The organism is uncultured Porphyromonas sp. (genome assembly GCF_902489635.1).
GTDB lineage: Bacteria > Bacteroidota > Bacteroidia > Bacteroidales > Porphyromonadaceae > Porphyromonas.
The window spans coordinates 57,672-112,029 of the sequence record NZ_CABUAN010000002.1; the positions used below are offsets into that span (position 1 = coordinate 57,672).

Here is a 54,358-nt window from a genome sequence, read left to right on the forward strand (position 1 = left end):
TGTCGCTCCTAGCCCTCTCACTGGTCATCGGGGTCCTCGTCGACGATGCCATCGTGGTCATCGAGAATGTCTACCGCCACATGGAGATGGGCAAGAACCGTGTCCGAGCCACTTGGGATGCGCTCAACGAGATCGGTCTCACCGTCATCTCTGTGACCCTCGTCCTCGTGGTGGTCTTCCTACCAATCATCTTCACCTCTTCGCTGGTCTCGGACATCTTGCGTCAGTTCTGCGGAGTCATCGTCATCTCCATCCTCTTCAGCCTACTCGCGGCCCTCACCTTGGTACCTCTGCTCACCTCTAGTCTGGGCAACATACAGCCGCTACGTGACGACCGCCCGCTGGGTCGTATGCTCACAGGCTTCGAGCGTGGCATCAGTCGCTTTGCCGATGGCATTTCGTCACTCACACGCTGGGGACTAAGCCATCGCTGGGCTTTGGCAGGCATCGTTGTCGTGCTGATGGCTGCGGTGCTGGTGCTCTTCCCCTTGGGCTTTATCAACTTTGAGTTTCAGCCCTACATGGACCGCCAGGAGTGTATCATACAGCTCGAGATGCCCAAAGACATCTCTATGGCTGAGTCTAACCAGCTCGTGCGCAAAGCTGAGACGTGGCTTATGCAGCGACCCGAGGTGGAGAAAGTGGTGACCATGGTCGGACTAACGAGTGACAACAGTCAGAGCAATAAAGGCACCCCTTACCTCGCTGAGCTAGATGTCAAGCTGCGGAAGATGCCCGAAGGTACCGAGTCCTACGTGGCTCGTATCCGCAAACCTCTGACCGACTACCTCGTTGATGCGCGTATCAACGTCTATAGTGTGAGCATGACCGGGACCGTCTCCAAGGCGGCTGTCGAGTACATCATCTCAGGGGCGGACAAGGACTCCGTGGCTCGCTATGCGGACAAGGCTTTGACGCTCCTCAGCTCCATCCCCGGAGTCATACAGCCTACTCTTTCGGTCGAAAACGCTACCCCCGAGATCCTCGTGCGGGTGGATCGTGATAAGATGTCCAATCTAGGGCTAACGCTAGACAACGTGGGGGGTATGATGCAGACCCTCTTCCAGGGCAATGACCAGCTCCGCTACACGCAGGGGGACTACGAGTATGCGATAAATATACGTGCCGACAAGGCCTCTCGTCGCTCCATCGAAGATGTAGCAAGTCTCACCGTCGCCAATCCACAAGGCGACCTGATACAGCTGTCGCAGTTTGCCGATGTGACGCTCGGCATCGGACCTAGCCGCTTGGAGCGCTTCAACCGCAACAGCTCGGTGACTCTGCGTGCACAAGCCTACGGCGTGCCAGCAGGCGCTATCGCCAAGCAGTTTATGAGCCAGCTCAGCGAGGAGCAGATGCCCCAAGGCGTACAGATACAGACCGCAGGAGATATGAAGAAGATGGCCGACTCGATGAGCGTCCTCACCACCGCTATACTGCTCTCCCTACTCTTCATCTACCTAGCCCTCGTCCTACTGTACAACAACTGGACAGACCCGCTCGTCGTCATGATCGCTATCCCGCTATCTATCGTGGGGGCGCTCCTAGCCTTGGCTATGAGCAATACTGCTATGAGCATCTACGCTATGCTCGGCATGGTGATGCTGATCGGTCTCGTTGCCAAGAATGCGATCCTACTGGTGGACTTTGCCAACGAAGCTCGTGGCGAAGGCTTGCCCGTGGACGAAGCACTCATTCAAGCGGTCAAGCTACGTACCCGTCCGATCCTTATGACGGCACTATCGACCATCATCGGTATGCTCCCCGTAGCACTCTCACGTGGCTCGGGTGCCGAGCTACGTACCGGTATGGCGTGGGTCATCATCGGCGGTATGGCGCTCTCCACGTTGCTGACGCTGATTGTCGTTCCCGCCCTCTACAAAGCTTTCCACGCTAAGCAGCGCACCAGCAGCAAGCCAAAGGTCGATATAGAGGCACTGATGCAGGAGTAACCCGCACGGGGTAGCAACCCGCATCGACTTAGTTCGTTTCTCGTCACGCCTAGGAGCAACCGCACTCCTAGGCGTGACTTTTTTATGTTCTTCTCGTCAAGAGGAGAGTTTTCCTACCTTGGAAATTTTTGTTTCCTACCTTGGAATCGAAAAGTTCCTCCGTTGGAACTAAAAAGTTCCTCCGCTGGAACTAAAGAGTTCCTCCCTTGGAACTTTTTAGTTCCAAAAGGGGAACAACTTTTGGAACTCGCATATATAACAAAATCAGCACGATACGAAGAACACAGACGACGTCTGCGCTCTATGGATACTCCTAGATAAGAGTTAGCGAGGGGAGGGCATTGTTGCAAGAGAAGACCAACAACCACTCGGCGTGTAACGGCCTCCGCCGAATCGAGGAGCTGCAGGAGGGTTGGCTACTCTGATATTTTTTCACTACCTTTGTGGGTGACTCTTAGGGGTGCCATAGTGCGACTGCATGGTGGCTGAGATGAGACCCTCGACCTGATCCAGATAATACTGGCGTAGGCAAAGAGAACCACTACACGCTGACCGTGCAGACTCTCATACTGGGACACCCTACTTGTCAAGCCTCGTTGGCCTTGGCAGTACACACTAAGAGTTTTACATACCAGACTGATGAAGGTATGTAGGCTCTTTTTCTTTTTATATGGCTTATGCAAGTAACGATCAATAAGACTCCCCACGACCTGCCTGCAGGTACCTCGCTACTAGAGGCGGTATCGCCTGTCGTCGCTACGCTCGACCACACGGCGCTAGCGGTCAACCATCGTGTCATACCACGTGACGCCTGGCCTACGCACCAGCTCTGCGAGGGTGATGCTGTCACGATCATTACCGCAGCAATGGGTGGCTAAAACACTCCTCTTCTTCCAAACACACTTAATCTCTTTACTCTATGAAGCAAAAAGATCAAACGGACAATCTAAACATCTCTCAGGGTCCACTCCCTGGCTCTACTAAGATATATGTCACGGGCTCTCGCCCCGACATTCGCGTGCCGATGCGTCGCATCGCACTCTCTGATACCATCGACGAGGAGGGTGTACGGCACAACAACGGCTCGGTCGTGGTCTACGACACCTCGGGTCCCTACACCGATCCCGACTATCATGTCGATTCGCACCAAGGGCTACCTAAGATACGCCAGCAGTGGATCGAGGAGCGTGGCGACACGACGAGACTGAAAGAGCAGAGCTCGGAGTATGGTCGCAAGCGGAGACAAGACGCTTCGCTAGATCATCTGCGCTTTGCCCATCTCAACGACCAGCCGCTCGTAGGCACCGAGGAGCATCCTGTCACGCAGCTATACTATGCGCGTCAGGGGATCATCACCCCCGAGATGGAGTATGTCGCTATCCGTGAGAATCAGCTCATGGACGAGATCCGAGAGCAGTACCCGCAGCATCTAGGCGAGAGCTTTGGGGCTAATATCCCGGAGCGCATCACCCCTGAGTTCGTCCGCGATGAGATCGCTGCTGGACGAGCTATCCTTCCCAACAATATCAACCACCCCGAGAGCGAGCCGATGATCATCGGACGCAACTTCCTCGTCAAGATCAATGCCAACATTGGTAACTCGCCCATCACCTCCTCTATCCAGGAGGAAGTTGAGAAAGCGGTCTGGGCTATCCGCTGGGGAGCTGACACCATTATGGACCTCTCTACGGGACGCAACATCCACGAGACGAGAGAGTGGATCATTCGCAACTCGCCAGTACCCGTAGGCACCGTGCCTCTATACCAAGCTTTGGAAAAGGTCAAGGGACAGGCCGACAAGCTCACCTGGGAGCTTTACCGCGACACGCTCATCGAGCAGGCGGAGCAGGGTGTCGACTACTTCACCATCCACGCCGGCTTACGCTGGCAGTTCGTTCCGCTGACGATGAAGCGCCTCACGGGCATCGTCTCTCGTGGCGGTGCCATCATGGCGAACTGGTGTACGACGCACAAGCGTGAGAGCTTCCTCTACGAGCACTTTGACGAGATCTGTCAGATCTGCGCTCGCTACGACGTAGGTATCAGTATCGGTGACGGCTTGCGTCCTGGCTCTATCGCCGATGCCAACGATGAGGCGCAGTTTGCCGAGCTACGTACGCTGGGCGAGCTTTCTCGCATTGCGGACAAGCATTGCGTTCAGGTTCTCATCGAGGGGCCTGGTCACGTGCCTATGCAGCGCATCAAGGAGAATATGGACTTGCAGCTAGACCTTTGCAACGAAGCACCTTTCTACACGCTCGGGCCGTTGGTCACCGACATTGCCCCAGGCTATGACCACATAACTAGTGCCATAGGTGGTGCTATGATTGCGTGGCGCGGCACAGCGATGCTCTGCTACGTGACCCGCAAGGAGCACCTAGGTCTGCCCAACAAGGACGATGTCAAGGAGGGTGTCGTCACCTTCAAGCTGGCAGCCCATGCGGCTGACCTTGCCAAGGGACACCCAGGCGCTTACTACCGCGACTACGCTATGAGCAAGGCACGCTATGAGTTCCGCTGGAAGGATCAGTTCCACCTAGCACTCGACAGCGAGACCGCACTCCAGTATCACGACGAGACGCTACCCGCTGAGGGGCACAAAGAGGCACACTTCTGCTCGATGTGTGGCGAGCACTTCTGCTCGATGCGTGCTAGTCGTCAGCTGCAGAAGCGCATAGAGGACGACAAGTAATCAGCAAACCGCCCGACGCCCCATGATCGTCATCACGCCGCCCGAACGTCAGTATGTAGAAGATGTAGCCCGCGACATCGTTGATGTCGTAAGAAGTTGCATCTGTAAGGTACACCTGCGCATGCCGGGAGCCTCTGAGGCTGACTTTAGGCAGGTCTTAGACAATCTAGAGCCCGCCTATCACCCGTATGTCGTGCTGTGTGATCACTATGCGCTACTGGCGGAGTATGACGTGGCGGGCGTCTACCTACCCTATCGTCGTGTGGCGGAGTGGAGGGATATACCTCTCGCTCCTCACCAGACGATAGCGGTCGGTGCGCATTCACTTCAAGAGCTACAGGAGCTGCCCTTCACACCAGACTACGCCTTGCTCAGTCCGCTCTTTGACAGCATTAGCAAGGAGGGCTATCAGGGCAACCCCGCCTTACTCTCTTGTCGGGAGGAATTGCTCAAGCTCCCTTACCCTGTCTACGCTCTCGGGGGCATCACCCCCGAGCGACAAGAGACCGTCGCAAAGGCGGGCTACGCTGGAGTCGCGGTGCTGGGAGACATCTGGTCGCAACCGCAGGAACAACGACAAGAGCGTCTAGATCAGTACGAAACGCCCGCCATCCTAACCGTTGCGGGTCACGACCCCACATCGGGAGCTGGCATCAGCATAGACACCCGCATCGCAAATGATCTGAGCGTGCAGTGCTACAGCGTTATCTCTACGCTCACAGCACAGAGCCTGCACCGCTTCGTCTCCGCTACCGCTACGCCGTCCTACCAACTTCAGGAGTCGCTGACGACGCTCCTCACCGACCACCCAGTCACCGTGGCTAAGCTCGGTATGGTGCAGGACTTACAGCAGGCGGTGCAGATTGTTGCGCAGATGAAGGCGCTGGGCGTCAAGCGAATCATTTGGGACCCTATCCTCCAGCCCACAGCCGCCGAGGAGACGCAGTCCCGCCTTTGGACAGAGGAGCAGGACCAGCTCGCCACCCTATTGAATGAAGTGAGCCTCGTCACACCCAATAAGCCTGAGGCTCAGGCACTCTTTGGCACAGACGATCCCGCAGAGCTCCAGCGCATCGCTCAGGAGCACGGCGTGGCTATCCTCCTCAAGGGTGGGCACGATACCACTTCGCCACATCTTGTGGTCAGCCATCTGATCACCCGTGATGGCATCCACCCCTACTACACGCATCGCTACGACAAGTCGATCCACGGCACTGGCTGTATGCTCTCCGCAGCAATCGCCAGCTACTGGGCCATGGAGTACAGCCTCGTAAGCTCTGTGCAGCGGGCTTGCCACTACCTCGCCGCTATCTTTTCGGGGCAACCAGACCGTTCCGGGCGACAGCTACTTTACCCCAAGTTTCTTTCAGGGAATTGGAAGAAGCAGCATCTGTACTTTGACTTTGATCTACAGTATGTGACCAACGAGTCAGATCCCGACACATTATATAATAAGGTATCCCAATACCTCGAGGCGGGCGGGCGCTGGGTGCAGCTACGACTCAAGGAGGCGACCACCGAAGAGCGCATCGAGATGGGGTTGCGCCTCCGCACACTGACCGATCGCTACCATGCCTGCTTGCTCATCGACGACGACATCATTGCTACCATCGCTGTGGACGCTGACGGGGTGCATCTCGGCAAGCGCGACTGCCCTCCGCAAGAGGCGCGACGCATCCTAGGCGACGAGTACATCATCGGCTATACGGTCAATAGCCTTGACGACCTACCGCCTGCCTTGGCGGCCGACATTGACTACATCGGCGTGGGACCCTATCGAGACACACAGACCAAAGCGCTACTCGCTCCTATCTTGGGCTTAGAGGGGATCTCGCAGATCGCTCAGCAAGTCAAAGAGACGAACCGACATTTCTTCGTTCCTCACATTGTAGCTATCGGAGGCATACAGCCAGAAGATGCTGATACACTCTTTAGCAACAAACGCATTGACGGCATCGCCGTGAGCGGTGCCATCGAGCACGCCACCGATATGGTCTATACCGTATCGCAGTTACTGCGTGACACATCAAGCTTTCCTAACTAGACATACATTCTAATCTACTATACACATGCAGACTAAGTCATTGAAAATCGGAGATCACGACTTTACCTCGCGCCTCTTCATCGGAACTGGCAAATTTGCCAACAATCAACTAATGTCAGACGCACTAGACGCTTCTGGCAGCGAGCTTATCACCGTCGCGCTTCGCCGAGTAGAGACCTCTGCAGGCCTCCACGATACACTCATTGAGAGCATCACACGCCCCAATGTCATCATCCTACCCAACACCTCTGGCGCACGCAATGCCGACGAGGCGGTCTACGCCGCGCAGCTAGCCCGTGAGGCGCTACAGACCAACTGGATCAAACTAGAGGTACACCCCGACCCCAAGTACCTTCTCCCCGACGCTATGGAGACGCTCCGCGCCACCGAGCAGCTCGTCAAGGAGGGCTTCATCGTCATGCCATACATACAGGCAGATCCTGTACTCTGTAAGCGACTCGAGGAGGTCGGTGCGCCTTGCGTCATGCCCCTCGGAGCTCCGATCGGTAGCAATATGGGACTCACCACGAGAGACATGCTACGTATCATCATCGCCGAGAGCACTGTCCCCGTAGTTGTAGACGCCGGTATCGGTCGCCCCTCACACGCGGCCGAGGCTATGGAGCTAGGTGCCGATGCGGTACTCGTTAATACTGCTATCTCCACCGCTGCCGACCCAGTAGCTATGTCCATTGCCTTTAGAAAAGCTGTCGAAGCTGGTCGCTCAGCTTACGAGATGGGTCTGCACCAGCCCGCCACCGATATGACCGCCACCGCCACTTCACCACTCCAAGGATTCTTTGACTAATGACATTCTACGATTATAAGCAGCAGTACAATTGGGAGCAGGAGTGTGCTGAATTTGACACCTTTACTGCTCAAGATGTAGAGCACGCCATCGCCACAGCTACGCCTACGCTACGCGACTTCAAGGCACTCATCTCCCCCGCAGGAGATGCTTACCTAGACGCTATGGCGACCAAAGCGCAGCAACTCAGCATCGAGCGTTTTGGCAAGACCATACGCATGTATGAGCCTCTCTACCTCTCTAACTATTGCCACAACCACTGCGTCTACTGTGGGTTCAATCAGGAGAACAAGATCGTCCGCAAGGTACTCACTATGGAGGAGGTGCAGGCTGAGGCTAAAGCTATCGCCGATATGGGCTTCACCCATATCCTCCTCGTGGCTGGTGAGTCTCCAAAGCATGCCGGAGTCGAGTACTACCGTCAGGTCATCGAGCTCATACGCCCCATGTTTGCGCAAATATCCATCGAGGTACAGCCTATGTCTGTCGAGGATTACAAAGTTCTCGTCGAGGCGGGCGCACACTACGTTTGCGTCTATCAGGAGACCTACAACGAGGAGAGCTATCCACGCTTTCATCCCAAGGGACTTAAGGCCAACTACCGCTTCCGCCTAGAGACACCCGACAGAGCTGCCGAGGCGGGTTTTCGCAAGGTAGGTATTGGTGCCCTCCTAGGACTAGACAACTGGCGCACGGACGCTTTCTTTACCGCGCTACACCTAGACTATCTTGAGAGCCACCACTGGCAGACCAAGTACTCTATCTCGTTGCCCCGTCTGCGTCCACACGTAGGCTCCTACATGCCCTCAGACCCGATCAACGACCGCCAGATGGTACAGCTCATCTGCGCTTACCGCATCTTCGACCCAGAGGTCGAGATCTCGCTATCCACTCGCGAGAGCAGTGCCTTCAGAGATATGGCGGTACGCATCGGCGCCAACTCTATGAGTGCCGGCAGTAGCACGCAGCCGGGCGGTTATGTCAATCCCAATCCTGAGCTAGAGCAATTCTCTATCAACGACTCACGCTCTCCCGAAGAGATGATCGCTGCTATCAAAGCTCAGGGATACGAAGTCATCTGGAAAGACTGGGACCAGTGGATGTAACCCGCACGCCCCAAAACAACATGGGCATCACTGACAGCGCACGATACGCGCGTCAGCTACAGCTCCCCGAGATAGGTCCCGAGGGTCAGCGACTACTCGCTCAGACGAGCGTGGCAGTCGTTGGCGCTGGGGGCTTGGGAGCACCTATACTTTATTACCTCACAGCTGCAGGTATCGGGCGCATCGCTATCATCGACTGCGATGTCGTCTCCCCGTCCAACCTCCAGCGTCAGATCCTCTACTGTGAGGCCGACCTCGCACGCCCCAAAGCTATCCAGGCGCAAAAGCGTCTCACCGCGCTCAATAATACCCTCCAGATCGAAGCGATCACCGAGCGGCTTAATGAGACCAATGTGGCGACCCTACTAGCCGACTACCAGATTATCGTCGACGCTACGGACAACTACCCCACACGCTACCTCCTAGACGACTACACCCGCAGCACCGCCAAGCCGCTTGTGCATGGTGCCATCGAGGGGTGGAGGGGACAGTGCACCATCTTTGCACCCTTTAGTAGTCTACGCTACCGCGACCTGTACAGCGAGCCGCACAGCGCAGAGGAGACCGTACCGCCCGGCGTCATCGGTGCCACCGCCGGCGTCATCGGTAGCATCCAAGCGAGTCAAACGCTCCAGCTAGCCTTAGGGCAGACGCCCTCTCTCCTCGGCAAGCTCCTCACCGTCGACCTCTGGCACGGCTCGTGGCACACCTTCGACCTCGCCTAACCCGTCCCCTCCATCTGCATCCCTATTAACCTGCTGCAAAGGGAGATCATGAGACTGTTGCAAAAGTCAACAGTCTCCGATGAGACAAGTCACGGCATGCAGCACTAAGGCGAGAGCGTATGTATTACGGGTCATTTTTAGTAAGTTTGTCGTAGCTAAGAAGCAAAACACTTGACTTAAGAAGCAGACCACTAAACTTACGAGACAACCCATTATAATATAGTATGACGCAGGAAGAGACTTTTGACAATCGCAGCGAAGTAAGAGACTACACGCTAGAGGTGTGCACAGCAAGCTTGAGGAGTGTGCAGGCCGCTGTGGCGGGAGGAGCTAAGCGTATAGAGCTTTGCTCCGCACTATCCGTGGGGGGACTGACGCCTTCCCTAGGACTCCTCAGAGAGGTGCGCGCCCTCTATCCCGAGCTTCGCATCCATGTCTTGATCCGTCCGCGAGAGGGAGACTTCGTCTACTCCGAGGAGGAGCTGCGCGTCATGGAGCGAGACATCGAGGCAGCACTACCATACGCTGATGCTATCGTCAGTGGTGCTATGACGCCCGCTGGCACTGTCGACGAGGTCGCTACAAGACGACTCTTGGAGCGGTCTCATGGAGTCTCCTTCACGTTTCATCGGGCGTTTGATCAGTCACAGAACCCGCTAGTGGATATGGAGACGATCTGCGCACTGGGCTGCGCACGTATCCTCACTTCTGGTACTAAGGAGACTGCGGAGCTGGGCATCCCAATCATTCGTCAGCTCATCGAGCGAGCTGCGGGAGCGATTACGATACTCCCTGGGGGCGGTGTGACGGCAAGCAATATCCGGCGCATACTCACCGAGACGGGTGCTCAGGAGATACATGGCTCGGCATCTCTACGTCTACTAGACGGCAGGCAGGAGACCTCGGCAGATATCGTTCGCGACTTCCTAAAGGCTATTCACTAAACACTTATCTTTGCACAGCAAATACAACTCTCTATCTAAATCTTATGACACGAAAAGCTCTCCTTTACCTCATCACAGTGATGCTCCTAAGCGGATCGCTGGCTCTAGCGCAGACGAAGCCCGCCGCTACCCGAACGACTAGCTCAAGTAGCGATCAGGTCGAGCAGTACCTAGACTTCCTCTATCAGTACCTACCCCTCCCCGATCGTTATGACTATAGCAGAGCCTTTTACGAGCACAATGTGCGACTCTCACTACAGACTCGCCAGGAGATGCCCTGGGGCAAGCTGATACCCGAGCGGGAGTTCAGACACTTTGTCTTACCGATTAGGGTCAATAATGAGAACCTGGACAATAGCCGAGAGGTTTTCTACAAGGAACTCAAAGATCGTGTCAGCAGCATGTCTATGTACGACGCTGTGCTGGAGGTCAACCACTGGTGCCACGAGAAGGTTACCTACCGCCCCACAGACGCCCGCACCAGTAGCCCGCTAGCGTCCGTCTGTACAGCCTACGGACGGTGTGGCGAGGAGAGCACACTGCTCGTCGCAGCGCTCCGCTCTGTGGGTATCCCCGCTAGGCAGGTCTACACGCCCCGCTGGGCGCATACGGACGATAATCATGCGTGGGTCGAGGCGTGGGTCGATGGCCAGTGGTACTTCTTAGGTGCCTGCGAGCCTGAGCCTGTACTCAACCTCGGGTGGTTCAACGAGAGTGCTTCGCGCGGTATGCTCATGCACACCAAAGTGTTTGGAGCGTACGACGGACCCGAAGAGGTGATCCGCCAGACGCCCTTCTTCACCGAGATCAATGTGATCGACCACTATGCCCCCAGCTCCGACCTCACCATCGAGGTCAAGACGCCCGCTGGAGAGCCGGTAGCCAATGCCCGCGTAGACTTCAAGCTGTACAACTATGCAGAGTACTTCACCGTAGCCTCTAAGTTTACCGACGCCTTGGGTAGAGCCAAGCTCACGGCTGGGCGCGGGGATATGATGGTCTGGGTCGAAAAGGGCGGAGATATAGCCCTGAAGAAAGTCTCCTTCGGTGCCAAGCCCGTAGAGACCGTGATCCTATCGTCTGAGAGCCTACCTAAGGTGCTCGACGAGACCCTTACACCGCCTAGCATATCAGGCTCCCTGCCTCCAGTCTCCGAAGAGATGCGACGCGTCAACAACGAGCGTCTGGCTTACGAGGATAGCATCCGGCAAGCCTACGAGGCGACGATGGTTGATGAATCACGAGGCAATCACGCCACCATACAGCAGTTTATAGCGCAAGCAGGCAATAAAGAGATGGCCCAGAAGCTCCTCTCCGTCCTAACGAAAAAGGACCTGCGAGACATCTCCCTCGAGGTCTTACAAGACAGTGAGACCGCCGAGACCAATCAGTCAGAGATCTACTGCAAATACGTCCTCAATCCCCGCGTAGAGCTAGAGTGGCTCACACCGTACAAGCACTTCCTCCGTGAGCAGCTAGCAGCCCTCCGCTCACCACAAGAGCTGATCGACTGGACGCTAGCCAATGTTAAGCTCGTAACGGACCAGAACCCGCAGCGCCTGAGGATGCAGCCCATGAGCGTCTACCGCGAGCGACAGACCGATGAGCTAGGCAGAAACATCTTCTTCGTAGCAGCAGCCCGTAGTCTCGGATGGCCCGCACGCATCAATGAGATCAATGGCAAGCTGCAGTATTACACAGACGATCACTGGGTCGACGTCCTCTGGCACGACCAAGCTAGTCCCATAGCCACCGCCCCTCAGGGCACACTCCAATTAAGCTATACCCCATCGAAGTATATCAGCGATCCTAAGTACTATGCGCACTTTACCATCAGTCGTATCGTCGATGGCAAGACCTCGCTACTGACCTTCGACGAGGAGGCTACCTGGAGTCGTGACTTTGCCCAGGGCATCACCCTAGACGAGGGTCGGTATCTATTGACCACAGGCACACGTATGGCCAGCGGTGCCGTGCTCACCCATAGCGAGGTCTTTGAGATCAAGCGTGGGGAGACCACGACCGTACAGCTCACCATGCGAGAAAGCAATGAGGGGGTACAGGTCATCGGCAGCTTTAATGCAGAGAACCTCTACTACGACCTCGCCACACAGACCACTAAGAGTCTCATCTCGACCACCGGACGTGGCTACTACATCTTAGGCTTGATCGCACCAAATCACGAGCCGAGCAATCATACGCTACGAGACATCGCCATCTATAAGTCCGCTCTCGAGGAGTGGGGTAAGTCTGTCGTACTACTCTTTGAGAGCCAAGACGCTGCCACACGATTTGTCGACGAAGGCTTCGACCTGCCCGCTCAGGTGGTCTGGGGCATAGACTCAGAGGGCGCTATACTCAAGGAGATTCGCGAGGAGATGAAGCTCACGTCCAGTTCGCTACCTATCTTCCTCATCTGCGACACATTCAATCGAGTCGTCTACATCCAGCAGGGCTACACCATCAACATCGGTGAGCATCTCGTGAAGGTACTCAAGCAATTGTAGCCGCGCGCCTCTCACGAGTAACGATTTGTAGGGACGCACGGCTCGTGCGTCCGTTGTAGAACGAAAGTTACAGCATCGTTTTGCTGGTTCGGGAACGGACGCACGACCGTGCGTCCCTACACATCGTTACACGTATCGTCATTACACGTCTTATTTTGACGACAATGGGCTGACGCATTACAATCACTCTGTCAGGAGCTACACATGAGCGACCAGCGATACATAGCTAAGCTATAATATAAAGTCTCACCCCTACCCTCTAACCTCTAATCTCTAATCCCTAATAACATATCTTTACAGGGAAATTCGTCCGATTCCCTCCTTTCTCGAATATCCACGTGGAAAATCTCAAATCTCCACGTGGATATTTTTTATTTTCCACGTGGGCGTCATTCATTTCCTCCGAAGTTTCATTTCATTCCTCCGAGGAATTTTTTATTTCCTACCTGGGAAATAAAAATTCTCCACGTGGAGATTTTGAAATATCCACGTGAAAATCACTTTTCCCCGACATGGCATCGTATCGATATGTAGTCGGATCTAAATTATTGTAACGAGCCAACCTCCAGTCGGAGGCCCCGAAGAATTAGAAATTGGAGGTTAGTGGTTAGTGGTTAGAGAGGAGAGACGATCGCTTGCGGTCGGACGCATCATAGCCCCCAGTCGCAGGGGCAAAGCCCTGGACGACTAGAGGGGGCGGTCTGGAGCGGGAGCGGGGTGAGTGGGGTGCTTTTGCTGTGGAGAGCTTTTCGTATATTTGTGGGTAGAGGGCTTTTGCCGCAAGAGGCAAGGGCTTATAAAGGGCTTGTATACTAACGAATAGAGATTAATCGACTATGCTACGTAAATGGATGACGCTGACGATGATACTACTCCTCGTGGGAGCTACCGCCTGTCAGAAGGCTACAACAACAGATCAATCAAATACTACAGACACTACAGAAGAGACTATGCGTATGACAACTCAAGAGAAAATGGACATCTTCCTAACACGCAGGAGTATACGTAAGTATAAGCCTGAACTACCGTCTCAGGAGCTACTAGACAAGGTGCTCGAGGCGGGCACCTATGCGCCCTCGGCGATGGGCAAGCAGTCTGTCACGATCGTGGCTGTGACCAATCGTGCTGTACGCGACCAGCTCTCGCAGCTGGCTAACAAAGCTCGCGGTGGAGACAAGGATCAGTTTTACGGAGCTCCAGCGGTCTTCGTCGTGCTGGCGGACAAGTCGCTATCGAGCAATTACCTACAAGATGGTGCTCTGGTGGTGGGCAATATGCAGAACGCAGCTCACGCGCTCGGTCTCGGCACTTGCTGGATCAATGCGGCTAAGGGGATCTTCGAGCTGGAGGAGGGTCAAGCACTTCTCAAGGAGTGGGGACTGGAGGGCGACCTCGTGGGGGTCGCCTGCTGCATCATCGGCTACCCCGACGAGTCGCCTGAGCCAGCACCCCGCAAGGATCGCTATGTGATACACGTTGACTAGCACCCCACGAGTAGCCCGCAGGGGCGCACGGACGCTCGAACCGGCTCATCTCGCAAGATTGTTGTACTTTTGAGGAGTAATTACAACTTTAGCTTATACAGATATTACTATGACAAGACTACGTACACTACTACTCTCACTCGTAGCACTCTGTGCGCTCGGTGGCACAGCTCAGGCTCAGATGCCTCTACGCATTTATGTGGATGCAGCTCCGCTCTTTAACCTTTCGCAAGCTAAGACGCTCCAGGATGTCTCTGAAAACAAGCTTTTCGTTGGCTACCGCCTCGGTGCTGGAGTAGACGTCAATGTGGGCAAGATGATGTACATCGGCTCAGGACTGACCTTTGCGATGAAGGGAAATCAGTACAGCTTCCTCTCAGAAGAAATCAAGGTTTACAGCCACTACATGCAGATCCCTGTGAATGTGGGTGTGCGCCTGAACGTGACTCCTCGCATCGGCTGCTCCATAGAGGCTGGTCCTTACTTCGCCTACGCACTGGGAGCTACCGTTAGCCAGGGCAAGATCCTAGACGATATCCAGAAGACTTACAACGTCTACAAGGACGGCATCCTCGGGATGGATGGTGCCAAGCTCAAGCGCTACGACATCGGTCTGGGTGCTAAGGCTAAGGTAACCTTCGGCTCGTGGTACGGTATGCTAGGTGCTGACTTGGGCTTCGTCGATGAGCTGAAGCTTGAGAAGAATGATCCTAAGCTAGAGAAGTTTGGTCAGAAGGCTATGCGCAATACCTCCTTCTACCTCGGTGCTGGCTTTACTTTCTAATTGAATATGGAGAGACATAACACGCTGATCATCGTGGCGCATCCCGACCTGGAGCACTCTGTCATCAACAAAGCTTGGATGGAGGCGCTCACGGGACACGCTACGATACATAGCCTCTGTGACGCTTACCCCACGGGGACGCCCATAGATGTGGCGCATGAGCGTGCGCTCGTGGAGCGTCACGATCGTGTGATACTGCAATTCCCCCTCTACTGGTACTCCGCTCCAGCGATCCTGAAGCAGTGGACTGACGAGGTCTTTGGCGAGGGCTGGGCCTTCGGCGAAGGAGGCGACGCATGGGTGGGTCGCCAGCTGGGTGTGGCTGTCTCTTGTGGTAGCGCTGAGGCAAACTTCTGCGAGGGTGGCTCGCAAAAGCATACGCTAGCGACTTTCCTCACCCCTTACGAGGGACTAGCCACTTTCGCACGAGCTGACTATATAGGGCATCACGCCTTTTACGACACTTATAGCGATACGGTCGCCGAGAGGCTGCCGGCAAACTGCGCGGCGTATCTGCGCTTTGCACTTCAGTAACCAATGAATCTAGACGTTAGCCACTATGAGTACGATCATTGACCTACAGGGCGTCACGGTATCACGCAATGAGCATGAGCTACTGCGAGACGTCACACTGTCGCTCGAAGCGGGGGACTTTGCCTACCTTACGGGTCCCGTGGGGAGTGGCAAGAGTTCGCTCCTAGAGATACTCTATGGCGAGCTAGCACCTAAGGGTGGCGTCGCTAAGGTGCTCGACTACAACCTGCACCACATGTCTGTACGCCAGCGACAAGCCTTGAGACGCTCGCTGGGGATCGTCTTCCAGTCACAGGCTCAGCTCCTATATAACTATACGGTGCAGGGCAACCTAGACTTCGTCCTCCGTGCCGTGGGGGTGAAAAAGCGGGAGCAACGTGCTATGCGTATTGAGGAGGCACTGACGCAGGTCGGTATGGAGGGCAAGCACTACAAGTACCCGCACGAGCTGAGCGGTGGCGAGGCTGAGCGTATCTGCATAGCGCGAGCCCTGGTCGTACGTCCACGGCTGATCCTACTCGATGAGCCTACGACGGGACTAGACAGTGAGACGTCACTACTGATCGGTCAGCTGATCCAGTCACTGGCTAAGGAGGGCGTGGCGGTGCTGATGAGCACGCACAATGAGACGCTCATACAGGAGCTACCCGCTACAAGATACCATATTGATCTGGAGAGTCGTACGCTGGAGCGCATCGACCTACCCCCTACCCTAGAGGAGGTCGAGGAGCCTTCTACAGACCCTATTGAAGTAGCACTATGATCGTACTGAAGTTTGGCGGCACCTCTGTCGGTTCACCTGATCGCATACGCTCGGTAGCGCATCTAGTGGCGAGTATACCAGGGCGCAAGACGCTGGTGCTCTCGGCTATGGCCGGCACGACGAACGACCTCGTGACGCTGACGGAGCTGATCACCTCTGGCGAGCGTGATCGTGCGACTCGTCATGTGGAGATGCTACGTAGTCGCTACATAGACAATGTAGTGCCAGAGCTATTCGCGGGGCATGAGCTACACCAGCAGCTAGCAGAGGAGGCTTTGACTCCGATCTTGGACAGTCTCCTACTTCAGACGCTCAACGAGGCTTTTACCCACAACGATGAGAAGCAGATCCTCGCTTGTGGCGAGATGATGTGTACCGCCCTGATGGCGCTCACGCTACAGCTCTACGAGGGGATCACACCGCACAAGCTGCTGGCGCTAGACTTCATGCGCATCACCCACGAGGGACGACCAGACATCGAGTACATCGCTCAGCGGTTGCGTCCGATGGTCGAGGAGGTACGCGATGCGGAGGCACTCTTCCTCACGGAGGGGTACATCTGTCGCAACGCTTTCGGCGAGGTGGACAACCTGCGTCGTGGCGGTAGCGACTACAGTGCTACGCTCATTGGCGAGGCGGTACAAGCTGAGGAGATACAGATATGGACCGACATTGATGGGCTGCACAACAATGATCCGCGAGTAGTCAATATGACGTCGCCTGTGCGTCGTCTGAGCTTTGGCGAAGCTGCCGAGCTAGCACGCTGCGGAGCTAAGATCCTCCACCCCGCCTGCATCGAACCAGCACGGCGTGCAGGTATCCCGGTGCGGCTACTCAACACGCTCGACCCCTCGGCCCCTGGCACGCTCATATCTCATGTGACAAACAGGGATATGATCAAGGCGATCTCGGCAAAGGACGGGATGTGTGTCGTAACGCTCCTGCTGAAGCATCTGAGCAATAGCGACGTCTCTACGGGGCAGTTCCTCGTGACGCTGACGGAGGCTATGCACCGCCTGCACATAGAGCCAGACATCTTGATGGCTTCGGGCGATGGTTACGTCATCGTCGCAGAGGAAGACTCGGAGGCGATCTCCACGCTGATTGAGGAGATGACGCCCTGGGCTGAGGGCTCTGTGCAGAGCGACCTATCGATCCTCGCGATCGTAGGCGATATGGGGTGGCATCGCATAGGCTTTGAGGCGCGCATCCTCGAGGCGGTAGACGATGTAGCCGTGCGGCTCATCTGCTACGGAACTAGTGGTAACAGCATTGACCTAGTCATCGCTACGGAAGAGAAAAAGCGTGCGATGATCTATCTCTCAGATCACCTCTTCGCACATCTGCGCACACCAGGTCCAGAGGTGCTATAGTAATAAGGTGTAGGCTCGAGACAGGCACGCTACATTATGACCCTCAAGCAATTCATCTCGGTCTCACGACCATACAGTTGGCCAGCATCGCTAGCACCGATAGCAGCAGCCATCGCTTTGGCTTGGCTACATGAAGGCTCTAACTGGCTCATAGCGACGCTCTGCCTGGTCGTGGGGCTATCGGCGCAATCCTTTTCTAACTGCTGCAACGACTACTACGACTTCAAGCGTGGTGCTGACGGAGAGGGACGCGTAGGCTTTAGCCGTCCACTCGCCTCGGGTCAATTGCGAGAGCGTGACATCATCGGAGTGGCACTCTTCTGGGGACTCATTGCAGCCGTGGCGGGCGTGACCCTTTGCCTGCTGACCAACCCGTGGCTCCTCCTCCTCGGGGGGCTCATCATACTCTTCGCCTGGATGTATACGGGCGGCCCCTGCCCGCTCGCTTACTTAGGGCTAGGCGATGTGGCGGTGATGACTTTCTACGGCTGGGTCGCTGTGATGACCACTTACTACCTTCTGACGGGAGCGGTCACGACACAGAGCTTCCTCGTGTCGACAGCCATGGGCGCCGTGGCGGTCAACATCCTTGTGGTCAATAACTACCGAGACTACGAGGAAGATCGCAAGAACAATAAGCGGACGAGCATCGTGCGTCTGGGTCAGGAGTTTGCCCCGAAGTTTTACTTGGCCAACATCCTCCTCGCATGGCTCCTCTCCATCGTCGCTTTCAAGGGGAACATCTGGGGCATCGTCCTACTCCTCCCCTACCTCCTCTACGCGCTATCCGTATACCGTCAGATGATCCATGTGACTGGCAGCCAGCTCAACGCTGTGCTCAGGCGCACCTCTATGGGTGTCGTCTTGCTTGCCGTCGTACATATAGCAGCCTATCTCATTGACGGGCTGTTGCTTTAGTCGAACATTTCCCCCTTATCCTTATGTCTTCTACAGACCTCTCCTCATATCGTCTAGACTTCCCACTCATACAGCACTACGCCTCAGCGCAGCCTGGCTGGGTCTACCTAGACAGTGGTGCCACTACGCAAAAGCCCCAAGTAGTCATCGACGCCATCACCGAGGGCTACACACGATACAATGCCAACGTCCACCGAGGCGTCTACCAGCTCAGCCGTGAGGCGACCGACCGCCACGAAGCGGCGCGCGCCACATTGGCGCACTTCATCGGAGCCTCTGATCCTAACGAAGTAATCTTCACACGCGGCACCACCGAGGGGCTCAACCTGCTAGCCTCTACGGCTGGCGAAACGCTCGTCGGTCCCGACGACGAAGTACTGATCACTGCCATGGAGCACCACGCTAACCTCGTACCATGGCAACAGCTCTGCCTCCGCAAGGGAGCGCATCTACGTGTTGCTCCGCTTCTGGCAGACGGCTCGCTAGACCTTCCCGCCTTTGAGGCGCTACTCACCGACCGCACCAAGATCGTCTCCGTGGCGCATGTGAGCAACGTCCTTGGCACGGTCAATCCCGTTGCACAGCTAGCCCGTCTAGCTCACGACAAGGGTGCTATCATCATCGTCGACGGAGCGCAGTCTGCGCCCCACATGTCGGTCAATGTGCAGGAGCTGGGCATCGACGCTTACGTCTGCTCCTCTCACAAAGTGTATGGGCCTACAGGCATCGGCATCGTATGGGGACGGCGTAAGCTCCTCGAGCAGATACCGCCCTACCAGTATGGCGGCGAGATGATCGAGCATGTATCCTTTGAGGAGACTACCTTCAACGAGCTACCGTACAAGTTTGAGGCAGGCACGCCCGACTTCATCGGTTCGCACGCCTTTGCCACAGCCGTTGAGTACCTCTCAGCGATCGGTCTGGACCGCATCCACGCTTACGAGACTGAGCTTCTAGAGCATCTCACGCAGATCATCAGTCAGGAGCCTTCGCTCGAGATACTTGGCACCGCACCGGGCAAGGGAGCCGTCGTCACCTTCATCAGCCATCAAGCACACGCTTACGACCTCGGTCTGCTCCTAGACCAGCAGGGCGTAGCACTCCGCACGGGGCATCACTGCGCTATCCCGCTCATCGAGGGGATGGGGCACCACGCGACGATCCGTGCCTCCCTCGGGCTGTACAACACGCACGAGGATCTAGAGATCTTTGCGAAAGCACTACGACGTGCCCTCACCATGCTAGGCTAAAGGTGCCATGCCCTTACTACATCGCTACGCATCGGACGGACTCATCGAGTGCGGCTGTGACGAGGCTGGACGAGGAGCCCTCGCTGGCGACCTCTATGCGGCAGCTGTCGTCTGGCCCGACACGCTAGACCATCCGCATCTGCGAGATAGTAAGAAGCTCACAGCAAAGCAGCGCGAGGAGCTGCGCCACTTCATCGAGGAGCATGCTACAGCGTGGGCAGTAGGCGTGGCAACCGTTCAGGAGATCCAGCAGATCAACATCCTCCACGCCTCTATGCTGGCCATGCAGCGCGCCATCGAGGCATTGCCCTGCACGCCCGAGCGTCTGCTCATCGACGGCAACTACTACGATCCACGCCCCGACGAGGTCGAGTACCACACCATCGTCAAGGGCGACGACCGCTACCTAGCCATCGCCGCCGCTTCTATCCTGGCCAAGACGCACCGAGACGAGTATATGACCCAGCAGGCGCAAGAATACCCGCACTACGGCTGGAAGCAAAACAAAGGTTACCCGACAGCGCAGCACCGTGAGGGGATACGCCAGCACGGCTCCTGCCCCTTGCACCGACAGGGCTTTCAGCTCTTGCAGCCTGAGCCTCTATTTGACCTTGAGAGATAAGTTTCGTATCTTAGGTGCACACTATAAAGAAGAGAGACATTATGAATAACCCAAGCAATCAAGCGAAGCGCAAGCTGGTCATCCTCACCGGCGCTGGCGTCAGTGCCGAGAGTGGCATATCAACCTTTAGAGATAGTGACGGCCTGTGGGAGAACTACCCAGTCCAGGACGTAGCCTCTATCGAGGGCTTCATCCGCAACCCCAAGCTGGTGCTAGACTTTTACAATGACCGTCGCCGTGACTATGTGGGTTGCGAACCCAATGCGGCACACTACGGGCTAGCCGAACTGGAGCGTCAGTACGATGTGACCGTCGTAACGCAGAATGTGGACAACCTCCACGAGCGCGCTGGCAGCAGCAAGGTGATCCACCTCCATGGCGAGCTGATGAAAAACTGCTCCGTGCGCAATACCCAGAAGACTTATCCCGTAGACCCCGAGCACCCCGACCTGCATGTGGGCGATCTCGCTCCCGACGGGTCGCAGCTGAGACCTTTTATCGTATGGTTTGGTGAGGCGGTGCCGATGATCGAGCCAGCCATTCGTGAGGCTAGCCAGGCAGACATCATGGTGGTCGTGGGTACTTCGCTCAACGTCTACCCCGCTGCGAGCCTCCTCGCCTACGTTCCCAACGGCACTCCCATCTACCTCATTGATCCCAAAGAGGTCAATACGCACGGCATCGCTCATGTCACACATATCCAGAAGGTAGCCACACAAGGGGTCCAGGAGCTACTAGAGATCTTGATGCCCAAGTCGTAATAACCCCGTTTCACCTCATGTCCACCCACATGTCACCACAGCTCTCTAGGCAGCATCTCACGAGGTTGCTGTTGCTCTTCTCTTTCGTTGCCATGAATCTCTTCTGTAGCTGCCAGCTGCAGGAGCGGTACCATATATCAGTATACACCAATGTACAGGGGGGTGCCGACCCGCCAATGATCAAGCTACTGCTCGATGGCAAAGCTATCGATAGTAGCTATGTGCACAAAGGGAGGGTTACCCTCAAGGGCAACTATGTGGACAGCATGAGCCAAAACTTAGCCTACCTTGATCTGCCTGGCGAAGAGCCTATCCCAGTCATCCTCACGACGGAACCGCTCACCATTGATTTCACCCAGCGTAAACTACTCGAGGGCGACTATCTCAACAAAGAGCTCAACCGTCTCTATGACTCTCTCGACAGCCTAGGCAATGTCTTCAAGCTAAAGCTCGCAGCCATACCCTCTGATAGTACGCTCTATGATGCCTTCGATGAGGACTTCAAGACCTCTATCGATGACTACATCGTCCTCGCTAAGGACTACTGCCTGCGCCACCCCAACGACCCAGTGGGGATCATCGCCACTGTGATGCTCCTGACGATCAACTATGAGAGCCTCCTCGAGATGGTGCCTTTCGTGCGCAGCTCTATGGGACCTGTCGTACTGAACAATCGCGAGGTAGCGCTGTACCTACGCACCGTAGACAACTTCTACGAAACCGCTCCTGGATCGCCTATGGTAGACCTAACTCTAGAGACGCTCCAAGGGGATACGACCAAGCTCTCGGAGCACCTGGTACCAGGCTGCTACACCCTCGTACACTGCTGGTCTGGTTGGTGCAGGCCTTGTCTCAACGAGATGCCTAACCTGATCAAAGTTTACAATATCTACCATGAGCGAGGACTAAACATGGTTGGCATCTTCCTCTGGGACAAAGATTACAATCAGGATCTGCTCCTTGAGGACTACCAGCTGCCGTGGACGCAACTCTACGACCCAACGTCCGTAAGCTCTATCACTTACGGCATCTATAGCATTCCTGAGATCATGCTGATAGCACCCGATGGGACGATCGCCGCACGCTCGCTGCGTGGCGCCGAGCTCTTCGACACACTAGACTCTATCTTTGGCTAAGTATGATCGCCCAGCCGCCCATAGATCCACGTCTAGACGAGCGCATGATGCAGCTAGCACTCCAGCAGGCTCTCGTAGCTTACGAAGCCGACGAAGTGCCTATCGGGGCGGTCATAGCGGTCGGCACACGCATCTTAGCCAAGAGTCATAACCAAGTCGAGCTGCTCAATGACCCCACGGCTCATGCCGAGATGCTCGCCATCACGCAGGCGACAGCAGCCATCGGCGGCAAGTACCTCCCGCAGTGCACGCTCTACGTGACCGTCGAGCCGTGCCCTATGTGCATGGGTGCTTTACGCTGGACACAGATAGGACGTATCGTCTATGGCACGGCCGACCCCAAGGGCGGCTATATGCGTTATAGCGATGAGCTCCCCCACCCCAAGAGCGTCATCGTGGGAGGCGTCTGCGAGGAGGAGTGCCGTGAGCTGATGGTCTCCTACTTCAGACGAAAGAGACGCGTGTAACCCTTCGGGACGTGTAACGATTGTCCCCGACCAGCGAGACGAGTAACCCTTTGTAGGGACGCACGGCTCGTGCGTCCGTCCCCGTTAAAGGTGACGATGTCAATACACGTATCGCCGTACTACAACGGACGCACCGACGGTCCATATCCGTCAGTGCGTCCGTGCATATCGTTACGTTTTCCTTTCGCGGGGAACTAGTGCTTTTTGGAGGTCATGATGTTGAGCACGAGACGGTCCGTCTCATTCATCCCCACACGACCTATGCTGGTCAGGTTGTCTATCGTCTGATCCACATCATCGTCCACGATGCCCTCGCTACCCGTGACCACCTTTTGCTCCATCGCCAGCAAGGCGGAGAACATAGCCGTGCTCACACCGCTCGACACCTTCAGGCTACAGCTCGGCTTAGCACCGTCGCAGAGGAGACCCGTGATGTTGCCCACCATGTTCTTCACCGCATAGCTCACCTGCTGCTTATTACCGCCGAGCAGATAGGTCAAGCCACAAGCAGCACCCGTCGAGGCAACAACACAACCGCAGAGCGCCGAGAGGCGACCCAGCTTCTGCTTGATATAGATCACCATCAGATTACTCAGCATCAGGGCACGGACAGTCTCTTCGTGCCCTTTCTTTTGCTCCTTGGCAAAGGTCAGCACCGGCATCGTCGCCGTGATCCCTTGGTTGCCACTGCCCGAATTGCTCATCACCGTCACAGGCGCTCCGTCCATGCGGGCATCGCAGGCAGCACTCGTCGCCGAGATGATCTGCGTCAAGGTCGATTCGCCTAGATACTTACGACCCAAATCACTCTGCACCATACGCCCCACAGCGTGGCCGTAGTTAGACTTCATCGAGAGGCGGCTAGCCTCCGCATTGACCTCCGCATCAGCTAGGATAAACTCGATCTCCTCCAGCGGAGCCGTCGTAGCGAAGTCATAGACGAGCGAGAAGTTGAGTGCCAGCTCGTCCTCGTCCTCCTCATCCTCCTGCTGCCCTATCGGATGATCCTCCAGCACCTGATCCCCCTTGGCAAGGAAGGTCAGATGGTCATGCTTGCCACTGATAATTGCTGTGGCACGCTCGCCACCAGTCGTCTGGATCGTCACCTCGGCGTAGAGCTTGTCGACAGGCTCAGGCTTCGTACCAATAGTGATTATCTTAGCCTCGACCAGACGCTTAGCCTCAGCTAGTTGCTCAGGCGTAAAGCTGTCTAGGAGTGTGAGTCCCTTGTCCGGCTGTGCGATGACGATGCCGAGAGCGATTGCTATGGGTAGTCCTATCATGCCCGTCCCTGGTATACCCACACCGAGGGCATTCTTGAGTACGTTCGGGCTCAGCAATACCGATACGCTCTCTGGTGTAAAGTTGCCCAGCGTAGCACTAGCGTAGGCGGTGCAGAGCGATACAGCTACCGGCTCCGTACAGCCTGTAGCGGGGACCACCTCTTGGTGGATGAGCGAGATGATCTCTTGGCGTAAAGCTGGAGTCAAATTATTGGTCGTCTTCATAACGTAAGGAGGAATATGCTAGTTAAGGATTTGTCGCTTCGTAGTCGCTCCGTGTCACATAGATCAGCGAGGTAGCACCGAGCGTGATCACATCGCCCGACTGCAGCTCACGGAAGGTGTCTGGCAGGTACTCAACGCCAGCGACGAAGGTACCCGTCATACTATCCAAGTCCTGTATGATCGCCTGTCCGTCAGGCTCTATCGTGATCTGGCAATGGTTGCGCCCCAAGCTGGGGTCGCTACTATGTATCGGCGTGGTGACCGAGGTGCCACGTCCGTTGTAGCTGCCTATCGTGTTGCACCCCTCGTAGAGTGGCAGTAAGGCAGCGTAGGCAAAGTCGTTGGCGATCAACTGAAGGTAAGCACGTACCGGCTCCCCCTCGGGCGAGAGCTCAGCATAGCGCGCGTTGAGATGCTCTAGCGTCGCACCCCTAAGGCGAAAGCGTAGGCTCTCGGAGCAGGCCGGGCAGAGCATAGCGACCTTGCCACGGCAGTCAGCATTGGCGAGGATCGTCTCTTCGGAGATCTTAGTCGTACAGTGAGGACAGAGGATATAGTTCACGGAGATGTGTGCGAAAGTTCGTTCTTGCCTACAAATTTACCACAAATATACCAGCTAAGCTCACTTCGCTCGGAGCCGCTCGCAGTTTCTCTCGTATGAAACTAGAGTTTCCTCCCATGAAACTAAAGTTTCTTACCTATGAAACTAGAGTTTCATACCTAGGAAACTGGAGTTTCACCCCTATGGAACTAGAGTGCCAACCTATGTTGGCACTGGCTCACCGCCCTATTCAAGCGCAAAGCAAGGGGGCGACACCTAGACTCCTTGGTCTAAGTGCCGCCCCCTTTATTAAGGTTCGTTTGCTGACCCTATTGAACGGGATCAGTCACCGTGACTAGTACTTGATCTCCTCGTCTTGACCCATCTCGTGACGGGTGATCTTCTTGCGGTCGATGGCACGCCAAGCGTAGAAGATGTACGCCAGGACAAACGGGATCAGTAGCGAGACGATGCTCATAGCCTTCAGCGTATAGGGGCTGGAGCTACTGTTTTGGATCGTCAGCGAACTATTGATATCTGCTATCGAGGGGTAGTAAGCCGTGTTGTTGTACCCGAGGATGAGGAGCAGGCCTAGGACAGCGAGGACGACACCGACACCTTCGAGCCAGATACCCTTGCGGAAGCCTTTCTTGACCAGCGTGAGGATCACACCAGCTAGGACCAGCACCACGCCCACGAGGAAGACGACGAGGATCACGGGCATAGCGAGGAAGTTGTGCAGGTACTTGTACTGTACGAGGCTGACAGCTCCTGTGGTGGGATCGACGTCATACCCCTTGGTCACCATGAGGAAGACCACATAAGCAACGAAGAGGACGACGAAGATAGCTGCATTGGGTAGCAGGCTCTTGCGAGCACGCTCATAGGCAACCTCATCCTCGATATTGTTGATGAAGTATAGGAGCGCCGTGGTGCGTGCTAGGAAGAGGAGCGTCACACCGAGTACCACATTCCAAGGGTTGAAGATAGCCTCCAGTCCGTGTAGCTGTAGCCCTGTGAGTGGATCGGGCTGCCAGACAGAGATGGTCTGCATCGAGGCTTGGAGGTCGTAGATAGCACTCTTGTCCACGATGAAGTTACCGCCCGTGAAGAGCGTCGAGACTGCAGCACCTAGGAGTACCGGAGCCAAGACACCATTGATAAAGAGGAAGGTCTGGAAGGTCTTCTTGCCCCATACGTTGCCATGCTTAGACTGATACTCGTACGAGACAGCCTGTATGACGAAGGTCAAGCAGATCAAGATCCATACCCAGTAAGCTCCACCGAAGCTAGTCGAGTAGAAGAGCGGGAAGGAAGCAAAGAAGGCACCTCCGAAGGTGACTAGCGTCGTGAGGGTAAACTCCCACTTACGACCCGTCGAATTGACGAGCATGCGCTGCAGCGGCTCGTCACGACGCGCTGCAAAGATAAAGGTCTGTCCGCCCTGCACAAAGAGCAGGAAGACAAGCAGGGCTCCCAGCAGTGAGACTAGAAACCACCAGTATTGCTGTAGAAATGCGTAGTCCATTATGATAGTGTGTCTATGGGATTAGTGATTACTTACTCTCACGCTTGCTAAAGAGCTGCTCTACATCATTTAGATGAGACTCAGGGCCATGCTTGATCGCCTTGACCATGATGCTCACCTCTGCGATGAGGAGGATCGTAAAGAGTACGGCAAAGATGATGAACGTGGTCATCACGTTGGCTGGTGCCAGCTTAGAGACAGCGGCATTCAGCGGGAGCATATCCTGGATAGCCCATGGCTGACGACCCATCTCGGCGACGACCCATCCGGCCTGACTGGCGATCCACGCTAGCGGGATGCAGATGACCGTGATGATGTGTAGCCAGCGATAACGTGCAAACTCCTCAGCACTCTTCTTACGCTGCAAGATCCAGATGAGGAGGAGGACAAGAATAAAGAGGAAGCCGCAGCCGACCATGATACGGAAGGAGTAGTACATGAGCGGTACGTTAGGTACGAGGTCCGCCTTGTCCTGGACATAGCCATAGCCAAAGTGGTCGAAGTTCTCCTGTATGATCGCATTCTGACGCTCCATCTCGTCAGCGTCACCAGCCTTCTGCGCTTCGCCATAAGCAGCGAGTGCCTCGATAGCGATCTTACCACGACGCATACGCTCATCAGCAGAGAGTGCTTGGTTGCCATTCTGATCATAGTAACCACCCTCTAGGATGTTGTTGATCCCTGGCACGTAGCCATCGGTAGAGCGAGTGCCAAGCCATGAGAGCATAGACGGCATCTTCATGTTGAATACAAATGGATCTTGGTGCTCCTCAGCAAGTGGTGTAAGCTTGTCACAGTCGAGCAGACCGATAGCACTGAGCCCTAGGCCCTTGCCGTCAGCAGTCTTACCTTCGGGGGTGCTTTCGCCAGCATCGTAGAGAGCCTCCATAGCGGCGAGCTTCATAGGCTGACGCTGAGCCACGTTGTAGCCAGAGGTATCTCCCGTGAAGACCGTGAGCAAGGCAGCGACGAGTCCGAAGGGAGCGATGATACGACTATTGGCCAGTGCAAACTCCTTGTGCTTGCCACGAAGGATGTAGATGGCACAGATACCCAACGCAAAGACAGAGCCGAGCACCCAAGAGGAGATAGTCGTATGCCAGAACTTATTGACCGCTGTACTAGAGAATGCCACAGCCCAGAAGTCGGCCATCTCGCTACGTACGGTAGCGGGGTTGAAGGCCATACCGACAGGGTCTTGCATCCAGGCGTTAGCGACAAGAATCCAGACGGCCGAGATGGTCGCACCGATGACGGTCAGCCAGGTAGAGGCTAGGTGGAAGCCACGGCTCACCTTGTTCCACCCGAAGAACATGACAGCGATGAAGGTCGCCTCCATAAAGAAGGCGAGGATACCCTCGATAGCTAGTGGAGCACCGAAGATATCCCCCACGAGCCAGCTGTAGTTAGACCAGTTGGTACCGAACTCAAACTCGAGGATGAGTCCCGTGGCGACGCCGATGGCAAAGTTAATGCCAAAGAGCTTCTGCCAAAACATAGACCACCGCTTCCACTCGGGGCGATTGGTGCGATAGTACTTAGTCTCGGCTATCGACATGATCACACCCAGTCCGAGTGTGAGTGGCACAAAGAGCCAGTGATAGCATGCGGTCAGAGCAAATTGCAATCTAGACCAGAGGAGTAAAGCATCTACATTCATTATGCTATATAGTTAAGTTAGTGATTGTCTTGATGAAGTGTATCGATGACAGGTTCCGTAAGCTGATGCTGCACGAACTCAATCTGCGCCTCCCGGTCTCCCTGCTCCGCAATAACCCGCGGGAAGAAGATAGGACGCAAGATGGCAAACATGATAAAGAGCTTGATGGCTACAATAATCCACAGCAGACGGCTCGTGCGGCTTTGACTCCGCAGCCCGTCACGATAAAGGTCGTAAAACCAACGAAGCACCCCGCGGGACTTCTGCGCTGTACCTGTAGATTCTGTATCCATACTCATTGATACTATCTGATATCTGCAACAAATGTAGTGTTTCTAGATTAAAGAAGAAGTCTTTTGGCGGAATATGTCATAAGAAAGAACGATTTTGTCAAGTCAACCACGCCTTCCCCTACCTATTGCGAGGATAGACTCGGGGATGATCTGGTGTAGCCAGTCGATCACCTCGCCATCGGTCGCCTCCTCGGCAAGCGCTACGATGATGGTGTCGTATCCCGCCACGCTACCGAGCGTGAGCGACGACAAGGAGCTGTCGAGGATGGTCGCTATAGACTGCGCAAAGCCGGGCTCCGTGCGGATCACCAGCATCTGCCCCGAGAGGGCATACGAGCGGAAGCCGACCGTCGGAGAGATCAGTCCCGTGGGCTGCGTCGTGACTGCGTCAGCCTGCGGCATCAGGGGGAGCTGATAGCACGACTTGAAGGAGCCGGGGCGCACCCCCTTGGTAGCACCCAGCTCAGAGAGATAGGTCGAGAGCGTCCCCTGCGTGATGGAGATGTTACGTCCTCGCAATAGCTCGAGGAGCATCGCTTGGTCTGTTACTTCGTGGGTCCTCAGCAGGTCGGCGATGACCCCGAGCCGCTGACTCTTTGTTTGCTTACTCATACTACTCCAGTTCTTCTATTTCTTATCAAGATTGCGGCTCTTCGTCAGCCTCAGTGCCATCATTGTAAAACTGTGCGCCTGATGCCACATCCGTAATAACCTGTCTGAAGATTTCTCCTTTGCTCCAGCTCCACTCGAAGGGTCCTACTCGGTAGTCTGTCAGCTGCTCTCCTGATGGGCTAAAGAAGGCACTAGCCTCTCCCTTGAATATGGTAAAGCCAGCACCATTATAGCAAGCCTCACAATTGTCTATCGGGAAGTCTGTAAGACTTTGACCTGTCGCTCGATTAACTACAAATAGCTCTTCGCCTCTTGCGACTAGACTCCAAGGGGTACTGGGACGTCCCAGCGTAAGGAGCTTGTACTGAGGGAACCGCTGCTCAAACTCTTCAACTAGAGCAAAGCACTCTTTGAATGAATCGTGATACTTAGTCTCATAATCTGCTAAATCAGCCTTTCCTCCGAACATGCTGATGTCAAACTCATGAACCTTAGCGTCCTCTTCATCCTTTCCGAATGCTAGCCAAGAAGCGAAGCTTCTGTCCTTGAGCTCTACGAGGCGACTATTCCACGAGTGATACTCATCGCAGACCCATCCCTCAGTAAAGCCAAATAGCCTAGCTGCATCAAAGGAGTCGTTGCGAGCCCATAAGTAGGGATAGCCATACTTGTCAAACTCCATAGGCCAGAAGTAATGGCTGTATCTAGCGTTGATCCAAATATCCCAGAAGCCTTGCTCCATAAGACAAGTAGCATTAAGCAGTGGTATTTCAAAACTATAGTCAGGATACTCATCCTCTGGATCTAAATGCTCAGCCCAATCGTCCGAGTCCGAGTTACGGATAGTAATCTCAGAGACAAACTGCTTCCGACCTCCGAAGTAACTGATGACTCTATCTATAGTTTGGTTAAACACCTCGAGAGCTAGCTTATTGTCATCTATGTTGTAGCACTCGTTCGGTAGTATTAAGCTTAAATCAACACTCATATGCTTCTAGACTTGTAATGTGTATTAAAGAGGCACAGCCTTCATTTGCGAAGATCGGTTTCAGCAGTTCAAACAGCTATCTAGCTCGTCCTGCACCACCTCTAGATGCTTCAACTGATCTAGATTTTCACTCGCATGCGTGATCGCACTGACATACTCCGACAATAATGGGTACTGCATCTCTTTAGATTATCTCTCTATGACACGTTCAATCGTTGCGCAAAGCGAAGGAGAAAGGGGGTACATCCTGCTGAAACGCAATAGCAGTCGTCCCTCCCCGTCCTCGCCTCACAAAGGTAACACTATTCAATAACATAACAGTCTGATAGTTAGAAGAGGAATCTGCCCGAACTAGAGCGCGAAAGAGAGGGGCTGTTGGCCATTGGCTGTTAGCTGTTAGCTATTGGCTGTTAGCTATCGGAACCATCGGAGCTATCGGAGCTATCAGAGTGATCGGATCTCGAATCTCTAACTTCTAATCTCTAACCTCTAATTACCCTCCTTTCTCGAATATCCACGTGGGAAATCTCAAATCTCCACGTGGATATTTTTTATTTTCCACGTGGGCGTCATTCATTTCCTCCGAAGTTTCATTTGATTCCTCCGAGGAATTTTTTCTTCCCCACGTGGAAAATAAAAATTCTCCACGTGGGTATTTCAAAATCTCCACGTGGAGATTCACTTTTCACCGACACAGCTCCGTATCGATATGTAGTCGGGTATAAATTATTGTAACAAGTCGGCGTCTAATTTGCCCAGCTAGGTGTGACGCATCATGAGACTGTTGCAACAGTCTCAGTAGAGGAGGGTGGCGACGAGCGGGAGGTGGTCGCTGGGGCCGGCGAGGTAGCTGTCGCCGCCGTACGTTCGTCGCGGACGGCCCCACGGGGCTGGGCTCTCGTGCATATACCTCTGTGGGGGCAGGGCTATGCGTGCCGTCTCTAGCTCTAGACGCGGGTAGCGGGTCTCGGTGAGCAGCGTGCGGGAGACGAAGAGTCGGTCGATGCGCTCCCAGTAGCCTCGGTAATAGTAGCTTCCTGGAGGCATCGTCTTGAGTTGCTCGTCGGTGAATGGGGGCGTGAGGTCTACCATCGCTAACGAATCGCCTTGAGATAGGTAGACTTGGTAGGAGGCTGCCCAGCTGTCGGTCAAGCCATCTTCTGGGGTGGCGTTGAAGTCGCCCACGACGACGATGCTTTGCTCTGGATTAGCCATCAAGAGGCTATCGGTACGCATGCGGAGCATCTCGATGAGCGCAGCACGAGCAGCCTCGGCGGTAGCACCTCCTCGGCGTGAGGGGAGGTGGCAGACGATGAGCGAGAGCGGTGCTGCGGAGGGGAGGCGACCGGAGACGAAGAGCAGGTTGCGTGTCGGGTAGATGCTGTCGGGCGTGATGCGCAGGGGCCACTCCTCGGTCTGCTCTACGGCAAAGCGGTCTGCGTCATAGAGCAGTGCCACGTGAGAGCCACGGCGGTCGGAGCCTGTGGCGCAGATGGTCTTGTAGTTGCCCCCTCGTAAGAGCGTGTGGTGCGCCAGCTGCTCGAGTGCCTCTACGCTCTCGACCTCTTGTAGTGCTATGAGGGCGGGTATATCCCAGGCGGTCGCATGAGAGATCACCTCGGCTAGCTGATGACACTTGCGCTTCATACGCTCTGCCGTCCACCCTTTGCGGGCCGTGGGGAGGTACTCGCGATCATCCCAGCGGGTGCTGGGGATGGTGTCAAAGAGGTTCTCCACATTGTATGAGACAATGGTAAACCTCTGCTGCGCTATCAAGCAGTAGCCATTGCCTAAGAGCAGAAAGAGTAGTACTAGCCCACGAAAGCGTACGAAGCGACTGTTGCATAAAGGCGAATCGCGGTGTTGCTTTCGGGATTCGGCTTCGGTCACATACGGAGGTATGCTCCCTTCAGACCTCACCCTCAGCGCCTTGCGCTTCATCCTTTCTGCAAAGTCTAGGAAGATGGAGCTGGTCATCTCAAATAAAAAAGGAAGCGACGCTCCCATAGAGTCTACTGTTTCTACGAGAGCGTCGCTTTACGTTGATATAGTGTCGATTACCAGACCACGACACGCTCCTCAGGAGCAATGTACATGGGGTCACCAGGCTGGACGTTGAATGCCTCATAGAAGGCATCAATGTTCTTCAGCGCCTGATTGACACGATAGATGCCCAAGCTGTGTGGGTCAATCTTCGTCAGACGTATCTCTTCCTCGGGAGTGATGTTTTGTCCCCATACACGAGCGTAACCGATGAAGAAGCGCTGTGCTGGTGTGAAGCCGTCGATCTTCTCGACCGTCTTGCCCTCGAGCTGCTTCTGGAGTGCTAGGTAAGAGACAAGGAGACCGCCCTGGTCAGCGATATTCTCGCCGAGCGTTAGGTGGCCGTCAGCGTTGAGGTTGTCATTGATCTTGATCTGGCTGAACTGCTGAGCGAGACGCTCCGTAGAGTTCTTGAAGTTCTTCTTGTCAGCGTCAGTCCACCAGTTGTGCATATTGCCGACAGCGTCAAACTCGCTACCCTGATCGTCAAATCCGTGCGTCATCTCATGACCGATGACCACACCGATAGCACCATAGTTGACAGCGTCATCAGCGTTGATGTTGAAGAACGGAGGCTGTAGGATACCAGCGGGGAAGCAGATCTCATTCGTCGAGGGCATGTAGTAAGCGTTGACATCCTGAGGATTCATGAGCCAGCGAGAGCGATCGACTGGCTGACCTAGCTCAGACATGTTGAAGTCGTGCTCGAACTGGATAGCACTGCGGAGGTTCTCGACAAAGCTCTTGTCCTCTGAGATGTTGAGCTTAGAGTAGTCCTTCCACTTGTCAGGATATCCGATCTTGACGGTGAATTTAGAGAGCTTCTCGATAGCCTTCTGCTTCGTATCGTCAGACATCCACTCGAGCTGAGAGATACGATCCTTGAGCGCAGCCTGTAGGTTGCTAATCATCGTCTCCATGCGCTCCTTAGCCTCTGCGGGGAAGTACTTCTTGACATAGACCTCACCGAGTGCCTCTCCAAGCGTGCCATTGAGGAGGTTGACAGCACGACGCCAGCGTGGGTGCATCTCCTTGACACCTGAGAGTGTAGTGGAGTAGAAGTCGAAGCTAGCCTGTACAAAGTCGTCCGAGAGATAGCTAGCATAGCCGTCGATGGTCTGTGCTAGGACATAATCCTTGAGTGCCTGGAGGTCTGCCGTGGGGAACCACTTGCTAAACTTCTTGAAGAAGTCTAGCTGACCAGCATTCCAAGACTCTAGAGTCTGAAGCTTGCGCCCATCGATGTAGCGTGCCCAGTCGAAGCCAGGGTTGTCAGCGACAAACTTCTTGACCTCAACCTTGTTGAAGTTGCGAGCCACATCACGCAGCTCCGTCTGCGAGTAGCACATGTCAGCGAGTATGTTGCTGATAGCGATATTGTTTTTCGCAATGCGCTGCGCATCCTCGGCAGAGTAGCCAGCGAGCTGAGCGATGCGCTCGATGTACTGGTTGTATGCCTTGATGATCTCCGCATTCTTTGGGTCTGTGTAGTACTCCTTGTTGCCCAGAGCTAGACCTGTCTGATTGAGGTTGAAGATGTTCATATCGCTATTCTCAGCATCGGCCATGACGTAGGTGCCGAAGAAGGTAGCATCCCCCTTGTTGTCCTGCTGAGCTGCGAAGTCTACGAGCGCCTCCTTAGAGTCGATCGCCTCGATAGCTTTTAGTTCGTCTAGGATCGGCTGAGCGCCTAGCTCGTTGCGCTTGACACTATCGATAGCCTGCTTGTATAGTACAGAGACGCGATACTCATTGGTACCAGCCTTGTAGCTACCCTGAGCTAGCTCATCGACGATGCCGTGGATCTGCTCGAGTGAGCGGTCACGTAGCACGTCAAAGGTACCGAAGCGACTGTAAGCCGGCTTCAGTGGGTTAGCCTTGATCCAGCCACCATTGACATAGTGGTAGAAGTCATCCTGTGGACGCACGAGGGTGTCCATATCAGCTAGATTGATAGCTGGAACGATCTCCTCGTTGGTCTGAGTCTCCTGCTTCTTGTTACAAGCAGAGAACGTAATAGAAGCTGCGCACAGAGCAGCGACCAGTAGTTTGCGATTGTTCATATTCAATTGTTCGATTTCTAAATGATTCATAAGTAGAGGGAGAGTTTGTCCTAGAGTAGAGGTGAGGGATACTCTCCTGCGTCGGTCAGCTTCGCCAGATGCTCTATGACCATATCACGGTCAGAGGCGTAGGTCGCGCCAAACCAGCGGGCATCGGTGCTCAAGACCTGTACCTGCGCCAGTCCCTGACGGATCAGCGTGTCGACGACTGTCGGGATAAAGAACTCCGACGTAGGCTCATTACCATGCTCCTTGAGGAAGTCCGCAAAGAGCCTCTCCGAGTGCTCCAAGTAGTCTGGCGTAAAGCCCCAAAGATTCATCGATACGAGTGTACCACGAGCTATGGAGAGCTTCTTGCCGTCGTGCATGCTGACTATCTCGTGATTCTCATTCTCGTGAATGTTCTTATGCTCGGTGATGTGCATCAGGTAGCCCTCGGGCGAAGCCTTACATACGCCCCGGCTCACACTACCCTCAGCTGTGAGCGTACTCTCGATGTCGTAGGCGACCATACAGTAAGCACCACGACTATCAGCGGGCAACTGAGAGAGATAGTCACTCATCGTCTGAAAAGCCTCACGACCGTAGAAGTCGTCAGCATTGATCACCGCAAAAGGACCATCGATCTCAGGTGCCGCCATCATCAAGGCGTGATTCGTACCCCACGGCTTAGTACGCTCAGCAGGAGCGGTAAAGCCCTCGGGCAGAGAGTCTATCTCCTGATAGACGACAGCCGTGTCGACAGCCTTCTGATACTTCTGTAGCACCTGCTCTTTGAATTGCTCGGCAAAGGCGTGACGTATGACAAAGACTACCTTGCCAAAGCCTGCGCGGATTGCATCAAAGACAGAGTAGTCCATGATACTCTCACCCGCCGGTCCCAACTTGTCTAGCTGCTTGAGTCCGCCATAGCGACTGCCCATGCCAGCAGCCATAATGACTAGTGTAGGTTTCATTCGATCGTTACTTGTTAAGTGTGTGTAGGGGGTGCCACTCTATGAGACGAGCGTACCCCCTCTTCTGTTATTGAGGATAGTGCGTATTTGAGTCATCTAGATGCTCTAGCACCTCCTCTAGATAGCGTCGTGACTCCTCACGTGCCAGCTCTAGGTTGTGCAGCTTGTAGTTGCCACAGTCACGAGGTGCCACGCCAGGCACGGCACCCTCGTAGTGCGCTACAAAGTCAAAGGCACGACGGAGCAGGTCTGCTATATCTAGCGGGTTAAGGTCTCCGACTATAATCAGGTAGTTGCCCGTCAAGCAACCCATCGGTCCCCAGTAGATGATACGACTCCCCCACTCGGGATCATTGCGCAGATAGGTCGCTACGAGATGCTCTATCGTATGCAGAGCACTCAGGTCGAGGACAGGCTCACGATTGGGAGCCTTCATGCGTATGTCGAAGGTGGTCACAACCTGATCACCCACGAGGTCACGACGAGAGACATAGACACCACGCTTGAGACGCTCGTGATCTATGGTAAAGCTTGGGATATCCTTCATCACTTCAGATTTCGTAAGCTACTTTTTCTCGCTATACGCGAGGACTCCAGGCTCTATCTCTAGCGGATTGTCGTAGAAGGTGGGATAGTTAAAGAGGCGAGCCGTACGCTCTCCCCACAGCGTGATCTTGTCACCCGTGATATGGAGCATACTTCCCTCTCGCAGACCTAGGACGTCGCAGTTGGGATTGTACTTGACAAACTCACGAATACGCTGCTCGCGTGTCTCGCCACCATGTCCCTCAGGATGTGCATCGAGGTAATGCGGATTGATCTGGAAGGAGATCAGCCCCAGCGCCTGCGTCGTGTCGGGATTGCAGATAGGCATATCGTTTGTCGTCATGATCGTCGGGCAGGCGAGGTTAGAGCCAGCGCTCCAGCCCACGTAGGGGATGCCGTCCTCGAGGACACGCTCACGGATGAGCTTCATAGCACCCATATCTTGTAGTTGCTTGAGAAGTGCCCATGTATTGCCGCCACCCACCATGATAGCCTGTGCAGAGGCGATAGCCTGTAGCGGCTTATCGTAGGTATGCAGACCCGTGACATTGACGCCAACGCCACCAAGTGCATTATTAACCTTAGCTACATACTCATCCCAGCTATAGGTGATAGCGGCATAAGGGACAAAGAGTACATCCTGAGCCACGGGACCTAGGAAGCGACCGATCTCCTCGGCAGCGTAGCCCAGATAGGGCTGCCCCTGAGATGCGGAGTTGGATATCAGTAAGAGTTTCTTCATGTCTATACCAGATTGGTTGAGATAATCTAGTCGCAAAGGTACAAAATAGAAACACACGGCTCCACGTTTTACCCCGTAGCTAGAGATTAGAGGCTAGAAATTAGAGATTAGAGGTTAGAGATTAGAAATTAGAGGTTAGAGATTAGAAGTTAGAGATTAGACACTAGAGCCACTAGTCCCCTCTCCCTCTAACTTCTAATCTCTAAATCTCACTCGGGCAGCGCGTCGATCTGCGCGAGGATTGTCTCGCCGAGGAGCTTCTTGCGACGTATATGGTCGTGCACCTCTGCGACGAAGGCATTGTCCTCATAGTTGCCACGTACCTGCTCGAAGTCGATGCGACGGTTGTGATCGCCGTCGAGGTCTATGCCGAAGCCGACCTGCGTGAGCATCTCAAACTCCTTGTGAGCATCCTTGAGCAGATACTCGTCTAGCTCGATGACAGTCTCTTGCCACTCCTGGATGATCTGTATGGCTCGCTCTACGGTCAGATCCTTGGCGGCGATGTCGTACCAACGCAAGAGCAGATCGTATGCCCAGTGCCACTCGATCTCGTAGTAGCGACTATGTATCGAGCGGATGGCGACGTTGACCTCGTCGAGCGTCTTGAGCTGCCCCTCTTTGATCTGCTTGATCAGATTGCGCACGAGGCGACGTGGAGCGATCATACCCGCTAGGTCGAGCCAGTCCGAGAGCCCCTCATTGCTGGTGGGCGGCAGGCAGGTAACTAGCTCACGCTTGCTCTTGGGTGCTTGGTCCTGAATGCGCTGGATGAGGGAGTTGCCGAGGAACTTGACGATACCCATCTCGTAGTAGCGACACCCCTTGACGAGGGAGCTGTGACGGATGTGCATGTCGTGATAGATATAGGTCGCATTGGAGCTGCCGAGGTGCGTCTCCAGCGCTTTGAGCTTGTGCCACCCCTTGTACATCTTACCGACCGTATAGGGCGAGAGGAGGTTGTAGTTGATGCAGTCGAGTTTTTCGTCCGGGTGACGCTTGTCACGCTTAGGCCACTTCTTAGTATCACGGATGGTACCGACGCTACGCAGGTTGGTGCCTGGCACGAGGTAGGTCTGGTTGTCATTCTCTATAATATAGGAGAAGGGGAAGTCTGACGAGTCAATATGATCCACATGACGCCCCATGATCAGGCTAAAAGCACCGATGCGCGAAGGCCACAAGATGTAGGAGTCGGAGGTGGTCTTGCTACCACGCTCTACGACGCCCTGGTGAATGGGGCCGAGCTTGTACAGGTGGTTGCTCTGGTTAGAGCCACTGCCCGCATTGAGGAAGGAGTAGTAACCAGCGATCAGCAGACTACTCTTGTGCATCGTGACGGTAAAAGGCCCCGCAAAGACGGCACAAGCCTCCCCGTTTTCGCACTGACAATTGGCAAAGAAGAGCGAGTCGTGCGCACTGAAGAGGTGGGTCACCGAGCAACCCTGACCGACGAAACAGCGAGAGACGTTGGAGCCGTCAGCGACCACGCAGCCAGCAGAAAAGACAAAGTCCCGACAGATCACCCCATAGCCAACCTTCGTAGGGCTCAGCGGCGTACTATTGACCGAACCATTCTCTAGCACCGAGGCACCGATGATAGAGCTGTGGGGGCCCACCTTGATATTGGTCATAAGACCGCAATGCCTGATCTGAGAAGACTCACCGATGGTACCACGCTCCGACCGCACGGAGGCTGTATACTCCTCGACGAGCTTAGAGAGTGCCGTTTGTAGATCCTTGTCATGGCGATACATCGCCAGCATATAAGCGGTCTGAGCGGTCAGGATGTCGCAGATAGGGACCTCACGACCACCTGTCTCGTTGAGCACCTCGACGTGGGTGCCATTGCCGAAGGAGGTCTCGCCCGTTACCTTGAGAGCTGCTATGTCGTGGATCACCACATCGTCACCGATGTCGTAATGCGAGATGCAGTCCCGCACGCCGTCGATGATGACTCGGTCGCCGATGGTACAGTTGACCAGCTTAGCATGCGCCAGGCGGTAGGGCTCGTCGTAGCTCGGCTCCTCCTCAGAGGGGCGACCACCACGATTGTCGCCTATCTCGCACTTACCGATGAAGTGCACCTGCTGACAGCGACTAGCATCAAAGTATTTATGAACGCGCACCAAGGACCAGTCTTGCGCTTGGCACCCTTGCTCCGTGAGCTGTTTGATCTCTTTTGTATTAAGCTTTCGCATAGGGTATATGTAGGGGGGATTATTGTTAGCAGTTTGGGGATAAAAGTGAGGCGACACGCTTACAGCCGATGCGTCTCTGTGATCATCTGGCGAAGCTGTCGTATCCAGTCGTCTGGGAGCTCCTCGACATGGCTAGGCATACGATAGCACCAGACATGATGGGGATTGCTCGGGTCGTTGATCTGCTCGCTATGAGGATCGACCATGGCGCAGTGCTCAGAGCTCAGAGCTAGCCAGTCTTGCAGCGGCAATATGCAGAGTCGTGAGGGACTCTCTAAGTGTCGGCGCACGATGATCTCAGCCAGCTCGGGCGTGAGCGTGGTATCGTAGGGGACGCCGTAGTCAGTGAGGAAGTAATCGTAGTAGCGACGAGAGCGAGCCTCGTCTTCCGCCCACCAGAGGCGTAGTGGGGCACAGTCGTGCGTCGAGGTGGTGCCGACACTATCCTCGGAGAAGTAGGGTGCCGCCTCAAACTCGATACCGGCACTCTTTGGCATGCGCTCCACGTATAGCTTGAGGATGCCAAGCTCCTCTAGGACAGGGTAGACACACTGAGGGACCATCCCTAGATCCTCGGCACAAAGATGGATTGAAGTCAAGGACTTCAGGAAGGTTAGACGCTCCAGTCCACGCTCGCGCCACAGCTCTTCATTGCCACCGTAGTAATACTCCTCGCAGACAGCTCGCATACGCTCCTGCAGATCGGGCGACAGCTTTGCAAAGGGCGCAGTACTCGCCACATCGTAGCGCGGCACGTAGCCCGCATCGAGACGTTCGATCCAAAGGACCTGCGTCGTTGCAGGATTTTTGGTCGGCGCTATCCACTCCGGTCGTAGCGTCTCGGCGAGCCCTAGCTTGGCGATCTCACGCTTCAAGTAGCGTCGTGAGGGAAGAAAGTAGCCCAGCATCCCAGAGCGCCCGTCCCGTGGTATGGACCACATACGGAAGAAGCCCAGCACATGATCCACGCGCAGGTAATCGTAGAAACGCTCTAGATAGTCAAAGCGCTCTTGCCATAGCATTCTCCAGTTCCTGCGACAGGTTAGGATACCCCAGTTCTGCCCGTCCGGAGAGAAGTAGTCGGGAGGAGCTCCGCAGGAGAGCCGCTTGTTAAATTTGCGTGGATAAGCAATCGTGTCCGCTGCATGCGGATCTACCCCCACGGGCAGGTCTCCCATGAGTGCTAGCCCGTGCTGACGAATCGTTGCCACGGCACGGCGCATCTGTCGCTGCGCCACCATGTAGCAGTAAGCGTAGAAATTACCCGTACAGACGACCAAACGCTTGTTTTCCTGCTCCAGCTCCTTGACCCGCTTCATCGCATCCCAGAAGTCCCACTCCTCACGATTGAGGTCGGGCAATAGGTCTAGCGCCATTCGCATGCAGACCCAGTAGTGCCAGATGGGGGTGCTTTTAAAAGGGGCATTCCTGAGCGTCAACCCAGCATAGCGATTGATCATATCGGTGAAGTATGGCGAAGCGTCCACCTGCTCCGTAAAGGAGGCCCACAACCAGCGTCGCTTGAGCTGCCACACCGCCGTATAGTCGAAGGCCTTTTGCGCACTCAGCCGCTCAGCCTCCGCACGTAGCTCCTGCTCCAGCTGTTGATCCGCCAGCGGGGGGAGCTGATCCACCGCTATGTAGATCGGATTGAGGACCGTAGAGGCTAGCGGGCGATAAGGATAAGAGTCACGACTATCGCCATAGAGGGTGGTGTCTTCCAGCGGGAGCAACTGTATGATGCTCATCCCCATCCGCTCAGCCACTGGCGCAAAGGCCTCCAGAGCGGCAAAGTCACCACAGCCCGCATCGCCGTGGCGACGCAGACTAAAGAGGGGAACGGCTATCCCAGCCTGACGGGGCATCTGACTCATATTATATTATAGTGTCACCTCTACGGAGACTCTTGCAAAAGTCAATAGTCTCACAATCTTGCAAGCAAGATTGTCTAGACTTTGCAGAAAGGATGAAGCGCAAGGCACTGAGGGTGAGGTCTGAAGGGAGCATACATCCGTATGTGACCGAAGCCGAATCCCGAAAGCAACACAGCGATTTGCCTTTATGCAATAGTCTCCTGCGGTATATTCGGAGAAGCCATGCAGCTCTGATCGGTAGAACTACACGGCTTCTGCAGCATCGCCTCTCTGCGGTACGGGGCGACTGCTTGAGGAATATGTGCTAGTGTCGCTTACTCCTTGACACGCCCTACGTAAGAGCCGTCACGCGTGTCTACCGTGACCACATCGTCCTGATTGATAAAGAGTGGCACGCGGATCTCAGCGCCCGTCTCGACGGTAGCCGGCTTGAGACTATTGGTCGCTGTATCGCCCTTGATACCAGGCTCCGTATGACTGATGCGCAGATCGACGTGTGCCGGTAGTTCGCAGGTCAGCACTGTCTCGCTCTCAGCATGTACCATTGCCTCGACCATATCGCCCTCCTTGAGGAAGCGGACACCCTCGATCAGCTCGCCATTGATAGCGATCTGGTCAAATGTCTCAGGGTGCATAAAGTGGTAGCCCATATCATCATTGTAGAGATACTGATAGGGACGACGCTCGATGCGCACCTCCTCTACCTTGACACCACTATTCCACGTCTTGTCGATGATGCGACCCGTAGCAACATTGCGCAGCTTCGTGCGAACGAATGCAGGACCCTTGCCGGGCTTAACATGGAGAAACTCTACGATGAAGTAGTACTGCCCATCAATGTCTAGGCACATGCCATTGCGAAAGTCAGCTGTTGTAGCCATATACTATTTGTCTATTCTGTGAAGTTACTTATCGGTGCAAAAGTAATAAATCCTCAGCTACTACACAAATAACAAGCCAGGCACTCACCGCACGTGATGTATAGCGATTTGTAGGACCGCACGTGACGTGTCGCGATTTGTAGGGCCGCCCGTAACGTGTAACGATGATGTAGGGACGCACGGCTCGTGCGTCCGTCCCCGAACCAGCCAAGACGACTCTCTCCGATCACTCCGACACCTCCGATCACTCTGATAGCTCCAGCCAATCGCCAACAGCTAACAGCTAACAGCCAACAGCCAGCGACCAACACCTTTACATCTCTTTACAGGGAAATTCGTCCGATCCCATCCTTTCTCGAATCTCCACGTGGAAAATCTCAAATCTCCACGTGGATATTTTTTATTTTCCACGTGGGCGTGATTCATTTCTTCCGAAGTTTCATTTCATTCCTCCGAAGTTTCATTTGATTCCTCCGAAGAATTTTTTATTCTCCACGTGGAGATTTCAAAATCTCCACGTGGAAATCACTTTTCCCCGACACAGCACCGTGTCGATACGTAACCAACCTTAAATTATTGTAGCAGGCCAACCCTAAACGGAGGCTGTTGCAAAAGTCAACAGGCTCAAATAACGAGCGCACCTATGCACAAACGAAGAAGGCGTAGATCTACGGGGAGCTCAGTCTCCACAGATCTACGCCTTGCGACGCATCGTAACCGTCCGCTTACCTGCCCAAACTGCGGATCACAGCCACAATCCGCTGCAGATCCTCCTCCGTCACTAGCGTGCCGCTAGGCAGACAGAGCCCCCTGTCGAAGAGCCCCTCACTCGTACCATCCACATAGCGCGGTGCCTCTGCAAAGACAGGCTGCAGGTGCATCGGCTTCCATAGCGGACGGCTCTCGATAGACTCAGCCTCCAGCTGGAGCCTCAGATCCTCACGGGTGAAGCCCGCTTTATCAGGATCCACTAAGACGCAGGTGAGCCAGTAGTTGCTATCGTACTCCTCCGTGGGGGCGCACTTCACCTCGACGCCAGGACAGTCCGCAAGCAGGGCGCAGTAGCGGGCATGGTTGTGCCGACGCTTAGCCACATGCTCCTCGAGGACGAGCATCTGCCCACGACCTATACCCGCCGATATATTGCTCAAACGATAGTTGTAACCGATGTGCGTGTGCTGATAGTGTGGCGCATTGTCACGAGCCTGCGTAGCGTAAAAGAGAACACGTCGAGCCGCCTCCTCGCTGGGACAGATCAGAGCGCCACCACCCGACGTGGTGATCATCTTATTACCATTGAAAGAGAGTGCTCCGTAGCGACCTAGCGTACCGCACTTGTGCCCCTTGTACTCAGAGCCGAGCGCCTCGGCAGCATCCTCGAGGACAGGTATATCGTACTCCTCAGCGATCGCTAGTATCTCGGTCATCTTGGCGGGCATGCCATACAGATGAACCGGTATGATCGCCTTAGGCTTGCGTCCTGTCTGAGCTATGCGATCCTCGATGGCTTGACGTAGTAGGTCGGGAGACATATTCCACGTGTCCGGCTCGCTATCGACGAATATAGGTTTAGCCCCCTGATAAGTGATCGGGTTGGCCGAGGCTGAGAAGGTAAAGCTCTGACAGATCACCTCATCATCACGCCCCACGCCCAGCATGACCAGCCCTAAGTGCAGTGCAGCTGTGCCAGCACTGAGTGCTACGACATGCTTGCCTGGCGCTCCGAGGTAACGCGTCAAGTCCTCCTCGAAGCCATTCACATTGGGTCCCAGAGGCACCACCCAGTTGGTGTCAAACGCCTCTTGTATAAACTCCTGCTCTCGTCCTCCCATCTCAGCGAGTGAGAGCCAAATCTTCTGTCCCATACCTATTAGCTCTGATTTAATTGCCTACAAATGTAATGAAAATGGGGCTGATCCCAAGCCCCCTCGAGAGGAAATCTCTAGAGATTAGCTTTTGGCTTTTGGCCGTTAGCTTTTAGCCCATCAATCGCCAGTAGCTAACAGCCAATCGTTAACAGCCAATAGCCCCAATCGCCCTATCTACGACTTGAACTTGATAGGACGAGCGGGGCACCCCACAGCAACGCAGTCTGCAGGAATGTCTTTTGTCACTACAGCTCCTGCTCCTATCGTTGTGTTTTTTCCTATGGAGATACGATTGATGATCGAAGAGCTTGTACCCATGTAGACTTCCGCTCCGATATGAGTCTCCCCAGAGATGTTTACTGAAGGCATAAAAGAGCAGAAAGGCTCTATGACAGCGTCATGCCCGACCGTACAGCACAGGTTCAGCAGCGTAAAAGCTCCAATAGTTATATCACAAGTGAGGATCGTCCCAGCACAGCAGAGAACGCCCTCACCAATAGAGACACTCTCCTCGTCTAGGATCGTAGCATCGGGGCTGATCAGCGCAGGAAATGAGAGATGCTGCTTGTTAAGTCCGTCATAGACTTTGCGTCTTGTGTTTGAGTCGCCAATAGCGATTGCTACATCAAGAGCCTCTTGCTGAGCGTTGAGAGCCTCCACCTTGCCCAGTATGGGCAGTCCATGAATAAGTTTCCCGCATTCTGCCCCATCATCGTAGAATCCCTTGACACGCCACCGAGGCTCCTCCTTATTGATAGATTGTATAAGTCCTAAGATCTCTCGCCCCAGTCCTCCAGCTCCGATTATTACAATATCCTTCATAGTCTCTCTATCCTTCAAATGGCTCCATGGTGTCACAGCTAGCAGAGCTGATTCCCTCTCTTCTTAAGACCTTGACGATGGTACGCCATATAATAATACAATCAAGACGAAAAGAGAGATGATCTACGTACCAAACGTCCAGGGCGAACTTTCTCTCCCAGCTTATCGCATTACGACCAGACACTTGTGCCCAGCCCGTAATGCCAGGCCTCACTTCGTGGCGGCGCCGCTGTGATGCACTATATAGTGGTAGATACTGTACCAAGAGCGGTCGTGGTCCGATGAAGCTCATATCCCCCTTAAGGACATTCCATAGCTGAGGTAGCTCATCGAGCGAGGTCTTGCGGATGAAGCGACCAACGGACGTAAGCCGCTCCCCATCGGGGAGCAGATTGCCCTCCGCATCTCGCTCATCGGTCATACTCTTGAACTTGTAGAGCTTAAAGATTCGCTCATCCTTGCCTGGGCGCTCCTGCGTGAAGAACGCTCCTGCACCCTTATTGGCAAAGTGCAGCCACACCGTCACTACCAGTAGCAATGGCGACAGCACAATCAGCATAATGAGAGCTCCTATGAAGTCCAATATGCGCTTGATATACTTCCTATAGATCATATTCGTTATTAGGCAGGCTCGAGCCTCTACAAAGATAACGCTTCCAGTGCAAACTGTTATAGTCTAAAATCTACGCGAAGTGGCTACTTAGCATCCCCTGTCAAGCTTCGATACATCTCTAGCGTTGCCTGCCACACATCTTCCTGCTTATAGCGTGAGGCGATCAGAGGGCGAGCATTCTGCTGGCAGTGCGTGTAGAGAGCTTTGTCCTCCATCATACGCTTCATGGCCTGATATAGTGCTGCAGCATCGTGAGATGGTATGATCAGCCCATTCTCTCCCTCTATGATGATTTCGTTGCAACCATTGATGTCGGAGACAACGCAGGGAAGCTCCATAGCACCAGCTTGCATCACAACATTTGGAAAGCCCTCCCGATAAGAGGGAAAAGCCAGTGCATCCGCCGCAACAAACCAAGGGCGCACATCATCTTGCCACCCTGCACAGTAGATAGCTGGGTGACTCTGTATCGTATGATAGACATCCTCAGGTAGTGGGTCCAGCTTCTGCTCGAAGCCCCCTACGAGTAGCAAGCGAGCATCGGGGTGCTCTTGCTGCAGACGGGTGAACGCCTCCACCAGTTCACAGATTCCCTTGTCCCTCACGATCCGTCCCACAAAGATAAAGGTGAAGCTTCCACCCAGCTGCTTGCGAATCGGGTCTACAAGCTCTTCGGCAAATAGCGCCTTACAGAAGTGCTGCACATTAATTCCGTTGGAACTCCCATCTCCAATTACTCTTAGCTTGTCTGGTGATGCTAGCTTTAGAGAGATAATTGTGTCTCGTAACCTATGTGAGTTCGGGTAGACATAGGTGGCACATCTATAGGTAATTCGCTCAACCAAGTTTAAGACCTTGCGCTTGAATCCTCTATGAACAAGCAACGGTAACCCCGCCACAGTATGTATGCGTATAGGCACACGGCACAACCAGCCAGCCAGCATACCCATCAGTCCAGCCTTAGGAGTATGAGAGTGTATGATGTCAGGGCGCTCTTTGCGAATGAGCCGGATCATATCTCGGAGAGCTAAGAGATCCTCTTTGATACTAATAGGTCTGACTAGGTGAGGCTGTGGAATAAATCGCACTCCTTTTAGTTGTGCTATCCCCTCCTTTGGAAAGGGCCCCCCTGAGGCTGTGATGACCTGGTAACCCTGCTGCTGCATAAACTGAGCTTGTCCATCTATCAACTTAAAAGAGATCGAGCTCGTTACCACTCTCAGGATCTTAATCTTCTCTGTTGTCTTCGCTTGCATGACCAAAAACGAGGTTATATACGTCAGTTTTACTTGAGCCTATCTATTAGAGCATTCATCTTCTGCATAAAGAGCGTGATCGAGCGTTCGTTTAGCTCTCGGTTAAATAACGATCGATTCTCAGCTACAGATTCCTCTTCCAGCGACTCTTTCATCACCTTATATAAAGATGAAACCTGATTGGGCGGACAAGTTAAGATTCCATCTATCGTATCAATACCTCCTGCGCAGAGAGTAGAGACGACACGATCACACTGACTCATCATCTGCAAGAGTACATTGGGGAAGCCCTCTAGTAGCGAAGAGACGACACATAGTGTAGCCTGACGGAAGTAGGGATAAACATTCTCTACATTTCCCCTTAGCTCTACGACATGCTCCAATTGCAGCTCCTGTATGAGTGTTTCTAAGGTCTGACGACTTGCACCCTCTCCTAGGATCACGAGTCGAGTATCTTCAAATTGAGGCTCCTTGTGAAGTAAGGAAAAGGCTTTGATCAGCAGATCATATCCTTTGATAGGGATTAGTCTACCTGCAGCCACGATATAGCGATATGAGGGGGATAAGCATGTCTGCACACTCTTTTGAGCCGCATCGCTGATCTGTGCAAGGTCAATCGGGTTGGGTAGTACTTCAATCGCTTGAATACGCTTGGCTAATTGAGGAGCTCCTTGGATAAACTGCTCCTTCATCGTTTGCGTTTGGCAGATCAATAGATTGATGGCAGGGTACCCCAAGGCGTGATGTATCCTGAAGCGAAGAGGAGGTCTCTTATACCTCAAAAACACGGAGCAACTCTCACGAGCCACCAAAGTTTGGATAGAAAGTACATGAAGTCGCTTCAATAGCCCAGCAACCCCTGTCATATCGGTATGTGAGGTAAAGCAGATATCAAACTTGCGCCCACGAAGACGTATGAGGTTTAGTATAAGTTTGGGCATACCGCGCCACACGCTTTGTGACTGAGTGAAGATGAGCGATACGTTGGGCAGTTCTCCCAAACGATCCCATCCATGGTATATCCGGGCTGTCAAAAAAGCAATGGTTATCTGCGTATCACTATCTGTCGCAAGCTCTTTTGCGATGAGATGCAGTACCGTCTCTGCACCACCTTTCAAAGAGTCTGTCGGTAGAATCAGTAATATCTGTCTCATAGTAAGGGATGTGTCTATTGCTGTTTGTATGTTCGATTTGAGTTTGTAACAGAGCTTAGAGCTTTCATCTTTGACTGACAATATATAGTGCCTCTCAGAGTCTAACATCACAAGCAGCTGCGCCTATTCATTTGCTTACTGCTAGTTCTATATTTGCGATAAAGTTGTCGATTCTCCTGTGCTCTAGTTCTTGATCAAAGAGAGGACGATTCTTTCATACAGATCGTCTGAGTTCGGATATACCCTTAATGCGTACATCTGATGTGCGACTTAGTGTCGTTAGGTATAACAATCCATACAATAGGAATGGAAATATCATAGTCTTTTGGCGCATTGCAATACCTAGGTTAGACAAACCATAAGAAAGTCCTACTAGGAGGAATAGGGCTGATAAGAGTGGGAATCCGAGCTGTCCCCAATCTATCGAAAAGCGTTTTTTGCGTTTGAAGAGCAAGGCTAGCATTGTGAAAACAAACGCAATCCAAATAAGATTCTCAACGGAAGCTTCAAGGGTCAAAACGTTTCTAGCATCAAAGAACAATGGACGAAATAGGTAAGCTCCCATCTTGACAATGATTGGAGAATTACTTAGGTCTACAAATGTTCCTGTATCACTATAAGTTTCGGTAAAGCTGTCTGCATAATTAGCGACATCCGAGAGACTCTCAGACTTTGTAGCCTCAAGAAATCTATTGAATGTGAATGCTATACCAATTATAGAGATAGTAGCGATAAGTACTTTTGTGAATAGGTTGTACCTCCTTTTTGATAACAGAGCGGCGAGAAAAAAAGCCACAGCAACAACCCCTGCCACGTGGACTCTGATTATAGCTAGAGGTACTATCGCTAACAATATGAGCCACAATGGTCTCTTGAAGTGCCAAGCATAAATAATCAGAGATATAAGCAAGAAGCAGATTGAGTCCTTACCGATGGCACAAGTCCAGAAGTGAAGCTGTGGTAGAAGTAGTAGATACGTCCATCGACTTGTCCTAAAAGGTTTGATTAGATCTAGAGCGACTTCTAAAATAAGAGTCCAGCCAATTAAGCCTATAAGAGAGAATATGATGAAACACCCCAAATAGTGGAGTCCGAATAAATGTACTAGGGGGGAGCAAATAAAATAGATACTGCTCGTGGCGAATTGAAGATCAAGGATGTCAATCCAGTCTCCTTGAAATTCAAGAGTGATCAAATAATATCGTGTGCTATCACTACCATTAGGAAACCTTAGACTATAAAAATAGTAGAACAAGGTCATAGCAAAATGAAGTAGCGTAAGTAAGGAAAAGAGTCTTTTACCTCCACGGACCCTTTTGCTGAGCAAAAGAGCTATCCCCCAAAAGAAGACAAGAGACAAAACGTCTGCGACAGAAAAAAAAGATAGTTGGGATTGCATACTGCTGGTGATCTTCTATTTATTGGGCAGGATTATTCAATTGACGACCTAAGACAGACATCCATAAGGTGCTACAAATAAGAGATGCAAATCTCTTTTTCATACTCCGACGAGCCTTTGGTTTGACAGTTTTTTTATGGAGTATCTAATAAACATCCCCGTCCCCATTAAGAGTCTTGATAGCGTTAAGTTTATAGAAGCTCCAATTATTCCCAGGTAGCCAATCAAGGGATATGCTAGGATTAACCCAACGAGAGATGCTATAAGTGTATTTCTCATGACAACCTTATCTTGCCCTCTAGCTATAAAGTAGTTGACACCATATACATCATAGAGAACAACTCCAAAGACACCAACCATTAGTGTTGCCAAGATAGCCATATTCCCTTCTAAGGGCATATTTAGATAGAGAAAAACAAGCTTAGCGAAGACAACGGGGAGTAGACAGTAGAGGAGTCCTATCGCTATCATCCCCCTACTGTAGCGATTGAACTTCTGCTGATTACGTACAATGTTTGGGAATATCGCTCTTGTAAAGAGATCTGTTAGGGTCACGAAGATATCTGCCACCTTCTTGATGGCAGAATAGATGCCAACCATTGATATGGGTGCAACCAGTCCAAGGATAAATCCGCTCGTGTTATTGTACAGGGTTGGCACAAACTGGTTTATAAAGATTGGGAAGTCTACCCTTAGCCTCTTTGAGACATGCTTAAAGCAACATAGTCTGAACTTCAACCCGAGCAGTCGTCGTAACAATCTATGACTAATAAAAGCACTCGCTATATAGGCTACAGAGAGAGAGAGAGGATACACCCAAAGGTCTTCTTGCCCATGAATAAAAGCAAAGACGATAATAAGAAATATGAGACGAACTCCTGTGTTTAGAATAGCAATGTACTTCATTCGCTCTATTCCCTGATACATCCAGTCCGCAAGGAGAGCTCCGCCCCATATCATCGGTGTAAATAGCAAATAGAGAGTCGCATACTTTCTAAACGAAGGAATACTGAATACCAGTCCAATAATGAGTATCGATGAAACAAAGCAGAGAAACAACCTTGTCGAGTTAACCACCGTATAGATATACTGCAGGCGCATCTTAGACCCCTTGTTGGCTGCTACAAACCTTGTTCCTGTAAGATTGAACCCATAGTAAGCAAAGCCTATAAAATAGTTAATCAGCGCAAGAGCAAACATAATCTGCCCATACCCATCATTTCCGATGACCCGAAGTAGATAGGGTAGCGTGAGTAGTGGAATAAGAAAGTCTATCCCCTTCAACAAAAAAAGGGAGAGAAAGTTGCCAGCAACAACCTTGGTCTCTTTATTAAGAGGGCTCTTAACTCTTGTCAGTAACTCCATTGACTAGGTTTTTCTAAATCAAGGTGTAGCTCTCCTTACTCTTCTAGTATGATACTCAATACTTGTTGCATGATTCTTTCGGTCATGCGGTTTTGATCTAGATTGGCATTAAGCTCTACCAGATCAATTGACTTAACTAAATCCGACTGTACAACCTGTCGAACGAGGGTATACGCAAGAGCTGGCGTGATGCCATTCTTTTCTGGGACTCCCGTACCAGGAGCATATCTAGGATCAACTACATCCACATCAAAGCTGAGATGGATATGGTCGATACCTTTGCTCTTGATGTCAGAGAGGATATCAACGATAACCTCTGTGGGATCTGATGCGTTGAGTTGCTCAGAGCTACGGACGTACATATTGAGCTTAGCGGCCATCTCTATCTCTCCTGGATCTAAAGCTCTAGCTCCCAAGAAGTAGATGTTTTGAGGCTTTAAGAGCGGGCTTACTCCCCAAAAATTAGCGATATCAGCCTCTCCATACCCCATAAGATAGGAGAGATGCATGCCATGCATGTTTCCCGTTGAGGAGCTAGCCTCCGTATTGAAGTCTCCATGTGCATCGATGTATATAACGGCATAGTTGTCAGCTCCTTTAGCTAGACCAACACCTGCGATACTACCGAAGGCCATCACATGGTCACCTCCCACACATAGGGGAATATGTTGCTGCTCTATCGAATGCAGGACCCGCTCAGCCAAGGGACGGGATGCTGTTAAGATAGGATTGAGGAACTTGATCTTAGGATGTGAAGCATACTTCTCCTCCATGACGGCAGCCCTTGGCGTGCAGGGTAGGTCGCCCAAGTCATTCACTTGATGCTTAGCGGAGGTATAGCAACCATCCCGCCTAAGAATAGACGGGGTTAACTCGTTGCCATCTTTATCGCAACCTAAGTTGATGGGGTAACCTATGACATCAAATGTTTTCATGCTGTACCCTCTTTACTATACGAGACAGCTTTGATAACTTCTTCCATCATCCAGTATACGCCATTAAACGGCTCACGATGATGCTCTCCATCACGAGTCCAGTATCCATGCTCAAACTCATCCTCATCCAGTCCGTAGCAATAGGATACTTCTATCAGATATAACTCTCCAGACTCCTTCTCTCTGACAATGTCGAGAGCTACGGACTGTACTTCTAGCTTATCATAGCACTCAAAGGCAAACTCAACAACGTCTTGCGGAATTAGGGATGCGTCATATCTATCATCATGCCCTCCAGAAGCTCTGAAGTCACCTTCTCTACACATACGCACCATAGCTATTGCCTTATTGTTTGCAATCTCCAATCTATAGTCAAACCCTTCATTAGGGATAAACTCTTGAAAGTAAGCATAGCCCTTATGCCGTGGCAGTAAGTGTCCTCCCTTAAGCTTCGGGAAGAGATAGAGAGCAATGTACTTAGCGACATCATAAAGGCGACCTTTGCCCTTGAGGAAGTTCTGCCACTGAGTCTTTGCAGAAAAGAGAAGATTAGAGGGGGGATAGCCCCGCCCGAAAGCCTTGCGAACAAATCTCCTCGCCTGCTTAGCGGAGCGTGCTAGCCTTACATTGGCTGAGCCAGCTCCCCCTCTTAGCTTAAACACCTTAGGGAAGTCTGTCGTCTCAATCCACTCATAGGCACTCTTCTTATCATAGAATACCCATGACTTGGCAGCTTGCACCCCTAAAGCCTCAAAGAGGTACTTCTCCCCCACCTTGTCATCAAAGTGCCAACCTGTTCTAAAGTTGGGGAAGACGACCTTGCCGGCCTGCTCGAGGGAGAATAGTAGCTGCTTGGCGAAGAGGGTATCACTAAAGTTTGCATGATGGTGATGCCACATAAATGCATCGCAATCACTAACCTGCTCTACAATGTCTGTGTCATAAGGATTCACAACTTTGTAGGGAATACTATGCTCTTCGCAGTATTTAATCCAGTAGTCTGAAAAACTGCCTTTGCGGTCAGCTATAGCGATCTTCATAATATAGAGTGGCTCAGAAGGCGTGTTACAGTCGCTGGTCGTAAGTGTGGGGCGGGAGGAATGACTTGACGTCGTAGACGACAGCGTTGTCGGCCTTGAGCTTGTCGAGGTCGAGACCCTCGAACTCTCTGTGGGAGACGGCTAGGATGACAGCATCGTAGCGAGCCGTGGGGAGTTCGTTGTGTATCTCCACACCATACTCACGCTGTGCGATCTCAGGATTGGCCCAGGGGTCGTGGATGGTGACGTTGACATTGTACTCGCGGAGCGTCTTGACGATGTCGATCACCTTCGTGTTGCGCACATCGGGGCAGTTCTCCTTGAAGGTAAAGCCTAGCACCAGCACGTTAGAGTTCAGCACCTGTATACCCCGCTTGAGCATCAGCTTGACCACCTGCTCAGCGACATAAGCTCCCATACCGTCGTTCATACGCCGACCAGCGAGGATGATCTCAGGATTGTAGCCATACCGCTGCGCACACTGAGCTAAGTAGTAAGGATCGACACCGATGCAGTGTCCCCCGACAAGTCCTGGGCGGAAAGGCAGGAAGTTCCACTTAGTGCCGGCAGCTTCTAGCACCTCTAGCGTGTCGATGCCCATACGATCGAAGATCTTCGCCAACTCATTGACAAAAGCTATGTTGATATCTCTCTGTGAGTTCTCAATCACCTTAGCTGCCTCAGCCACCTTGATGCTAGATGCTAGGTGGGTACCAGCAGTGATGACGGAGCTGTAGACAGCGTTGACATACTCCCCCACCTCGGGTGTGGAGCCAGAGGTGACCTTCTTGATATGCTCTACGGTATGCTGCTTGTCGCCTGGGTTGATACGCTCAGGGCTATAACCTGCGTAGAAGTCCACGTTGAGCTTAAGTCCCGACACTTGCTCGACGACTGGGATACATTCGTCCTCCGTGACGCCTGGATAGACGGTACTCTCGTAGACCACGACGTCGCCCTTGGAGATCACCTTGCCGATGGTTGTGCTGGCTCCAATAAGGGGAGTCAAGTCCGGGTTGTGGTTCTCATCTACGGGGGTCGGCACGGCTACAACGTAGAAGTTGCAAGAGCGTATCTCCTCAATGTCTGAGGTACAGCGAAATCCGTTGTCCAAGGCAGACTGGAGAAGTTCGTCAGAGACCTCTAGGGTGGCATCGTGTCCCGCCATCAGAGCCTCGACGCGCTTGGCGTTGAGGTCAAAGCCGATGGTTGTATATTTAGTGGAAAAGAGTCGGGCTAGAGGTAGTCCTACGTAGCCTAGTCCGATAACGGCTATTTTGGCTTCTTTTAGAGCATTCATCTTTTATCGATTGTTTTGGATTTACGTTTGGTGGGGTGTTAGCTAAAAGCTAACGGCTAATGGCTAACAGCCAACAGCCAACAGCCAGCCTACAGGTTCTCCCAGTACCAGTCACAGCAAGCGGCTAAGCCTTGACGCATAGAGTACTTAGGGTCGTAACCTAGTAGTCTCTTAGCCTTGTCAATGCAGGCTAGTGAGTGCGGTATGTCACCGACACGATTGGGACCATGCTTAGGCTCGATGGCCGCAATGGCGGGGTCATGCTTGGAGAGGTTCTCCTTGAGGTAGTCGACCAACTGATTGAGTGTGGTGCGCTCTCCGAAAGCGGTGTTGTACACTTGGTTGACCGCCTCGGGAGAGGTGGTCGTCAGTGCACGCTCGTTCATCTGTATGACATTATCTATATAGGTGAAGTCGCGACTGTAGGAGCCATCGCCATTGATGACGGGTGCCTCGTGAGCCATCAGCTGCTTGACAAAGAGCGGGATGACCGCAGCGTAAGCTCCGTGAGGATCTTGCCTACGCCCGAACACGTTGAAGTAGCGTAGCCCGATCGTCTCAACGCCATAAGTACGCGCGAAGACATCAGCATATAACTCATCAACGTACTTCGTGATGGCATAAGGCGACAAGGGGCGACCGATCACCTCCTCCACCTTGGGGAGCTTCTCGCTATCGCCATAGGTCGACGAACTGGCCGCATAGACTAGTCGCTTGATGCCCGCATCGCGTGCAGCCACGAGCATATTGAGGAAGCCCGATATGTTGACCTCATTGGTCGTGATCGGGTCTTTGATAGATCGAGGAACAGATCCTAGGGCTGCTTCGTGCAGCACATACTCCATACCGTCGACCGCCTTGCGACAGTCGTCTAGCTTGCGTATATCGCCAACGATGAGCTCGAAGCGGTCGGGATAGGCAGCTAGAAGCGGTAGGATGTTGGCGGGCTTGCCCGTCGCAAAGTTGTCAAGACAGCGGACGGTGTGTCCTTCACGGAGGAAGTGCTCGCAGAGGTTGGAGCCTATGAAGCCTGCTCCGCCAGTGATTAGTAGTTTCATGTTTGTGTAAAGATGGGGGCTGAAAAAGGATTCTTTGACATCCAAGTGCAAATGTACATATTTCGGAGCAATCGGAAGAGGCAAAGCAGAATAAGATGCGTCTAATACGCAAGCTTCGCGAGTAACCTGTTGAGATGTTAGTCGTATCGTTTTGACACAACGGACGCCTCCGACTAGACACTCTCCGTGCGTCCCTACTTTAAGTTTGCAGAGTGAAAAGAAATCGACCCGAGATTAGGTCA

General features: G+C 53.4%; 45 protein-coding genes and 1 riboswitch (1 of these 46 running past the window's edge). Of the genes, 20 read left to right on the top strand and 25 right to left on the bottom strand.

What is annotated here, in order from left to right:
• The 20 genes from RDM37_RS00740 to RDM37_RS00835 all read left to right on the top strand — a co-directional run.
• Positions 1-1,952, top strand: the 3' portion of a protein-coding gene (locus RDM37_RS00740) for an efflux RND transporter permease subunit (RefSeq protein WP_308554314.1). It extends 1,156 nt beyond the left edge of the window; 1,952 of the gene's 3,108 nt are visible here — the last part of the coding sequence; the start codon falls outside the window, past its left edge; its stop codon occupies positions 1,950-1,952.
• A gap of 446 nt (positions 1,953-2,398) precedes the next feature.
• A riboswitch (TPP riboswitch) is annotated at positions 2,399-2,500 on the top strand.
• Positions 2,501-2,629: 129 nt separating this feature from the next.
• Positions 2,630-2,830 (top strand): sulfur carrier protein ThiS, encoded by a 201-nt coding sequence (gene thiS, locus RDM37_RS00745; protein ID WP_025883295.1) that lies wholly within the window; start codon positions 2,630-2,632, stop codon positions 2,828-2,830.
• Positions 2,831-2,871: 41 nt separating this feature from the next.
• Positions 2,872-4,644, top strand: coding sequence for a phosphomethylpyrimidine synthase ThiC (thiC, locus tag RDM37_RS00750; RefSeq protein WP_308554316.1), 1,773 nt, complete (start codon positions 2,872-2,874; stop codon positions 4,642-4,644).
• A gap of 22 nt (positions 4,645-4,666) precedes the next feature.
• Positions 4,667-6,688, top strand: a complete 2,022-nt coding sequence (gene thiE / locus RDM37_RS00755) for a thiamine phosphate synthase (protein ID WP_308554318.1) — start codon at positions 4,667-4,669, stop codon at positions 6,686-6,688.
• A gap of 25 nt (positions 6,689-6,713) precedes the next feature.
• Positions 6,714-7,496 carry a thiazole synthase gene (locus RDM37_RS00760; RefSeq protein WP_308554320.1) on the top strand — a complete coding sequence of 261 codons (783 nt, stop codon included), beginning with the start codon at positions 6,714-6,716 and terminating at the stop codon, positions 7,494-7,496.
• Positions 7,496-8,602, top strand: a complete 1,107-nt coding sequence (gene thiH / locus RDM37_RS00765; protein ID WP_299368538.1) for a 2-iminoacetate synthase ThiH — start codon at positions 7,496-7,498, stop codon at positions 8,600-8,602. Before RDM37_RS00760 ends, thiH begins: the two co-directional genes overlap by 1 nt.
• The gene (locus tag RDM37_RS00770; RefSeq protein WP_308554323.1) at positions 8,593-9,327 is read left to right on the top strand and encodes a HesA/MoeB/ThiF family protein; all 735 of its coding nucleotides are present in this window, start codon (positions 8,593-8,595) and stop codon (positions 9,325-9,327) included. The genes thiH and RDM37_RS00770 overlap by 10 nt, the downstream gene beginning before the upstream one ends.
• Positions 9,328-9,551: 224 nt before the next feature.
• Positions 9,552-10,271, top strand: coding sequence for a copper homeostasis protein CutC (locus RDM37_RS00775; protein WP_308554325.1), 720 nt, complete (start codon positions 9,552-9,554; stop codon positions 10,269-10,271).
• A 44-nt stretch (positions 10,272-10,315) separates the two neighbouring features.
• Positions 10,316-12,778 carry a transglutaminase domain-containing protein gene (locus tag RDM37_RS00780; RefSeq protein WP_308554326.1) on the top strand — a complete coding sequence of 821 codons (2,463 nt, stop codon included), beginning with the start codon at positions 10,316-10,318 and terminating at the stop codon, positions 12,776-12,778.
• An 836-nt stretch (positions 12,779-13,614) separates the two neighbouring features.
• Positions 13,615-14,262 (top strand): nitroreductase, encoded by a 648-nt coding sequence (locus tag RDM37_RS00785; RefSeq protein ID WP_308554328.1) that lies wholly within the window; start codon positions 13,615-13,617, stop codon positions 14,260-14,262.
• Positions 14,263-14,371: 109 nt separating this feature from the next.
• The gene (locus RDM37_RS00790; RefSeq protein ID WP_308554330.1) at positions 14,372-15,046 is read left to right on the top strand and encodes an outer membrane beta-barrel protein; all 675 of its coding nucleotides are present in this window, start codon (positions 14,372-14,374) and stop codon (positions 15,044-15,046) included.
• 6 nt (positions 15,047-15,052) lie between these two features.
• Positions 15,053-15,580, top strand: a complete 528-nt coding sequence (locus RDM37_RS00795) for an NAD(P)H-dependent oxidoreductase (protein ID WP_308554331.1) — start codon at positions 15,053-15,055, stop codon at positions 15,578-15,580.
• 25 nt (positions 15,581-15,605) lie between these two features.
• Positions 15,606-16,343: an ATP-binding cassette domain-containing protein gene (locus tag RDM37_RS00800; RefSeq protein WP_308554333.1), complete on the top strand. Its 738-nt coding sequence runs from the start codon at positions 15,606-15,608 to the stop codon at positions 16,341-16,343.
• Positions 16,340-17,716 carry an aspartate kinase gene (locus RDM37_RS00805; RefSeq protein WP_300969493.1) on the top strand — a complete coding sequence of 459 codons (1,377 nt, stop codon included), beginning with the start codon at positions 16,340-16,342 and terminating at the stop codon, positions 17,714-17,716. Before RDM37_RS00800 ends, RDM37_RS00805 begins: the two co-directional genes overlap by 4 nt.
• Before the next feature lie 36 nt (positions 17,717-17,752).
• On the top strand, positions 17,753-18,634 hold the full coding sequence (menA, locus tag RDM37_RS00810) for a 1,4-dihydroxy-2-naphthoate octaprenyltransferase (RefSeq protein ID WP_308554336.1): 882 nt from the start codon (positions 17,753-17,755) through the stop codon (positions 18,632-18,634).
• A gap of 23 nt (positions 18,635-18,657) precedes the next feature.
• Positions 18,658-19,884: an aminotransferase class V-fold PLP-dependent enzyme gene (locus RDM37_RS00815; protein ID WP_293964946.1), complete on the top strand. Its 1,227-nt coding sequence runs from the start codon at positions 18,658-18,660 to the stop codon at positions 19,882-19,884.
• 7 nt (positions 19,885-19,891) lie between these two features.
• Positions 19,892-20,506, top strand: coding sequence for a ribonuclease HII (locus RDM37_RS00820; protein ID WP_308554338.1), 615 nt, complete (start codon positions 19,892-19,894; stop codon positions 20,504-20,506).
• 41 nt (positions 20,507-20,547) lie between these two features.
• Positions 20,548-21,267, top strand: a complete 720-nt coding sequence (locus RDM37_RS00825; RefSeq protein WP_308554339.1) for an NAD-dependent deacylase — start codon at positions 20,548-20,550, stop codon at positions 21,265-21,267.
• 92 nt (positions 21,268-21,359) lie between these two features.
• Complete coding sequence (locus RDM37_RS00830) at positions 21,360-22,403, top strand: TlpA disulfide reductase family protein (protein WP_308554341.1); 1,044 nt, start codon at positions 21,360-21,362, stop codon at positions 22,401-22,403.
• A gap of 2 nt (positions 22,404-22,405) precedes the next feature.
• On the top strand, positions 22,406-22,870 hold the full coding sequence (locus RDM37_RS00835; protein ID WP_308554343.1) for a nucleoside deaminase: 465 nt from the start codon (positions 22,406-22,408) through the stop codon (positions 22,868-22,870).
• Positions 22,871-23,064: 194 nt separating this feature from the next.
• Here RDM37_RS00835 and RDM37_RS00840 read toward each other — a convergent pair whose 3' ends face one another.
• The 25 genes from RDM37_RS00840 to RDM37_RS00960 form a co-directional block, all read right to left on the bottom strand.
• Positions 23,065-24,360, bottom strand: a complete 1,296-nt coding sequence (locus tag RDM37_RS00840; RefSeq protein WP_308554383.1) for an L-serine ammonia-lyase, iron-sulfur-dependent, subunit alpha — start codon at positions 24,358-24,360, stop codon at positions 23,065-23,067.
• 40 nt (positions 24,361-24,400) lie between these two features.
• Positions 24,401-24,940, bottom strand: coding sequence for an FHA domain-containing protein (locus RDM37_RS00845; protein WP_308554345.1), 540 nt, complete (start codon positions 24,938-24,940; stop codon positions 24,401-24,403).
• Between the two features lie 334 nt (positions 24,941-25,274).
• The gene (locus RDM37_RS00850) at positions 25,275-26,447 is read right to left on the bottom strand and encodes a cytochrome d ubiquinol oxidase subunit II (RefSeq protein ID WP_308554347.1); all 1,173 of its coding nucleotides are present in this window, start codon (positions 26,445-26,447) and stop codon (positions 25,275-25,277) included.
• Positions 26,448-26,475: 28 nt separating this feature from the next.
• Positions 26,476-28,107, bottom strand: a complete 1,632-nt coding sequence (locus RDM37_RS00855; RefSeq protein ID WP_308554349.1) for a cytochrome ubiquinol oxidase subunit I — start codon at positions 28,105-28,107, stop codon at positions 26,476-26,478.
• A gap of 17 nt (positions 28,108-28,124) precedes the next feature.
• Positions 28,125-28,400 carry a DUF4492 domain-containing protein gene (locus RDM37_RS00860; RefSeq protein WP_308554351.1) on the bottom strand — a complete coding sequence of 92 codons (276 nt, stop codon included), beginning with the start codon at positions 28,398-28,400 and terminating at the stop codon, positions 28,125-28,127.
• 102 nt (positions 28,401-28,502) lie between these two features.
• Positions 28,503-29,012, bottom strand: a complete 510-nt coding sequence (locus RDM37_RS00865; protein WP_296930964.1) for an ArgR family transcriptional regulator — start codon at positions 29,010-29,012, stop codon at positions 28,503-28,505.
• 25 nt (positions 29,013-29,037) lie between these two features.
• Positions 29,038-30,000 carry a hypothetical protein gene (locus tag RDM37_RS00870; RefSeq protein WP_308554353.1) on the bottom strand — a complete coding sequence of 321 codons (963 nt, stop codon included), beginning with the start codon at positions 29,998-30,000 and terminating at the stop codon, positions 29,038-29,040.
• Positions 30,001-30,795: 795 nt separating this feature from the next.
• Positions 30,796-31,920, bottom strand: coding sequence for an endonuclease/exonuclease/phosphatase family protein (locus RDM37_RS00875; protein ID WP_308554385.1), 1,125 nt, complete (start codon positions 31,918-31,920; stop codon positions 30,796-30,798).
• 137 nt (positions 31,921-32,057) lie between these two features.
• A complete protein-coding gene (locus RDM37_RS00880) occupies positions 32,058-34,106 on the bottom strand; it encodes a M13 family metallopeptidase (RefSeq protein WP_308554355.1) in 2,049 nt (682 codons plus the stop codon).
• Positions 34,107-34,156: 50 nt separating this feature from the next.
• On the bottom strand, positions 34,157-35,062 hold the full coding sequence (locus RDM37_RS00885) for a sugar phosphate nucleotidyltransferase (protein ID WP_296952210.1): 906 nt from the start codon (positions 35,060-35,062) through the stop codon (positions 34,157-34,159).
• A 67-nt stretch (positions 35,063-35,129) separates the two neighbouring features.
• A complete protein-coding gene (locus RDM37_RS00890) occupies positions 35,130-35,609 on the bottom strand; it encodes an S-ribosylhomocysteine lyase (RefSeq protein WP_004331765.1) in 480 nt (159 codons plus the stop codon).
• An 18-nt stretch (positions 35,610-35,627) separates the two neighbouring features.
• On the bottom strand, positions 35,628-36,350 hold the full coding sequence (pepE, locus tag RDM37_RS00895; RefSeq protein ID WP_025884355.1) for a dipeptidase PepE: 723 nt from the start codon (positions 36,348-36,350) through the stop codon (positions 35,628-35,630).
• 209 nt (positions 36,351-36,559) lie between these two features.
• Entirely contained in the window at positions 36,560-38,551 is a 1,992-nt protein-coding gene (locus tag RDM37_RS00900) for a DUF4954 family protein (RefSeq protein ID WP_308554357.1), read from the bottom strand.
• A 59-nt stretch (positions 38,552-38,610) separates the two neighbouring features.
• Positions 38,611-40,425, bottom strand: coding sequence for a 4-alpha-glucanotransferase (locus tag RDM37_RS00905; protein WP_308554359.1), 1,815 nt, complete (start codon positions 40,423-40,425; stop codon positions 38,611-38,613).
• A gap of 314 nt (positions 40,426-40,739) precedes the next feature.
• Positions 40,740-41,306 (bottom strand): elongation factor P, encoded by a 567-nt coding sequence (gene efp, locus RDM37_RS00910; RefSeq protein ID WP_293964568.1) that lies wholly within the window; start codon positions 41,304-41,306, stop codon positions 40,740-40,742.
• A gap of 725 nt (positions 41,307-42,031) precedes the next feature.
• Complete coding sequence (locus RDM37_RS00915) at positions 42,032-43,171, bottom strand: DegT/DnrJ/EryC1/StrS family aminotransferase (protein WP_308554361.1); 1,140 nt, start codon at positions 43,169-43,171, stop codon at positions 42,032-42,034.
• Positions 43,172-43,348: 177 nt separating this feature from the next.
• On the bottom strand, positions 43,349-43,996 hold the full coding sequence (locus RDM37_RS00920; RefSeq protein ID WP_308554363.1) for a NeuD/PglB/VioB family sugar acetyltransferase: 648 nt from the start codon (positions 43,994-43,996) through the stop codon (positions 43,349-43,351).
• Positions 43,997-44,003: 7 nt separating this feature from the next.
• Positions 44,004-44,606 (bottom strand): sugar transferase, encoded by a 603-nt coding sequence (locus tag RDM37_RS00925; protein WP_025884122.1) that lies wholly within the window; start codon positions 44,604-44,606, stop codon positions 44,004-44,006.
• An 86-nt stretch (positions 44,607-44,692) separates the two neighbouring features.
• On the bottom strand, positions 44,693-45,865 hold the full coding sequence (locus tag RDM37_RS00930) for a glycosyltransferase family 4 protein (RefSeq protein WP_308554366.1): 1,173 nt from the start codon (positions 45,863-45,865) through the stop codon (positions 44,693-44,695).
• Between the two features lie 29 nt (positions 45,866-45,894).
• A complete protein-coding gene (locus RDM37_RS00935; protein WP_308554368.1) occupies positions 45,895-47,019 on the bottom strand; it encodes a glycosyltransferase in 1,125 nt (374 codons plus the stop codon).
• A 1,498-nt stretch (positions 47,020-48,517) separates the two neighbouring features.
• Positions 48,518-49,783: an oligosaccharide flippase family protein gene (locus tag RDM37_RS00940; RefSeq protein WP_308554370.1), complete on the bottom strand. Its 1,266-nt coding sequence runs from the start codon at positions 49,781-49,783 to the stop codon at positions 48,518-48,520.
• Between the two features lie 35 nt (positions 49,784-49,818).
• Entirely contained in the window at positions 49,819-50,718 is a 900-nt protein-coding gene (locus tag RDM37_RS00945; RefSeq protein ID WP_308554372.1) for an arginase, read from the bottom strand.
• Positions 50,715-51,758: a hypothetical protein gene (locus RDM37_RS00950; protein WP_308554374.1), complete on the bottom strand. Its 1,044-nt coding sequence runs from the start codon at positions 51,756-51,758 to the stop codon at positions 50,715-50,717. The genes RDM37_RS00945 and RDM37_RS00950 overlap by 4 nt, the downstream gene beginning before the upstream one ends.
• Before the next feature lie 25 nt (positions 51,759-51,783).
• Positions 51,784-53,058 carry a nucleotide sugar dehydrogenase gene (locus RDM37_RS00955; RefSeq protein ID WP_308554376.1) on the bottom strand — a complete coding sequence of 425 codons (1,275 nt, stop codon included), beginning with the start codon at positions 53,056-53,058 and terminating at the stop codon, positions 51,784-51,786.
• 89 nt (positions 53,059-53,147) lie between these two features.
• Positions 53,148-54,116, bottom strand: coding sequence for an SDR family oxidoreductase (locus RDM37_RS00960; RefSeq protein WP_025884136.1), 969 nt, complete (start codon positions 54,114-54,116; stop codon positions 53,148-53,150).
• Between the last annotated feature and the right edge of the window lie 242 nt (positions 54,117-54,358).

Coding starts and splice junctions, on each gene's coding strand:
- pepE (WP_025884355.1), bottom strand. CDS start 36,350: ATGAAGAAACTCTTACTGATATCCAACTCCGCATCTCAGGGGCAGCCC.
- efp (WP_293964568.1), bottom strand. CDS start 41,306: ATGGCTACAACAGCTGACTTTCGCAATGGCATGTGCCTAGACATTGAT.
- thiE (WP_308554318.1), top strand. CDS start 4,667: ATGATCGTCATCACGCCGCCCGAACGTCAGTATGTAGAAGATGTAGCC.
- RDM37_RS00930 (WP_308554366.1), bottom strand. CDS start 45,865: ATGCAAGCGAAGACAACAGAGAAGATTAAGATCCTGAGAGTGGTAACG.
- RDM37_RS00855 (WP_308554349.1), bottom strand. CDS start 28,107: ATGAATGTAGATGCTTTACTCCTCTGGTCTAGATTGCAATTTGCTCTG.
- RDM37_RS00860 (WP_308554351.1), bottom strand. CDS start 28,400: ATGGATACAGAATCTACAGGTACAGCGCAGAAGTCCCGCGGGGTGCTT.
- RDM37_RS00835 (WP_308554343.1), top strand. CDS start 22,406: ATGATCGCCCAGCCGCCCATAGATCCACGTCTAGACGAGCGCATGATG.
- thiC (WP_308554316.1), top strand. CDS start 2,872: ATGAAGCAAAAAGATCAAACGGACAATCTAAACATCTCTCAGGGTCCA.
- RDM37_RS00885 (WP_296952210.1), bottom strand. CDS start 35,062: ATGAAACCTACACTAGTCATTATGGCTGCTGGCATGGGCAGTCGCTAT.
- RDM37_RS00865 (WP_296930964.1), bottom strand. CDS start 29,012: ATGAGTAAGCAAACAAAGAGTCAGCGGCTCGGGGTCATCGCCGACCTG.
- RDM37_RS00815 (WP_293964946.1), top strand. CDS start 18,658: ATGTCTTCTACAGACCTCTCCTCATATCGTCTAGACTTCCCACTCATA.
- RDM37_RS00915 (WP_308554361.1), bottom strand. CDS start 43,171: ATGGGACAGAAGATTTGGCTCTCACTCGCTGAGATGGGAGGACGAGAG.
- RDM37_RS00955 (WP_308554376.1), bottom strand. CDS start 53,058: ATGAATGCTCTAAAAGAAGCCAAAATAGCCGTTATCGGACTAGGCTAC.
- RDM37_RS00825 (WP_308554339.1), top strand. CDS start 20,548: ATGAATAACCCAAGCAATCAAGCGAAGCGCAAGCTGGTCATCCTCACC.
- RDM37_RS00830 (WP_308554341.1), top strand. CDS start 21,360: ATGAATCTCTTCTGTAGCTGCCAGCTGCAGGAGCGGTACCATATATCA.
- RDM37_RS00820 (WP_308554338.1), top strand. CDS start 19,892: ATGCCCTTACTACATCGCTACGCATCGGACGGACTCATCGAGTGCGGC.
- RDM37_RS00775 (WP_308554325.1), top strand. CDS start 9,552: ATGACGCAGGAAGAGACTTTTGACAATCGCAGCGAAGTAAGAGACTAC.
- RDM37_RS00905 (WP_308554359.1), bottom strand. CDS start 40,425: ATGAGTCAGATGCCCCGTCAGGCTGGGATAGCCGTTCCCCTCTTTAGT.
- RDM37_RS00760 (WP_308554320.1), top strand. CDS start 6,714: ATGCAGACTAAGTCATTGAAAATCGGAGATCACGACTTTACCTCGCGC.
- RDM37_RS00950 (WP_308554374.1), bottom strand. CDS start 51,758: ATGAAGATCGCTATAGCTGACCGCAAAGGCAGTTTTTCAGACTACTGG.
- RDM37_RS00785 (WP_308554328.1), top strand. CDS start 13,615: ATGCTACGTAAATGGATGACGCTGACGATGATACTACTCCTCGTGGGA.
- RDM37_RS00870 (WP_308554353.1), bottom strand. CDS start 30,000: ATGAGTGTTGATTTAAGCTTAATACTACCGAACGAGTGCTACAACATA.
- RDM37_RS00800 (WP_308554333.1), top strand. CDS start 15,606: ATGAGTACGATCATTGACCTACAGGGCGTCACGGTATCACGCAATGAG.
- RDM37_RS00935 (WP_308554368.1), bottom strand. CDS start 47,019: ATGAGACAGATATTACTGATTCTACCGACAGACTCTTTGAAAGGTGGT.
- RDM37_RS00900 (WP_308554357.1), bottom strand. CDS start 38,551: ATGCGAAAGCTTAATACAAAAGAGATCAAACAGCTCACGGAGCAAGGG.
- RDM37_RS00945 (WP_308554372.1), bottom strand. CDS start 50,718: ATGAAAACATTTGATGTCATAGGTTACCCCATCAACTTAGGTTGCGAT.
- menA (WP_308554336.1), top strand. CDS start 17,753: ATGACCCTCAAGCAATTCATCTCGGTCTCACGACCATACAGTTGGCCA.
- RDM37_RS00850 (WP_308554347.1), bottom strand. CDS start 26,447: ATGGACTACGCATTTCTACAGCAATACTGGTGGTTTCTAGTCTCACTG.
- thiS (WP_025883295.1), top strand. CDS start 2,630: ATGCAAGTAACGATCAATAAGACTCCCCACGACCTGCCTGCAGGTACC.
- RDM37_RS00780 (WP_308554326.1), top strand. CDS start 10,316: ATGACACGAAAAGCTCTCCTTTACCTCATCACAGTGATGCTCCTAAGC.
- RDM37_RS00920 (WP_308554363.1), bottom strand. CDS start 43,996: ATGAAGGATATTGTAATAATCGGAGCTGGAGGACTGGGGCGAGAGATC.
- RDM37_RS00790 (WP_308554330.1), top strand. CDS start 14,372: ATGACAAGACTACGTACACTACTACTCTCACTCGTAGCACTCTGTGCG.
- RDM37_RS00890 (WP_004331765.1), bottom strand. CDS start 35,609: ATGAAGGATATCCCAAGCTTTACCATAGATCACGAGCGTCTCAAGCGT.
- RDM37_RS00940 (WP_308554370.1), bottom strand. CDS start 49,783: ATGGAGTTACTGACAAGAGTTAAGAGCCCTCTTAATAAAGAGACCAAG.
- RDM37_RS00795 (WP_308554331.1), top strand. CDS start 15,053: ATGGAGAGACATAACACGCTGATCATCGTGGCGCATCCCGACCTGGAG.
- RDM37_RS00880 (WP_308554355.1), bottom strand. CDS start 34,106: ATGAACAATCGCAAACTACTGGTCGCTGCTCTGTGCGCAGCTTCTATT.
- RDM37_RS00960 (WP_025884136.1), bottom strand. CDS start 54,116: ATGAAACTACTAATCACTGGCGGAGCAGGCTTCATAGGCTCCAACCTC.
- RDM37_RS00805 (WP_300969493.1), top strand. CDS start 16,340: ATGATCGTACTGAAGTTTGGCGGCACCTCTGTCGGTTCACCTGATCGC.
- thiH (WP_299368538.1), top strand. CDS start 7,496: ATGACATTCTACGATTATAAGCAGCAGTACAATTGGGAGCAGGAGTGT.